The following is a 57,671-nucleotide window of genomic DNA, read 5'->3' on the forward strand; positions in this document are numbered from 1 at the left end:
TCGATACCCAAATGAGTGCTTGCGCTTCGTGAAATGTCGTCGAGAACGTGTCTCGATACTCAAATGAGTGCTCGTGCTTCGTGAAATGTCATCGAGAACGTGTCTCGATACCCAAATGAGTGCTCGTGCTTCGTGAAATGTCGTTGAGAACGTGTCTCGATACTCAAATGAGTGCTCGTGCTTCGTGATATGTCATCGAGCGCGTGTCTTGATGGAAGCTTCAATAATTGTTCGGCTTCTGGGCTTGATAGGCACGCTCAACAACGGAAGTTTCAGTAATTACTTGGCTTCCGTGCTTGATAAGCTCTCTCTTCTACGGAAGATTCTAAAATTGATCATCTCTTCCGTGTTTAATAACCGCTCTCTACTACGGAAACCTACAGGATATTTTTCGCAAAACTCCCAGAAGGTTTTATGTAACCCAAAAATCCACCACCAAATTAAAGCAACTCCAACCAAAGATTTGGCCGGAGTTGCTTGATGATCTATTTTATTAACGATGTACTTGTCGTTCAACTTCTGAAACTAAGTTGTTACACTTTTTATAATCATTCTCTCGCTTTTTTTCAACTTGTAGTCTTCGGTTGAGGTTCATACTGTACTCTTTGTACCCCATTCCGTGAGATTGCTGCATGGACTTCTCCATATCCTCCGTGTAATTTAAGTCAATCTCATTGTCATTAATAATGAAAAATCATTCCTTTCGTCTTTGATGTATTCTAGAATATCACGAATGCTAAGGATTCAAAAATCCTTATATAGTATGTTTATCCACATGAAAAGGGGTATAAACATCTAATTTGATGTTATACCCCTCATTCTTATAATTCGTATGGATAACTGGATATTTCTCTCAGATGCTAAAGATTCAGTTTTTATTTAACCGGAACGACAGCACCTTCATACTTTTCTTCAAAGAAATTCGTGATTTCTTCAGAACGAAGAACTTCGACTAAAGTTTGGAGTGCTTCGTTATTTTCATCTTCAGCGCGTGCAGCAATAATATTCACATAAGGTGAATCGGACTCTTCAATGATTAAGGAATCCTCTGTCGGTTCAAGACCCGCTTCGATCGCATAGTTTGTGTTGATTGCGACTAATGCGTCTTCTTCTCTATCATAAAACTCAGGTAATAAAGCCGGTTCGATACTTGCATCGAATTCCAGATTCAGCGGATTTTCAACGATATCTTCAATCGTTGCACCATCTTTATTGACATCTTCGTCTAATTTAATCAAATCATTTTGTTCAAGCAAAGTAAGAACTCTTCCATGGTCGGCAACAGAACGACTTAGAAGTACGACTGTTCCTTCTTCCACATTATCAATACTTTCGATGTTCTTGGAGTAAATACCTAATGGTTCGATATGAATGCCACCAATATTCACGAAATCATAACCAAAATCTTCTTGTTGCGTTTCAAAGTAAGGAATGTGTTGAAAGTAGTTTGCATCTAGGGTGCCGTTATCTAAGTCTTCGTTCGGGAATACATACTCTTGGTACGTTTCAATCGTCAAGTCAATACCTTTCTCTTTCAACAAAGGTTTCGCTTCTTCCAGCACCTCCGCGTGTGGCACACTTGTCGCTCCAACAACAATTTCGGTAGTTTCCTGATCACTAGCAGCTTCTTCACCAGATGAGTCATTGCTTTCAGTGTTACCATTATTCTCTTCTTCATCAGATGACCCACAAGCTGTTAATGCAACAACCAATGTAATTCCTAATAAAACAAACAATAATTTCTTCATGTTAATTAAACTCCCCTTCTATCGTTTATCGATTCGTTTTGATACAAAGTCGCCAGCCCATTGAAAGATAAAAACGATGGCAACAATGAATACGGTACACGCGAAAACCACGTCATTATTTCTTCGCTGGAAACCATGCATATAAGCTAGATCTCCAAGACCACCTGCACCAATCACTCCTGCAATGGCTGTGTACCCGATTAACGCAATTGCTGTAACCGTCAGACCTCCAACCAATGCTGGTTTAGATTCTTGTAACAAAACCTTAAAAATAATCGTGTGGGTTTTAGCCCCCATTGATTTTGCCGCCTCAATTACCCCTTTATCTACCTCCTTTAAGGCAATTTCAACTAACCGTGCATAAAACGGCGCCGAACCGATAATCAATGCCGGTAAAGCCGCTTTCGGACCACGGATGGTATCCATCAAAAAGTCTGTAAATGGAATGAGCAATAAAATTAATATAATAAACGGGATGGCGCGGAATACGTTAACGACAGTTGCCGTTATTCCATTAATCACCCGGTTGCTCCAAAGATTTCCTCGATCAGTCAAATAAAGCAATAAACCGAGAATGATTCCAAGAATAAAAGTGCCGATGACTGAAATAACCGTCATGTATAATGTTTCATAAGTTGCTGTCCATAAGTTCTCCATAATGACATTCGGAAATAATTCTTCAAGCATTTGTAACCACCTCTACTTCTACTCCCGAGTTGCGAATATAATTCATCGATGCTTCAATCACTTTTCGTTCGCCGTCCAGTTCAACGAATAATGTACCGTATGAGCCTTCCTGGGTTTGTGAAATTGAACCTTGAAGGATATTCACATAAACATCGAACTGTTTAGCGACTTCACTGATTAAGCTCCGTCTCGCCGTACCACCAACGAAGTGCAACTTCACTACTTCTTTGCTTTCATCTTCGGTAATGAAATCTTTTAGTCGTTCCGGGTCATGTTCAAGTGGTGATAATTGTTGAACGAATCGCTTCGTCGTTTTCTCTTTTGGATTGATAAACACTTCCAACACGTCACCGACTTCAACAACTTTTCCTTGTTCCATGACAGCTACACGATGACAGATCTTTTGAATGACATGCATTTCATGCGTAATTAAAATAATCGTTAATTTTAGTTTTTTATTAATGGATACGAGTAAATCCAAAATATCATCTGTCGTTTCCGGATCGAGTGCGGATGTTGCTTCGTCACAAAGGAGCACCTCTGGATCGTTTGCGAGCGCACGAGCAATGCCGACGCGTTGCTTTTGCCCACCACTTAGTTGAGAAGGATAGCTGTTTTCCCGACCTTTCAAGCCAACAAGCTCAATCAATTCATCCACTTTTTCTTTACTGCTCTGTTTATCCACCCCTGCGATTTCTAAAGGAAATGCAATGTTTTCATACACTGTACGTGACCATAGCAGATTAAAGTGTTGAAAGATCATTCCTATTTTTTGTCGTTTTTTACGTAAATCATTTTTTCCTAATTGAGTTAATGACTGCTGATCAAGTGTAATTTCTCCACTCGTCGGCTCTTCCAACCGATTCAACAGACGGACGAACGTACTTTTACCAGCACCGGAATAACCGATGACACCAAAGATTTCACCTTTTTCAATTTCCAATGAAACATCATCGACAGCCTGAACGACTTGATCCTTCGTTTGATAACGTTTCGACAGCTTTTTGATCGATATCATGTGACTCCCTCTTTCTTTAGCAAAATAAAAAACCTTCCTGCATAAGAGAACAGAAAGGATTTGAGCTTTCGTTCCCTTATCTATCAAAGCATCCCCTGCTTTGCTGGAATTAGCACCTGTTGGATGATTTAAATGTCCATCCAGTGGTTGCCGGGCTTCATCGGGCCAGTCCCTCTGCCTCTCTTGATAAGAGTATATTTATCTAATTGTAAATTTATCGCGTTAAAGCGATACGTCGCTAACACATAAAAAAATCTCCCTTGCAAGAACAAGAAAGATACATTTACTCTCTCTTATCTTGCCATGCATTCAGCATGAACAGGAATTAGCACCTTTCGAATAAATTCGATGGTTGCCGGGCTTCACAGGGCCTTTCCCTCCGCCACTCTTGATAAGAAATTTTGCTATGCGATTTATATTAATGTTAATATTATCATGAAGCGAATTGGTCGTCAATCGTATTTTTAAAAAAGGGGGAAATATAAAATGAAAGCACCACAATTCGAACTACCATACTTAAACGAAGACCAGACATTCTCTCTCGATGAAGTACTCGGCGAAAAAGTCGTTGTCCTAACTTTTTGGGTATCTTGGTGCCCAGACTGTGCGCGTGATCTTCCGAAAAAAGAACAATTTTATAAAACGACGCGAAGTGATGAATTAGAAATGATTACGATCAATGTGACTGGCCGGGAACGTTCCGAAGAAGAAGCACTAAAATATCAAGAGCAATTCTTGACCCAGCCCGTTTTGAAAGATAACGGACGAGAAGTATATGATCTATATGAATGCACCTCTGTACCGACAACAATTGTCATTGATAAAAATGGTGAGATTGTCGGGGAGTTTGGTGACAAAGCTGAGTTTGTTGAGATTTTGCAAGTGATTAGTCAAGCAATTGCATAAGCAGTATTAGTAGAGCACTCCATAGTAGATGGGGTGCCTTTTTTATGGAATGATTGAATTTTAACGGAATCATAACGATGGCTTCTCGGCGTTTATTGGTTGCATTCCCGCGTATTTCGACGGCTCCACGGCGTTTTTCGACGGCATCACGCTGCTTTTCGACGGCTCTACGGTGTTTTTCGATGGCTTCACGCTGCTTTTCGACGGCTTCACGCTGCTTTTCGACGGCTTCACAAGTTTTTATCGATGGCTTCCCATTTCTTTGCCTTCCATAAAAAATGCCGAACGTAAGGGAGCTCCTTCATTCAGCATGTTCAATCTCATTAGATTTTATTTTTCTCAGTAACTAAATATGGTCCGAGTTCTTTCAATAGGTATGGCACGGAATGAAATGTATAAATGCGGTCGACTGGTTGGCCATCTTTAAAAACCATTAAACATGGTACACTCATAATACTGTACTGTTGTAGAAAATCTGGAGCCGTCAATCCATTTAGTTCATAAAATTTACTATCTTCCAATGTGTCTTCGATATAAAGAAGCATTCGCTTTGCTACTTTACATGTACCGCAGAAGGGACTATTGATAAATAGTATATGATACTGCTTTTTCTTCACTAGAAATTGCGCATTTTTTTCATTAATTACATTCATACTCATTCAAACCCTTTCAAAAAATCCACGTCGACGTTTATGTCAGCTGCTTGCAAAATTGATGCTAACACGTATTCAGGTGTTTCTTCAACTTCGCGATACTTTCGGTCGATGTAAAGGTTCTGTGCATGAGAGATTTCTTGATTGAGTAATTTCCGTAGTTTAATTCCAGGTTCATCTTCATCTGTCAAAATAAACACATCACGAAAATCCAACTGATGCTCTTCAATCATTAAGTCCAAAGCATGTAAACCGAGGGTTCCAAACGTACATAAGATAAAAGCGTCTTCCTCAATTACCCGGTTAATCTTTTTCTTATCTTGCTTTCCTTCCACGATAATTACCTTAGACAACTCATCCATGTATGATCACCAAATTTTATATTCATTACCTATGGAAAAAGCTGATCATTATCGATCAGCTTCCAAGGTTCTATTATTCTTCTTCTGTCATTTTTTGATATGCGTCAGCATCCATTAATTCTTCAAGCTGAGATGCGTCGTCTAATTCAACAACAACCATCCACGCTTGTTCGTATGGAGATTCGTTTACTAATTCAGGGCTGTCTTCTAATTCTTCATTCACTTCGACAACTTTCCCTGAAACAGGAGCGTATAACTCAGAAACTGTCTTAACAGATTCAACACTGCCAAATGGCTCATCCAATTCTAATTCATCACCGACTTCTGGCAATTCAACAAATACAATATCCCCTAGTTCGTCTTGTGCGAATTCCGTAATACCGATTCGAACCTTACCGTCTTCATTTTTCACCCATTCGTGTTCTTTTGAATAACTTAATTCTTTTGGTAAATTCATCGTACGAGCCTCCTATAACCATTTAACTACTTATATTCTACTATATTTTTTGAATAGATAACACATTCTTGCTGTTTTTATTTCCACTCGGATTCAAATATCTCTTCTTTAAATCCAACTGTCGCTTTTTTACCATCCGTTACCAGTGGTCGTTTCATTAACATACCATCCGAAGCGAGCAGCTTGATTTTTTCATCGTCAGACATTTCCTCCAACTTGTCTTTTAACCCTAGTTCACGGTATTTCTTTCCTGATGTATTGAAAAATTTTTTTAGCGGTAAATCACTTTGTTCAATCATTTGCTTCAGTTCGGATTCACTTGGTGGATTGTCGACGATATGTACTGATTCATAAGTTACACCATTCTCATCCAGCCATTTTAATGCTTTACGACATGTACCGCATTTTGGATATTGGTAGATTGTTACTGTCATCTAAAAACACCTCCACCGCTAGTTTAGCACATTTTTGATGACAGTTGGGAAGATGCAGCCTCCTCATCACGTCGTTTACATACAAACAGATAAAACCCCAGCAGAAGTTATTCCACTGAGGTTTCGGTAAGTCTAAAGAAACTTTCTTTACACTGTATACTTTTCTTCTTCAATTAATGTCTTCGCAATTTCACGTTTCTTCTCAATCACGTTCGTTGGATCATGACGAGTCAGTTTACGAAGTGCGCCAAGCATCATACGCAGGCTGTCACCAGAGTCAGAGGCAACCAATGTTTCTTTGGCATCTGCTTCGATTCGGTTGAATGCTTCTTGGACATACGCTTGTGTGTAAAGTACTTTTTGTTTGTCCTTCTCTTCGCCGCCTTTGTTGATTGTATAGAATATAGTTGATTGGCATTTTAGACTTTAATCGTTTTAACAGCTCTATTATCTTCTTGTTTAATTTCCGTTACTGATAATGGCCTCAGTAATTGTTTTGCTCTCTACATTAACATGAACAAGAGTTCTTAACATGCTAGACATGCCTCCACCAATCATTCAATGAATTCACGATTGGTTTTAAACTTTTCAAAATAGAACTAGATATTCAAATACGACTTACTCGTTTTAATCAAAAGCATAAATAATACAACAAACAACAAAAAGACTGTAGCAACGCTCATTATGATCCAGCTCAATGAAAAGTCAAGATAAAGTAAAACCGCACAACTAATTGAACCGCCTATCATATAAGCAAAGCCTGCCCAAAGCGTCAGTTCATTCCTTATGTGCTTTTGAATCATTTTTTTAGACCAGCCTACAACGTGATACATCGTAAGTTCATTTTTTCTTTCTAGCATTAATGCTTTAAAAGACTCGCTTATACTTATAATCGCAATACCGAACGTTGCTAATAATATGAGTAGCTGCATTGTTTGGACAGTATCCATCGCAAACGTGCCGAGCGTTGTCTGTCTTGCCTCGATAAATGTTGATACTAATGAAGTCATTTGTATAACAATAAGGATTGTTGAAATAATCAATATACAAATAACCGGTAAAATCAGGTGGCGATAATGGAGTAGACTTGGAATAAATCTATAAGGCTCCACTCTGATTGATGGTTTACTATTATAATTAAATACAGCTAAAATCAATAAGCTTAGAATCGCCCAAAGTCCAATCAGACTCAACACGTGTGACTGATTGATCTGTTCAACTAAAATCATCAATAACCCTATACTGATTAAAAAGGCTACAGTCACTAACGTAAGCTGCTCTAAAAAGTTCCGTAGTTTTATTTTGTTTTTACTCCAACCTAGTTTACTTAATATATCGTTTTCTTCAGCAAATTGGTTTTTCTCGTAAAATAGTTTGGATATATACCATATAATCCCGAAAACTGCGAACAAAATAATACTTACTACTGCTAAGTAATTCCAGCCATCCACTAATGATTGGGCTGTTCCCAACGTAGTCCATGGTGCCGTTACCTGCCCGATCCCTTCAACATTCATTTCAACTTGCTGGAATGACGAACCAGCAACAATATCAACTTCGTAGCCTTCCTCAAGTAAGTCAATTGCAACTTGGTTAATTTTCTCTTGGGCCTCTTGATTATATGAATCAATATCAGCCACTTTTAAACGAATAGCATCAATCGGTTTGTCACCTTTAATAAATTCAGCAGCTTCTATTGTTGTTACGCCAGCTGCAGGTTGAGAGATAAAGCTGCCTGGTTTCGTTGTTGGTGTTAATTCCGTCCCATCCTTTGTCCGAACTTCTTTAGTTGTATAAATACCTAGGGGGCTGGATACCAATTGACCTTCATCTTTTTGTGGAGAAAACGTTCCAGTTTGCCATAACATAAATGGAACCTCAAAATTTTCTGCCTCAAAATAACTTTCACCTTTCTGTTCGACTCTTTTATAAGAAGGTGGTGATCCGTCTTCAATGATAGGAACATTGACACCTTTTCCATTAATTTGGTAATCTACTTTAGATGCAGTATAATATAATGAGGTATCGTTAGTTAAAGAACCACCCTCTCCCCACTTCACGGTGTACTCGTTCGTGATTTCAACATAGTTCCCATTGAAAGGGGACTGATATTCACTTAAATCGATTAAGTGCTCCTCTTTAGAAAGTACTGGTGTTTCATTTAATTCATCGATCATCTGATTGATCATTTCATCATCATTCTCATTATAAAGGCTCATCAGATTTTCATGTGAATCCAAATTATATTTTCCCTTAAATTCAGGTAATGATAGTGATAAGTTTTCAACATTCAATTCAAAATAAAGCGATAAATTTAAATCACTACGCTGTATAACGGGAATAAGTTCAGGAATTCCACGAAACTTTAGTGATTGGATTAATAGAGTGGTTTCATGATCAAGTTCTTCTCGGTCCATTTCTAATAGACTTTCAATATCTTTATATTTGTTTAAATCAGTATAATCAATACCTGTTAGCTTGCCTTCACTCTCAATATCAATTCCCGTAAGCAAATAATAGTTCCTCGGTAGTTTTGCACCCATAAAACCAATCATTTTACCATCCGGCTGAAGATCTTCCGGTTTAACAATAAAATCAAAATACTCACGTTCTTTTCCATCCATATAATAGAAAGTAAATGGATCATCCAGAGCATAATTATTCATTCCATCTGATGTATAATAAGTCCATTCTATTTTTGCTGGGCTTTCCAATAATGGTAGACCTACTGAATTTGTGTTTCCCGTAAAATATCCGACGGAAGCGACAGGTGCAGCGATTTCAACATCTTCACTATTTTTGATATCTTCCCATTCTTTAATCGAAATCCCGCCAGAACTGTCACCAATATAGTTGGCCTCTACTACACCCAGTTCATGCTCGATAGGTGTTCGTGAGTCCTTGGGACGGACTAAAATATCGTATAAGCCTCTGCCGTGTTCTTCAATCGTCTGTTCAACCGCTAGCTTAGATTGCTGGGCATATTGAATACCTAAAGGAATTAAAACAAATACACATGTCATGGCAATGATTGTGAAGATCGAGCTGAACTTTCGATTGAAAATCCTTTTAAAAATCATACGAATCATTTGATCAACTCTTTATGTAGTAATTTACCATTGATTAATTGATAGATATTATCACTATACTTTGCTACTTCTTCATCATGAGTTACAAGAATAATTGTCTGCCCATTTTGTTTGAGAGACAATAACAAGTTTATGATTTGATTACGAGTGTCGGAATCCAGATTCCCAGTTGGTTCATCACATAATAAAAGATTTGGTTCTGCGATCAGAGCCCTAGCAATCGCTACTCTTTGTTTTTCACCACCAGAGAGGTCTTTAGGTAGCCTATTATATAAGTCTTCCTCTATACCAACTTCTACTAATAGCTTTCTAGCACGGGTAACCAATTCAGTTTTGGATCGATCTTGAACTAAAGGTAGAATGACATTATCCAATACGGAGTAATAAGGAAGAAGCTTAAAATCTTGAAAAACAAATCCTATGTTATTTCTTCTGAATTCACTCAAACTATTTTCATATAATTCATTAATGTTTATATCGTTAATATGGATTTTCCCTTCGTTAGGCTTTAAGAGTCCGGAAATACAATTAAGTAATGTTGACTTTCCCGACCCTGAGGGCCCCATGATTGTGCACCAAGTACCATTAGAAATATTTAAATTAACATTTTGTAAAATTACTTTATTATTAGAACCACTTTTAAAAGATTTTGATATATTGGCGATTTTCATCATTTCTTCCTCCTAAGAATGGATAATCATATAGCACCCTGCGACAGGGTGCTATATTAAAAACTTAATATCTTCGGAGTGTAATAGAACCTGATATATTTCCTTGTCCTGTTGAACTGCGTGCTTTAAAATAATCCGGCCATGTTATTTCAGTTCTGCTCGAAGGAAGAGAGTATGTTGTCGGAATAGTTTGAGTAGAATAAGATGTAAATGAAGTATCATTATAATGATACGATCCGTAACCATCCCTATATGTTACATAAAAGACATTAGACCTGTCATCTCCCCAATTAAGGTCTTTGGTTACACGTGCACTTGTCCCAGTTCTATTAACATGAACAGGAGACATATTATACTCGAATGGTATACTTGATGGGCTAACCTCTTCCTTTGCATTTGATTGTTTTTCTGCTTCAGCAAAAGAATTTTCAGTCGGGATCATAAGAACCATGCCAAAAGTGAGTAAACTAAAAAAGGTTATTTTTACAAATTTCATTTGATTACCTCCCCTACCTCATTTTTTCTGGATGTAATTTCCATTTATGTTTTCGTTTCCATTATATATTGAATTATCTGTTATTTTCAATGGTACTAAAGACATATTTTTAAATATATGGAATTTTATAAAATAAGAGGCTCTTCACGATTAATTGTGGGTGCAGCTTCCTATATCATCTAAATCTTTTCTAATACGGTAGCTTACACTCTAGAAGGATTATCGTGAGAAAATGGTTTTGATTTCGATAGCCTATAGGCTCTACATTTAAGAACTTTGATTTTGTTATTTGTTCTTTCCCTCGAGCCATTGGTTAGTCCTCAATTAAAAAGTTTAATATTGGACTCTTCCATTGAAGAAGTGTTTTAGCTGCTCTTGTAGAGCGGGAAATATTCCATATATGTACTTCTGATCCATTGTTTAAAAATAGCGTTCACCTCTTGAAAGTCTTTTGCTTCGAACGCTTTAACAATTCATGGAGTCTTGGTTGTTCTTCAAGAAGAAGATATTGTTTTCCAATTCATTATCCTTTAACTTACTAGGTAGGTGTTAAAATAACAAATCAAGAATAATTTTTAAAATCTACTTTTTTTAATGCTCACCACAACTTAGAGTGATGAACCTAAAAAGAGCCGATATCCCTTTTCTTTAGTGGTTTTTTGATTATTTGAATAAAGACATGAGATAGAACCACCTTTGCCATGTTTTAGAGCCACTTGTGACACAATTTTGAGGCATCATTGACATAGAGTGAGCCAAAATGATTGTCCTTGATATAGCAACACTTCCACCACCCTTGACCTATAAATATAAAGAGGTTGATACGGAGGAATTTGTGAGATTTATAAAATACTATTTTAATATGGGTGATACCTCTGAATTTGAAAATTGGTTGGATATAAAAAAATAATTCAATATTCCATGATATGGAAAATATTTATGTCTTCTTGAGGCAGAGTTGGAACCATCTTGACATACTATACATCTTTTCCCTTTCTAATATTAGGGAATATACCATCCAGATATGGGTTACTTGAATTTTCTAGATCTTAAGGCAGTCCTGAAGAACTCATAGACTAATAAGTTGAGCAACAACAAGTCGGTTTTCATCTAAACCATAAATTAATCCCAGCCCGCAAACTTATATTTTTTGCACAGACTGGGATTGATTCTTGACCACTATTTAGCTGTTCTTGTTTTTAAATTAAACCGTATACTTCTCTTCCTCAATCAACGTCTTCGCAATTTCACGTTTTTTCTCGATTACATTTGTTGGATCATGACGAGTCAGTTTGCGAAGTGCACCAAGCATCATGCGCAGGCTGTCTCCAGAGTCAGAAGCAACTAATGTTTCTTTCGCATCCGCTTCGATGTTGTTGAATGCTTCTTGCACATACACTTGAGTATAAAGAACTTTTTGCTTGTGTTTCTCTTCGCCGTCTTTGTTGATGGCTTTTTCGGTACGAAGGATGGCAGCTTCCATGTTGTAAATTTCAGCAGCCATGTCGGCGATATTCGCCAATAGCTCTTGTTCTTGCTCCAATTTTTCTTGGAACTTCTGCGCAGCGATTCCTGCAGCTAACAAGCCAATTTTCTTCGCGTTTTTCAGTAGGTAACGTTCTTGCTCAAGCGTTTCGTCACCGACTGGTTCAGGCATCATTGTCATTAACTCTTCTTGTAGTGCTGTTGCTTTTTCAAGAAGTGGTAGTTGACCTTTCATTGCTTTTTTCATGAATGTACCTGGTACAAGCATGCGGTTAATTTCGTTTGTTCCTTCGAAAATACGGTTGATTCTTGAGTCACGGTACATACGCTCGACTTCATATTCTTGCATAAATCCATAACCACCGTGGATTTGCACCGCTTCGTCAACGGCATAATCCAATAATTCGGTTGCCATGTATTTATTCATGGAACACTCGATTGCGTATTCAGCAATACTTTTCGCAACTTCTGATCCATCGTTCAACTCTTCTTGAGAAAGACCACCCATACGCTGTTCAAAAAGACCAACTGTACGGTAAACGGAACTTTCGTTGGCATACGTTCGTGTTGCCATGTTTGCTAGTTTTTCTTGAATCATACGGAAGCTTGAAATTGGTGTATTGAACTGTTTACGTTCGTTTGCATATTTTGTCGCAACTTCAATCGCACGCTTAGCACCGCCGACACCGCCAATCGCTAGCTTATAACGTCCGACGTTTAAAATGTTGAATGCGATGACGTGACCGCGACCGATTTCACCAAGTACGTTTTCAACCGGTACTTCAGCATCTTCCAACACTAATGTACGTGTAGAAGAAGATTTGATCCCCATTTTCTTCTCTTCAGGTCCAGTAGAAACACCCGGGAATTCACGCTCAACGATGAACGTCGTGAACTTCTCACCATCGACTTTTGCATAAACGACGAATACGTCCGCAAATGCAGAGTTTGTAATCCACTGTTTCTCACCGTTTAAAATATAATGAGTTCCAGCTTCGTTTAACTTAGCGGTTGTTTTTGCACCAAGTGCGTCAGATCCTGAACCCGGTTCAGTCAGCGCGTATGCCGCTAGTTTCTCACCAGTTGCTAGAGCAGGTAAATATTTTTCTTTCTGTTCTTTGTTACCGAAGAAAACGATTGGTAGTGAGCCGATTCCTACGTGCGCACCATGAGTGATGGAAAACCCACCAGCAAGAGACATTTTCTCAGTAATCAAAGAAGAACTAATTTTATCCAATCCTAGGCCGCCGTACTCTTCTGGTACGTCTGCACCTAACAGACCAAGCTCCCCTGCTTTATGCAGTAAATCAACCGATTTATCAAACTCATGATTTTCCAAGTTATCGAGAACCGGCCATACTTCACCTTTGACATACTCTTCTGTCGTTTTCGCAATCATTTTATGCTCTTCAGTAAAGTCCTCAGGTGTTAACATATCTTCTGCGGCAATGTCTTCTACTAAGAAGCCTCCACCTTTAATCACTTTTTCTTGTGTTTCGCTCATAACTTTACCCTCCAGTAATGAATGTTTTATAGTAATTCAAATACGCCAGCTGCACCCATACCGCCACCGATACACATTGTGACGACACCATATTTCACGTTACGACGCTTCATCTCATTCATTAATGAGACGGTTAGCTTCGTACCGGTACAACCAAGTGGGTGACCTAATGCAATCGCTCCACCGTTTACGTTAACAATGTCTTCATCTAATCCAAGTTCGCGAATAACTTGAAGCGATTGGGAAGCAAACGCTTCGTTTAGTTCAAACAATCCGATATCCGACAATTCAAGACCAGCCATTTCCACTGCTTTTGGAATCGCTTTGACCGGTCCGACCCCCATTATTTCTGGCTCGACACCTTGTACCGTATACGAATGGAATTTTAAGATTGGCGTTAGCCCTTCTTTTTCTGCTTTTTCACGATCCATGACTAAGACAGATGCTGCACCATCACTCATTTGTGAAGCGTTACCAGCAGTGACGGATCCACCCATCGTGAATGCAGGTCTCAGCTTCGATAGAACTTCAGGCGTCGTGCCAGGACGTACACCTTCGTCTTTCGAAACTGTTACTGTCGTTTCATGAACTTTATTTTCCGGACCAACTTTGCGTTGTACGACATCCACTGGAACAATTTCGTCATCAAATTTCCCTTCTTTGATTGCTTTCTCCGCACGCTCATGACTTCGAGCAGCGAAAGCATCTTGGTCTTCACGGGAAATTCCGAAACGCTGAGCAACTTCTTCAGCTGTATGCCCCATCGACATATAATAACCGGGAGCATTTTCAACCAAGTCCAAGTTCGGTTTGATGACGTGTCCGCCCATTGGAATTAAACTCATGGATTCAGCTCCACCAGCAATGATCGTTTCCGCATGACCAAGCATAATTCGCTCAGCTGCGTAGGCAATACTTTGAAGTCCTGATGAACAGTACCGGTTGATCGTGATTCCTGGGACATCGTGATCAAGTCCCGCCAAACCACCGATGTTTCTTGCCATATTCATTCCTTGCTCTGCTTCAGGCATCGCACAACCGATAATGATGTCATCGATTGGGCCGTCATAATTGTTCGCACGTTTCAATACTTCTTTTACGGTTACAGCGGAAAGATCATCTGGACGTGTATTTGCGAATGATCCTTTCATCGCTTTACCGACAGGTGTTCTTGCACCTGCGACAATGACTGCTTCTCTCACAATTTCTCCCCCTTTTTTCGAATTGGAGTTATTCCGTTTATTAGTTACGTAGTGGTTTACCTTTCATCAACATATGCTGCATACGTTGTTGTGTTTTCGCTTCACCAATTAAGCTGATGAATGCTTCTCGTTCTAAGTCAAGTAGATATTGTTCATCGACCAGTGTTCCGTATGCAAGTTTTCCACCTGCAAGAACATAAGCTAATTTCCCAGCAATCTTCAAGTCATGTTCAGAAGCATAGCCACCTTGTACAAGGCCTTTAGCTCCCAGTAACATCGCTGCATAGCCTGGTTCACCAACAACAGGTACTTTTTCACGTTTTGGCGCTTGGTACCCTGCTTTTGCTAAGCCAAGCACACTTTGTTTAGCGTCATAGATGAGGTGATCACCATTAACACTGATTTTGTCATGGTTATCCAAGAATCCGCTTTCACGTGCTTCAGCGGCTGAAGTGGACACTTGTGCCATTGCCACTTTCTCAAATACGTCATTCGCTACTTTCGTTAAATCGAAATCAGGTCCTTGTGGCAAGCCGCGTAGTGACTTCAAATAAAGCTCTTTCGTTCCGCCACCACCTGGAATTAAACCGACACCGAATTCAACTAAGCCCATATACGTCTCTTGAGAAGCTTGAATGCTTGCTGCTGGAAGGCTGACTTCAGCTCCTCCACCTAGTGTCATGCCAAATGGTGCGACGACAACCGGCTTTTCATTATATTTAATATTCATCATTGTGTCTTGGAATTGTTTAACGATCATTTCCAATTCAATGAAGTTAAAGTCTTGAGCTTCCATCAGCATCATGCCAAGGTTTGCACCGACACAGAAGTTCTTGCCTTGGTTCCCGATGACAAGACCTTTGTAATTTTTATTCACTTCTTCTAATGAATAATTAATCATCTGAAGGATGTCTGGACCAATCGCGTTACTTTGCGAATGGAATTCAAGGAGTGCAACGTCATCACCTAGGTCGATCAAGCTTGCACCTGAATTTTTCTTGATGACGCCATTGGATTCCTTGTAAAGCTTCAAATTGATTTCTTTCGGATTGACGTCCTTTTCGACATACTCACCGTTGTGGTAGTAGTACTCTTTACCGTTTTCGGTTTTATAGAACGTTTCGAATCCGCTTTCAATCATTTCATCGATCCAAGTAGGAACTTCTGCGCCCTCTTCTTTCATGCGTTCAACCGAAGATTTCACACCAATTGCATCCCACATTTCGAATGGTCCGAGCTGCCAGCCGAAGCCCCACTTCATTGCTTCATCGATTGCCTTCACATCGTCAGCAATTTCTCCGAGAAGTTCAGCAGAGTAAATGAGTGTTGGTTTTGTGATGTTCCAAACAAGGTCGCCACCACGGTCGCCTTTTGCATTGACAAGCGCTTTCAATTTCCGCTTCGCACCTTTTTGTTGTTTCGCTTGTCCAGTCGCTTCTGTCTTCAACTTTTTCTGTTCATTCTCATATTCCAATGTTTCAGGATTTAACTCGTAGATGACACTGCCTTTTTCGCCTTTCTTCTTTAAGAAGAAACCTTTTCCGGCTTTTGCTCCGAGCATTCCTTTTTCATTCATCTGCTTCATAAAGTCAGGTACTTCGAATACTTCTTTCTCTTCACCTTCAACTTGATCGTACACGTTTTTCGCAACATGGATGAACGTGTCCAGTCCAACAACATCAAGTGTACGGAAAGTCGCACTCTTCGGACGGCCAATCATAGGACCGGTTACAGAGTCAACTTCACCGATGCTGTAACCGCCTTTGAGCATTTCTTGAACCGTGACTAACAAGCCATACGTTCCGATTCGGTTCGCAATGAAGTTTGGTGTGTCTTTCGCTTCAACAACACCTTTACCGAGTACATCTTCACCGAATGTCTTCATGAAAGATAAAACTTCCGGGTCTGTTTTCTCCGTCGGAATTACTTCTAAAAGCTTTAAGTAACGCGGCGGGTTGAAAAAGTGTGTACCGAGGAAATGTTTTTGGAAATCCTCTGAACGACCTTCCGCCATTGCGTTAATGGAGATCCCAGATGTGTTAGAAGATACAATCGTACCTTCTTTTCTATGCTCCTCAACCTGCTCATAAACCTTTTTCTTAATGTCCAAGTTTTCAACAACTACTTCAATAATCCAGTCAACGTCTTTCAATTTCTCCATATCATCATCAAAGTTGCCTGTCGTAATGAGATCCAGACTACTCTGACTTGTGATTGGAGAAGGCTTCTGCTTTTTCAATTTCGCTTTATTCTCGGTTGCGATCCGGTTCCGAACAGAAGCATCTTTTAACGTCAGACCCTTCTTCTCTTCTTTTTCCGTTAGCTCCCGAGGAACAATATCCAACATCAATGTAGGAATTCCTACGTTTGCCAAATGTGCCGCAATTCCAGCTCCCATCACACCTGAGCCTAAAACAGCCGCACGCTTGATTTGACGGTTCATGAAACTTCCCCCTATTCTTTGAATGAATACTCATTCATTTTACTCGAAAATTTTTTGGATAGTCAATCACTACCCAAAGCACTCTATTTAATACTATAAATTATTTTCCGATAATTCGCAAACCATTTTATGTCGATTACTCAAAATTTCTAACTTTTTTATCTAATCAAATTGTTATTTACCTTGATGAAGGATAGAGCAATCGTTTTTTGCGCTACCCTTCGAGATGATTTTTACTTGGATTTGGCGGCTTGGCCTGTTTATCGGGCGGCTGGAACCGCTGATTGGGTGGCTCGGCCTGTATATCGGGTGGCTCGACGCATTTATCGGGCGGCTCGGCTCGCAAATCGATTTATTACTTAAAGATTCCTTTAACGACAAACCCGACGTTGGCTGGGCGTTCTGCTAAGCGTCTCATAAAGTAACCGTACCAGTCATTTCCGTAAGGTACATAGACACGCATCTTATATCCTTCTTCTGATAATTCGTTTTGACGTTCGTTACGTATGCCGTACAACATTTGGAATTCAAATTGATCACGCGGAATATTATGTTCTTCTGCGAATTTTTTCGTGAATTCAATAATCGCATCATCATGTGTTGCGACAGCCGTGTAATTTCCGTTTTGCAAATGCTGGGCAATAATTTTTTTGAAGTTTTCATCGGTATCTTTCTTTTCAGGAAAGGCAACTTCTGCTGATTCTTTATAGGCACCCTTCACTAAACGCAAATTCGGATTGTATTGATTCAAGTTCTCTATATCGTCTGAGACACGATATAAGTATGCTTGCATGACGGTACCGATTCCATCATATTTTTGCTTTAACTTCTCAAATATATCTAAAGTCTTTTGCAGTCGCGGATAGTCTTCCATATCGATGGTGACAAACACATTGTATTTCTTCCCTGCTTCTAAAATTTTCTCCATATTTTCTAAAACAAGGTCTTCTGAAATATCTAATCCTAACGAAGTTAATTTTAAAGATAGTTGAGAGTCCAACTGATTTTCGCCAATCATTTTAATCGCATTTACACATTCATCGGCTCTGGATCTTGCTTCGTCTGATTCACTGACAAACTCACCAAGAAAATCGAGCGTAACAGACAATCCTTTTTCATTTAAGGATTCAATCGTCTTTTTCGCATCACTGATTTTCTCCCCTGCCACGAAGCGGCCTGCCCCAAACTTCAACCCATATTTTCTAGCCATTTTCGTCAAAAGTTTATTATCGGATAAAAACAGAAAAAATTTTCTCATGACTTTCTCCATCTGCCTCAACCTCTCTGTCTGCATCTATGTAATCGCTTACTATTCTATCATGGATTTAATGAATTTTGTACTTTCAGAATTTTGTTTTTTTAAATAATAGACACTTAAAAAGCTTTAGTTGTGCTAGATGTATTCGCCTGACCCCACGTAGACATCTGCAGAAAAAGCAACAGTCGAAAATCCAATGGAACTGGGACATAACTAAAACGTTGGCCACCGCATAAGACACCATTGCGATAAAACGATGATTCATAAATATATTAGCGAAGGAAAAACACGAAAACTCCTGCGGGATGAAAAGCGTAGATGAGACCCCGCAGTACGAGGAGGCTCATCAGCGCCCGCGGAAAGGGTAGTGTTTTTCCGAAGCGGTGGTTGCTGTATTCCTCTTTCTAAGAGCTTTCATTTATGAATTTGATTTAATTAATAAATAAAATACCCCATAAAAAAAGGCCCCTCATTCGGGACCTGTTCCTCATCTTTATTAAGCGACAACGTCATACCCTTGACCCTCAACTACTTCAATCAACTGTTCCTTTGAAACGAGGGAATCTTCGTACGCGACATCGACATTACCTGAATCTAAATTAACTTCTACTGACTGGACACCTTCAAGATTACTCAGTGCATCATTCACAGATTGCTTGCAATGACCACAAGTCATTCCTGTAACTTTTAATGTAATTTGCATGTTTTCCCCACCTTTCATTTGTTTGGTTTTATTGTTTCGTATGTATGAATAAAAATCAAGAAATAAAGCTATAAGTGAAGGTATGTAATAAAATTTCGTAAATCGTAAGCATTCCTATTTACAACATTAGACGATTAAGTTATACTTTTTTTATTCTAAATCGTAATCATTACGATGATACTCACTTAGCAAGGAGAAAACAAAATGAAAAAATTAATATTCGCTCTATTCCTTTTAACGATCGTTCTACTCAGCGCATGCCAATCAACAGATGAATCGCAAAATGAAAAAAGCCACTCAGTCGCCGTTTCGATGTATCCGATTGAGTTTTTGATTTCTGAAATCGCAAAAGACCATGTCGATGTTGAAACAGTCATACCACCTGGAACCGATCCACATATTTATGAACCTTCTTCTAAAAAAATGATCGAATTATCGTCTAACGATGCTTTCTTTTATGTCGGGGATCAGATGGAAGCTTTTGGTGAAACGCTTGCCAGCACGGTTGCTGAACAAGGCTTGTCCGTCTACCAGCTTGCGGATTACAAAGAATTGTTCGAACAAAATTCAGACGTACATGCAGATGAATCGCATGATCACAACGACCATGGAGAGGATGATACCGAATCTCATGAGCAAGATCATCATGAAGAACACTCTGGAGCGGACGGCATCCATGTTCACGATTATAACCCTCATTTTTGGTTGGATCCTGTACGAATGAGTTTAGCGGCAGAAATTATAACACAAAATTTAATTGAACTGTACCCGAAACTTGAGGATGATTTTAATCAAAATTTAGAGACATTGCAGAATAATCTTCATGAACTACACCTAGAGTTTCAAGCATTGCAGGATGAGGATTACACCCTTTTTGTAACACATAAAGCGTTTGGATATTGGACTGAACGCTACGGAATTGAACAACTATCCGTTCGTGGGGTCTCTTCTTCACAAGAGCCTTCTCAAAATGAGTTGAGAAAAATCTTCGATGAAGTTGAAGAACATAACATTAACCACATCATTTTAGAAACAATTAGCCAAGACCGACTTGCTATGACCATTGCTGAAGAAATGGGTTTACGCGTATTATACATGCATAATCTCGAAGCGTTGACCGAGGAAAACATTCAGCAAAATAAAGACTACTTTGACTTAATGCGAGAAAATATAAACACGATTCAAAAGACGAAACAATAAGGAGGTTCACCTGATGAGCACACCGTTAGTATCTGTCAGCCATCTTTCCCATCGGTATGATCAACATTCCGTATTGGAAGATGTCAGTTTTGATGTTGAAGAAGGTAGCTTTGTCGGTTTAGTTGGCCCAAATGGTTCAGGTAAAACGACATTGATTAAATTAATATTAGGGATTGAAAGAATCCAAAAAGGTTCCATCGAACTATTCGGTAAGCCTGTTCAGCGCTTTAGAAACAAAGGACATATCAGTTTTGTTTCACAAAAAGCGAACAGCTTTAATCGTGGGTTTCCTGCGACAGCAAAAGAAGTCGTCGGTATGGGACTAACCGCTGGCAGTTCACTGTTCCGCTCTCAGTCCAATATAAACGAACAAATTAACCAAGCTTTGGAACATGTGAATATGATGACTTTTGCCAACCAAAATATCGGGGAGCTTTCAGGCGGGCAACAGCAACGTGTGTTCATCGCACGTGCTCTTGTTAGTAAACCGCAGCTTCTTATATTGGATGAGCCGACAGTTGGTGTGGATACGGATAATGTCCAGCAATTTTATCAACTACTTTCGACATTAAATCGAGAGCTCGGCATTACATTAATTCTCGTTTCACATGATATTGGCACCATTACAACGCAGGTGAATGACCTGCTATGTTTAAATAAAACCTTGCATTATCATGGGGACCCGAATGAATTTGATCAGTTAAGCAATGAAGAAAGATCAACATTTTATGGTCATGACCTCAATGTCATCACACATGACCATTAGGTAAGGGGAGATATTGGATGCTAGAAGCCCTATTAAATTATGAACTACTTCAAAATACTTTTTTTACAGGATTGCTCGTCGGTTTGATTGCACCGCTGCTTGGAACGTTTGTCGTCGTGCAGCGGCAAGCGATGATTGCTGATGGTCTTTCACACGTCACGTTAGCCGGTATTGCATTTGGCATGTTTATGCAGAAGCAGCCGATGTCGACGATGATTACTCCATTTCAGTTTGGAATGATTTTTTCGATTGCCGGAGCAGTCATCATCGAAAAGCTTCGTTCAATGTATCGAGAATTCCAAGAAATTGCGATACCGATCATCCATTCACTCGGCGTCGGACTAGCCATTATATTTATCGCTTTAGCGAACGGTATTAACACAGATATTTATTCGTATTTATTCGGTTCCGTTGCTGCCGTCAGCCGTAACGATTTACTTTTAATTTTAGGTACAGCGATATTCGTTGTTATAGTAGTTTTCGTTCTTTACAAGAAATTATTTGCTCTTTCTTTTGATGAAGAATTTGCTCAAGTATCCGGTATTCGTGCACGATTTATCCATTACTTATTTATGATTTTAACCGCTTTAGTCATCGCTGCTTCCATTCGAATTGTCGGTGTTTTACTCGTATCTGCCTTGATGACACTTCCAGTTGCAACGAGTATGCGTGTTGCAAAAAGCTTTAAACAAACAATCTGGTACAGTATTCTATATGGAGAAGTAGCTGTCATCATCGGATTAATTTCAGGCTATTATTTAGAAATTCCACCTGGTGGGACGATTGTTCTTACAGCCGTTCTATTACTTGGTTTAACGTTATTGGTGAAAAAGATCAAATCACTCGGAAGAATTGAAGGTGAGCATTCATGAATTTGAATGAGGCGCTGAATCTATTAAAAAATGAAGGCTATAAATTTACCGATAAACGGAAAGATATACTAGAGTTTTTTGCGAAGGAAGATGGATATCGGACTGCAAGTGATCTCTGGGAAATACTGAGCGATAAATACCCTGGAATCAGCTATGACACAATCTATCGGAACTTGCATTTGTTTCATGACCTTCGTATTTTAGAATCAACCGAATTAGCTGGCGAAAAACATTTTCGTTTTTCATGTGGGCATGAACACCACCATCATCACTTTATATGTAACAACTGTGGTAAAACAAAATCCATCAAAACATGTCCGATGGATTTCATTCAACCGAAATTTCAAGGATATATGATTGAAAGTCACAAATTTGAAGTCTATGGATTATGCCCGGTTTGTCAATAACTAAAACGATAATAATACCCTTACGATGGTGCTTTAGATATTTAAGCCATCGTAAGGGTTTTGTTTTCACTTTTTATGATAGTGCTATTGCCTATTCATTCAGAGTGAACGTGCCTGATAGGTTCGCTCAGCATTTTCTCTTTTTGGCTCCATACCTCTTCTTCGTATATTTCCTTTCACCGCAATATTCATTAATATACCTAAAAGGAAAAAGGTAATCAGTAACGAGGAACCACCATAACTGATTAACGGTAGCGTAATACCTGTAATTGGCATTAACCCTGTAATCGCACCTAAATTAATGAACACTTGTGAAGTAATCTGAAATGTAATCCCATAGGCAAGTAGCTGTCCAAATTGGTCAGTCGCTCGTTTAGCGATCATAAGCCCTTTAAACATAAATGCGATGTATAAGCCGATGACAAACAATACGCCAATCAGTCCTAATTCTTCAGCAATCACCGACATAATAAAGTCTGTATGTGCTTCAGGTAGAAACCCAGCTTTCTGTACACTGTTACTTAATCCGACTCCGTTGACTTGTCCACTCGCAATGGCTATTAGTGAATGAACTAGCTGATAATCTTCACCACTTGGATCTGAGAAAGGGTCTAGAAAACCGGTGAGTCGTTCCATCCGATAACCTTCTGTCAAAATTAATAAGACAACTCCTGCTAGTGCCGTTCCACCTAGCAAGAAAAGATGTCGGAAACGAATTCCAGCAAACATCAAAATAATTCCACAAGGTATGATAATGGAAACGGCTGTACCTAAATCAGGTTGTAGCACAATCAATAGGAAGACAAATAGTAATACGATTAATGGTGGCATAACGCCTTGTCCAAAATGATGCAATTTTTCTTGCTTGTTTGTGTAAGCTTTAGCAAAGTATAAAATCAAAGCCACTTTTGCTACTTCAGACGGTTGGAGAAGAATGAAACCTAAATTCAACCAACGCGTCGCTTCGTTTCTTGTGACTCCGACACCTGGTATTAAAACTAAAATTAATAACAAGATTGTTCCTAATATAAATATGGGAATAAACGGACCGAGCTTGCGATAATTGAATAGACTCATTAAACCGAAGATAGCAAAACCAATAGCCAAGAAAATTCTTTGGCGATCAAAGAAAAAGTCTGGGTTATTTAAGTCAGGGTCTAGTCCTGCGAACACAAAGCTCGCACTATAAACCATGACAATACCGACCGCTGCTAGTAATAATATAATAACGAATAATGGATAATCTATATTTTTTAAATGGTTTTTCACAGGTCAACACTCCCATAGTAATACTATACATGAATTGTCCCGATTTTTAACAGTATCTTTTTACTCAAATTAAAAATTACTTGGGAGATAATACGCCTTTTGACCGTGTATACTTGTATTTATGATGCGCTAAAGCATTTCGATGTAAACGATCGAACCCTTGAAACCCAAATGATTGATAATAATCTTGATTTAATTATTAACAATTTCAATGTAATCGTTGTGTAAGTTAATTTGAAGCTGTCATATGACTCGCTCCTTTGTTTTTTGCTCTCTTCTATCAATCAGTTGGTTTCAGGCGAGGAGCGTCGGCGGTGACGCCTGCGGGATAAGCACGAGTCTCGAGACCCCGCAGGCCACACTTTTCGGCCGAGGAGGCTCGGGCCGTGCCCGCGGCAAGCATCCGCCGTAAGCGAAACGCCTGACACCGGCTGTCATCGATCCCTACTCTAAGTTGTGAATTATTCCAACAAGTATTTTAGAGTCAAAAAAACCACCTTCCGCACGATGCGAAAGATGGTTTCTGTATCACTAACACCTATTACAAAACAGGCGTCGTTATTTTCTTTTCTGCTTCAATATAATCTTCGTACGATTCGGATTTATCAATGACACCTTTGTCGGTGATTTCAATAACACGATTGGCGATCGTTTGAATAAATTGGTGATCGTGTGAAGTAAAGATGACCGATCCTTTAAATTGAATTAAGCTGTCGTTCAACGATTGAATAGACTCTAGATCCAAGTGGTTCGTTGGATCATCTAAAATCAATACGTTCGAATGACTCAACATCATGCGAGATAGCATACAACGTACTTTTTCTCCACCGGAAAGGACACTCGCCTTTTTGAATACTTCTTCACCAGAGAAGAGCATTCGGCCAAGGAATCCGCGCAAGAATGTTTCGCTTTCATCTTCAGGTGAATATTGACGTAACCAATCAATCAACGTCTTATCTACACCATCAAAGTAGTAGCTATTGTCTTTCGGGAAGTATGATTGAGAAGTCGTAATTCCCCATTTATAACTACCTTCGTCTGGTTCCATTTCACCAACTAAAATTTTAAGCAACGTCGTCTTTGCGATATCATCACCAAGCAGAACGACTTTATCATCTTTGTTCAAACGGAAGGTAACGTTATCCAATACTTTCTTTCCGTCAACTGTTTTGGAAAGTCCGTTGACTTCCAATAGATCATTACCGATTTCACGCTCCGGTTGGAATGCAATGTATGGATATTTACGTGAAGATGGTTTGATATCATCCAACGTAATTTTATCCAACAACTTTTTACGTGATGTTGCCTGACGTGATTTTGATGCGTTCGCACTGAATCGTGCGATAAACTCTTTCAAGTCTTTAATCTTTTCTTCTTTTTTCTTGTTTTGATCCTGTGCCATTTTTAACGCTAACTGGCTGGACTCATACCAAAAATCATAGTTCCCGACATAAAGCGTGATTTTTTCAAAATCTAAATCAGCGATATGCGTACAGACATTATTCAAGAAGTTTCTGTCGTGTGAAACGACGATGACCGTATTTTCAAATTGGATTAAAAATTCTTCCAACCAACGAATCGCTTGCAAATCCAGTCCGTTTGTCGGCTCATCTAATAATAAAATGTCCGGGTTACCGAATAATGCTTGCGCAAGAAGTACTTTTACTTTTTCCGTTTCAGGAAGGTCTGCCATCTTTTTATCGTGGAATTCATCTTGAACGCCAAGTCCACGTAGCAATGTAGCAGCATCGCCTTCAGCTTCCCAACCATTCATTTCAGCAAATTCGCCTTCAAGCTCAGCCGCACGCATGCCATCCTCTTCCGTAAAATCACCTTTAGAATAGATCGCATCTTTCTCTTGCATCACTTCATATAATCGTTCATGCCCCATCATCACAACGTTAAGAGCAATCTCATCTTCATGAGCAAAGTGATCCTGCTTCAAGACAGCGATTCGCTCATCTTTACCTACAGAAACATGACCTTCTTGAGGTTCAATTTCACCCGAAAGAATTTTAAGAAATGTCGATTTACCGGCACCATTTGCACCGATTAAACCGTAACAATTTCCATTCGTAAATTTTATTGAAACATCTTCAAAGAGCTTGCGATCTGAAAATCGAAGCCCGACATTAGTTGCTTGTAACATGAAACAGCCTCCATCATTAAACTTAACGAATATCATTATAGCACCTTTTCAAAGATTTTCCGATAGATAACAACAATCAGCTTGAAATTAATTTCCAATGATCTTTCGTCATAGAAATATCCATCTCGGACACATTATCTATAGTATGAAAAATTTCGAGGTGCTAAACAATGAACCAAAAAGACCCACTTGGTGTTTGGGGACTAATTACATTAGCCTCCATCCCGCTCGTCATGACACTAGGAAATTCAATGCTTATTCCTGTATTGCCGGTTTTTGAAGAGAAAATCGGCATCTCTTCATTTCAATCGAGCTTAATCATTACCAGTTATTCCGTTTCAGCTATCTTTTTAATACCGATTGCTGGTTATTTATCAGATCGTTACGGCAGAAAAATCGTCATTTTGCCGAGTTTAATTTTGACCTTGATTGGTGGAGTGATTGCAGCATATGCGTCTTGGAAAATGGAAAACCCATTTGCTTGGATTGTTGTTGGGCGAATTTTGCAAGGTGTCGGTGCATCCGGCGCCACTCCGATTATCCTTCCTCTCGTCGGTGATTTATATAAAGACGATGATGAAAAAGCAAGTGAGAATTTAGGTGTCGTCGAGACGTCCAACACATTTGGTAAAGTGCTAAGCCCAATTGTCGGCGCCTTTTTCGCAACCATTCTCTGGTACTTACCGTTTATTTCGATTGCTGTCTTTAGCTTAATTTCTTTTATATTGGTCCTATTCTTTATCAAAGTACCGAGAGATATTGCCAAACCACCTGCCTTTCGAACATTTTTGGCAAAAACAAAAAAGATATTCACGATTGAAGGTCCGTGGTTATACACAATATTCGGTATCGGTGCTTATGTGATGCTCGTTTTATTCGGTGAATTATTTTTTCTATCGGATATATTTGAGAAGGAACATGGCATCAAAGGCGTGCGCAAAGGGGTTTTACTCGCCGTCCCATTGATTGTTTTATGTGTTACGGCTTTTGTCATCGGTAAATGGATCAAAGGCAGTTTACCTGTCATGAAAGCCGTCATGATTATTTCAATGGTCATTCTTTCGTTCAGTGTCGGCTTTGTAGGGTTCTCTGAATCACCAGAAATCCTTCTGTTATTCATCAGTGTGAATGGCCTTGCAATTGGTGCATTGCTACCGACATTAGATGCCATGATTACCGAAAACATTCAAAAAGATGCACGCGGAACAATCACGTCGATCTATAGTGCAGCAAGGTTTATCGGGGTTGCGGCTGGTCCTCCGTTAATGTCTTTGTTAATGAAGAACTATGTAGAAGTGAGCTATATCGTCGCTGGAGGTATCGGAATTCTTCTTCTAGGCGCAATTGTCTTATTTATCCGACCTGAACAAACCTAACTGAATAGGAGGACTAGTTCTCCTTCTTGGCGCATATCTTGTACAAAGCCATGTGTACGAGGAGGACGTTATGCAATTCATCGAGCGAACATTATTGTCTATCATCATTTTACGGATTCTCTCTGGTGGGATCGAAATTACCGCTGCATTGGTCATGTTTAAATATAATGATTTGTCCAAAGCATTAGTCATCAATTCCCTTTTAGCATTGGTCGGACCCACAATCCTGCTTTCAACAACGCTTATTGGTTTGTATGGACTTGCGGGTAAAATATCATTATTAAAAGCTGTGTGCTTAGTCTGTGGCATATTGCTGATTATCACTAGCTTAAAAATAAAATAACGGTTAACGACGGAAACATCGTTAACCGTTATTTTATTTATTGTCCTTATCTAATGTAATATCTGTCCAAGTCTGTTTGTCATCGGATTCAATGATTCCTAAAAACACATCATCGATATAAGATTGATCGAGAATCTGTTCGGCTACACGGAATTTAACATCGTCCGCATCGGCAAGTGTCATGCCTTTTTCCAATTCAAGATAAGCTTCCACATGGTAGTCTCCACCTTCTTGCAAGATGCGCATCTTTTGAATATCGACGACTTGTGGGTCATTTAAAATAATTTGTGCGACACTCGTCTCAATCTTCTTCGGCGCAGCAACACCGATTAGACCAATCGTATTATCATAACCGATTTTAATGGCAATCCCAATTAGTAAAATGCCAATAATCATGGTTCCGATTCCATCGTAAACATAATTACCAGTCACATGTGAAACAGCAATCGCAATCAAAGCAACTGCCCCACCAAGCGTCGCCACATTATCTTCATAAAATACCAACCGTGTCGGTGGCTGGGCGTATTTAATGTTTTTAAACGATTCGACAATAAAGTTCCCGTCTTTCTCGGCACGCGCTTCGTGCACAACTTCTTTCATAACCTTCAGTAATACGCCACCATCTATAGCAATTGAAATAATCATGACAATAATCATTAACCATAGATTTGATGAAGGCTGTGGATCTTGAATAATATGCCATCCATTTAAAATCGTTTCATAAGCCATAATGGATACAACGATTACCGCCAACAATACGAATAAATTCACGACTCTTCCATATCCAGTCGGAAAACGTTTCGTTGGCTTCTTTTCAGCTAAAGCACTTCCGAAGAAAACCATCCCCTGGTTGAGTGAATCTGCAATGGAGTGGATCATTGTCGCAAACATTGCGCCACTACCACTGATCAATGCTGCAATTCCTTTAATAATCGCGATTGCAACATTACCTAATGCAGACAAACCAGATGAGCGGTTTCCTCGTTTCAATAATTCAATCATCCGCATCTTCTCCTTCCCTACCTACTACTTTAGAAATTACCCGATTTTGAGTGATTTTATCCATGTATGTTGAATAGGTTGGCGGAAATTCATGGATGATATGTGTGGTTGATCGGTTGGAGAGCGCTTGAGTGGCTCAAGTGATTCTTTGCGGATGCAAGAATTTTTTTGAACGGTTGCAGCGTTTGTTTGAACGGATAGAGTGAGCTTTTGAACGCTTAACGCAGAACTATGAACGATTAGCGGAAACCTTTGAACGGTGACAGCTTATTTTTGAACAGTTAGCTTAATTGTTTGAATGGTGATAACGACGTTTTGAATACAATTATGCCATAAGAAATATTAATGATTCAGAATACTTATTATACATACTTCAAAAAATTTGTAGCAAAATAAAAAAACGCCACAACTCTTGATGTAACAAGAATCGTGACGTTTTTTATTCGTAGTATTGTTGTATGGAGACGGCGGGACTCGAACCCGCGTCCAGAGATATCGGCACTCAAGCTTCTACAAGCTTAGTTAGCGTATTGTCATTCGCCAACTTTTCGGCCCACTAACAGGCTTCCAAGTGGCTAGTCTGATTAGTCTCTTCTGAAATCCTCAGACGGTGGACTTCAGCGTAGCCCGCTTCATTTGAGACCCTTCTATCTGCTACACGGGCGATAGCAGGAAGGATCCTGTAGAACTGCTTACGCAGCTACAGCGAAATCGTTTTGTTTGCCAGTTATTATTAACTGAGTGACGTTTTACGAGCCGTCGCCTCGGCTTGCAACTTGAGCTCGACCTATCCCTGTCGAATCCAAAACGTCCCCGTAAAATTGGGAAACATTTTGTGATAAATGTTTTGTCTTACAATTAGTATTATAGCATATCTCATCAGAAATGAAAAGATGTTGCTTACAATGAAAGGCTTACTGGAAGCGTTCCTTCATCGCACGCTCAACATCACGTTTCGCTGCTTTTTGTTTTAAATCTTCACGTTTATCGTATTTCTTCTTACCTTTACCGAGCCCAATCAGTAATTTAGCGACTCCGTTCTTGATGTATATCTTTAGTGGAACGAGCGAGTAGCCTTTCATTTGTGTCTGCCCGATCAGCTTGTTGATTTCGCTTCTATGGAGTAATAACTTACGAGAACGAGTTGGTTCATGATTATGTCTATTCCCTTGTTCGTAAGTTGAAATGTGCATATTATGAACATACACTTCACCATTAGATACCCTTGCGAAAGCATCTTTTAAGTTGACCCGTCCAGCTCGAATGGACTTGATTTCGGTTCCTTGCAAAACTAATCCAGCTTCGTATGTTTCTTCTATAAAGAAATCATGGCGGGCTTTCCGATTGGTTGCAATGGCATTTGATTCTTTTTTAGCCATTTTCCTTCCTCCTCTACTGCATAACGTTATTTTACCAAATGAAATGTGTCTTTTAAACTACTTACTCTTTTGAGTATATCGCCTAAATGCCCGACAATATGTGTAAGCCACCCATAAATTTGACCTAGCCACCCGACCAGCACGTCTAGCCGCCCGATAAACTGTTTCAGACGTCCGATAAAGCGATCCACACGCCCGACAAACTGTTCCAGACACCCGACAAAGCGATCCAGACACCCGATTAGACGATGCAACCACGCCGATAAATTATTTAATAGACAATCAAAGGAAGTTTGTGTCAAGATATGGGTGGAATTAACTGTTATGTTCGCCGAAATAGGAGGTTGCAGCAAGTGATTGATACGATACATTTTAGACAGCTTGAGTTGGGTGATCGAGATAAACTCGAGCAAATGGAAACGGGTATACAAGATGATTATGTTATCCGAATTTTTGACCGTTTAATTGAACATAAAGAACATATGATTTATGGGCTTTTTGCTGGTGATCAACTCGTATCGGTTGGTGGCTATACGATTTTCGCTGAGCAATACGCTATGCTCGGAAGGTTACGTACGGATATCCGATATCGTGGTGAAGGTTCAGCAACAAAATTATTGAAACACGTCCTTCAAGAAATCAAAAAGTTAGATGGAATCAATTGGGTTGGAGGAAATACCCAACGTCATAATTATTCAGGAATGAACGTGTTAAATAAATTAGGTTTACCTGAATTGATTGATCTACACGCTTCTACCGTCGTTGATGTTGAAAAGTTAGATACTGAAACAGGTCCTTTGTGGAACGAAATTTCCAACGTGGATGAAAAAATGAGTTGGTTAGAAACACTGACTCAGGACCCAAATACAATTTTTCCATATGAAGCGTATTACCCGTTTCCTGTCAGTCCAACATTATTTAAAAAAGAAAACGTAAAGAATTGGTTACTGTTCAAGAACACTACGGAAGATCGTTTCCTAATCGTAAAAGAAGATCAGAAAAAATATAAATACGCACAGACCATTTATTTATGGGATGACTTGTGGGAGCAGCCGGGATTATTAAAAACCATTTCCCATGCAAAACACCAGCTCGCTCAACAAACTGCAGAAGACATGTACATCCGCTTCGACTTAACCGAAAAGCAACGAGCGATGGTCCCAGATGAAGATGCTTTTAACTTTCAAGACCCGTGGGTATTACATGGAAAATGGTTAACTCGTTAATCGAAAAACTATCCTAACGTCAGAAGACGAAAGGATAGTTTTTTATATTATTTGATTTTCCGTGCGCTTCTTTTTCCTTTTGGCTTCGGTTTATCCATACCGACGATTTCAAAGTCTACGGCCCGTTCGTCAATGTTTGTGTTAATCACACGCACACGAACTTCATCTCCGATTCGGAAAATCTTGCCCGTTCGCTCACCAATCATTGCTTGATGGCGGTCATCATAGTGATAGTAATCATCTGTTAAATAGCTGATGTGTACGAGTCCTTCAACTGTGTTTGGCAGTTCCACAAACAGACCAAAGTTCGTCAAGGAGCTTACCAGTCCATCAAATTCTTCACCAATTTTATCCGTCATATACTCTGCTTTTTTCAAATCATTCGTTTCGCGTTCGGCATCGACAGCTCTTCTTTCCGCTGCAGATGTATGACGTGCGATATCTGGAAGTTTTTCTTTCCAATTATCAATCGTTTGATCACTTAGATCGCCATGGATTAAATAAGTTCGAATGAGACGGTGAACAATTAAATCCGGATAGCGTCGGATAGGTGAAGTGAAGTGCGTATAGAACTCTGTCGCCAAGCCGAAGTGACCGACTGATTCTGGTGAATATTTCGCTTGTTGCATGGAACGTAACATCAGTTTATTGACGACCATATCTTCTTTGCTTCCTTCAATCTCTTTTAACACTTGCTGAAGGGCTTTCGGATGGACATCGTCACTCGTTCCTTTAACAACATAACCTAAGTTACCGATGAAATCGAAAAACCGCTGTAATTTCGACTCTTCAGGATCTTCGTGAATTCGGTGAATAAATGGGACATCCATCCAATGAAAATGCTCTGCAATCGTTTCATTCGCTGCAAGCATAAATTCTTCGATCAATCGTTCCGCTACACCGCGCTCCAATATTTTAATATCTAGTGGATGGCCTTCATCATCAACGACAATTCCAGCTTCCTTGAAGTCAAAGTCGATTGCCCCACGTTTCATACGTTTTTTCCGTAAAACTTGAGCAAGCTCTTCCATCGCTTCAAACATTGGTACTAGGCTTTCATATTTTTCACGCATCGTTGGCTCTTCACGACCTAAAATCGAGTTTACAGCTGAGTAAGTCATTCGTTCAGTTGTCTTAATGACCGCTTCAAAAATTTCATGATTCACTACTTGGCCTTTTTGATCGATTTCCATTTCACAACCTAAGGTCAAACGGTCAACTTGTGGATTCAAGGAACAGATTCCGTTCGATAGACGATGGGGAATCATCGGAATAACGCGATCTGTTAAGTAAGAGCTTGTCCCACGTTCAAAAGCTTCTCGGTCAATCGGAGAGCCTTCCGTTACATAATAAGAGACGTCGGCAATATAGACACCTAATAGGAAGTTGCCGTTTTCTAGTTTTTCAACTCGAATCGCATCATCTAAGTCTTTCGCGTCTGCTCCATCAATGGTAACGATTTGCTCATTACGTAAGTCACGACGACCTTCGATATCGGCCTCATCGATTGTTTCAGGGATTTCATTGGCATGCTCTAACGTATCTGCATCGAACTCGGCTTTAATACCATGTTTATAAATGATAGAAAGAATATCAATGCCAGGATCGTTCACATGACCGAGAATCTCAACAACTTCGCCCTCTGCACTCTTTTTATCTTTCGGGAACTCCGTAATCTTGACGATGACTTTATGTCCATCAGCAGCTCCGTTGTTGTTTCCTTCTTGGATAAAAATATCATTCGGAATTCGTTTATCATCAGCAATGACAAAACCGAAACGGCCATTATCTTGATACGTTCCGACAACCTTGTCATTATTACGCTCTAAAATTCGGACAACGACACCTTCTGGGCGATTCCCTTCAATGGAATCTACATTGACGCGAACGAGTACGAGATCACCGTTCATCGCTGACATTAAATCATGACTGTTGATGTAAACATCATCTTTGTCTTCATCGTCCGGAATAAGAAATGCAAATCCTTTCGCATGCATTTGAACTGTTCCTCGAACGAGATTCATTCTTTCCGCTAATCCGTACCGATTTTTCCGTGTCCGGACAAGATCGCCTTCTTCTTCCAATTCATTTAACCTCTTCATTAACTCCATTAAATCATCGCTTGACTCAATCGAAAAAATCTCTTGGATTTCTTCTACGGAATGAGGGTGTGTTGCTTCTTCTTGAAAGTAATTCAGAAGGTTTTTTTTCAACTCACTCATCTACATTCACCTCTTTGCTTTATGATTTCCAATTTAACGTTTCTAAAAACGCGTAAACGTCTTCATGAACCTGATCTTTGTAATCACTCAATGTAATTACATGGGGTGCGCCTTCATACCATTTGATGTCTTTTTCATCCGCTTGTACATGTTCATATATATAATTTGCGCTGTCCTTATTGATTAATTCATCTTCTTCAGCTTGCAGCACAAGTGTTGGTGCATAAATTTCATCGATATGATCGTGAACCTCTTCAATTAATTTACTTAGTGAATCAAATGTTTCATCCGATTGCTCGAATAACCGATCAATTTCTTCGTCGATTTGTTTTTCATCTTTTTGTTGAAGCTGTTTATATTGCTTTGCAAATTGTTTAAATCCACCTGAAAGTTCTTTGATATTATCAAAGTATACGGGCGTGCAAATTGGAATGGCTCCCATTAACGGCTTCTGATACGCCAGTTTTAACGTCAATACACCGCCAAGTGATAAACCAGCAACAGCAATTTCATCATAGCCTAGTTCTTTCAGATGATTATATCCATCTAGTGCATCTTGCCACCATTGATCAGCTGTCGTTCCAACTAGCTCCTCTGGCTCTACACCATGTCCTTCGTAAATCGGTGCATGAGTTGTATAACCTTTTTTCTCTAAAAACCGTCCCAGCATCCGTACGTCTGCTGAATGTCCCGTGAATCCATGTAGTAGTAAAACTGCTCGATCTCCTGCTTCAAATGTAAATGGTTCTGGTTTCTTGATTTGCATCGTTTATTTCCTCCTTTTTCAGGACATAGCTATTGTTAAGTTTCCCGAGTTATCATTGAATTAATCATAGGTGAGTATTTTGAGTGGTTCCTTCTGTGGAGTCCATACGTGGTGAAAATTACAAAAGATTTTTGGCTCATAAAAAAACAGCAAGCTATTCACTCACTGTTTTGTCCTCATTTATTAAGATACGATATAGCCTAATAAGAACGTGATAACCATGAAAGTTACCCCTAACACAATTGTCACACGGTGTAAAACACCTTCTAGACCACGGGCTTTTTGCTTTCCGAATAATTGTTCAGCACCGCCAGTGATTACTCCAGATAATCCAGCGCTTTTGCCTGACTGAAGTAAGATGGTAATAATTAAACCGAGTGTATTGATGAAAAGCAATGTCACTAAGAAACCGTACATGTCTTTGACCTCCTATGCTTGCACACAAATCCATACAAATAATTTTACATAAACAAGCTGAATTTTGCAATACCTTTTATAGGCAATGACCAAATAAAAAACCTGAACGCTCGCATAAAGCGTTCAGGTCATCATTATGACTGTGATTGTGTGACAGGTGATTCTTCTAGTTCGCTTGTTTCCTCTATGTCGGGTTCTGTTTCTGAGATGTAAAGTGCGCAGGCTGCATCACCAGTAATATTGACGGCTGTACGCGCCATATCAAGTAAACGGTCGACCCCGAGAATCAAACCAATTGCTTCTACCGGAAGACCAACTTGCTGAAGAACCATTGCTAGCATGATTAATCCTACGCCAGGAACGGCAGCAGTACCAATAGACGCAAGAACGGCAATTAACAAGACGGTTAGTAGCTGTGTAAGCGTTAAGCTCTCTGCATAAACTTGTGCGATAAATACAGTAGCAACCCCTTGCATAATTGCAGTACCATCCATGTTAATCGTTGCTCCGAGTGGTTGAACGAAACTACTGACCGGTTCCTTTACACCTAGTCGCTTTTGAGCTGTCGTCATCGACACTGGTAATGTCGCACCACTACTTGCAGTACCAAATGCCACACTCATTGCAGGCGCAAAGTTTTTGATGAACCAAATTGGGCTTTTCTTTGCCATGAATTTCACGACGGACCCATAAGTTACAACTAAATGGATCAAGAGAGCGGCCAGTACGACGAGGAAGTATGCAGCTAATGATTTAATCGCATCCCATCCTGCACCACCAACGGCTGAAGCAATTAAACCAAATGCACCGAATGGAGCTGTATACATGACAATATTGACAACATACATTACTAAATCGAATGCTTGGTCCAAAAACTTCTTAATGAGATCGGTTTTCTTATTTAACGTTGCTAACCCAACACCTAATAAAATCGCAAAAAAGATAATTTGAAGCATTTCCCCATTCACCATCGCTGCGATTGGGTTTGTCGGGATAATATTCAACAACGTATCCACGACAGAAGGCGCTTCACTCGGCTCATACTCAACACCTGTTGTATCGATTAAACCTTTTTCACCTGGCTTGATTAACAATGCCAATGACATCGCGATGGTAATCGCAATAGCTGTTGACGTCAGGAAAAATAGGATTGTTTTCCCACCGATTCTACCTAATTTTTTCGGATCACCAAGTGAAGCTGTCCCGATGACAAGTGATACGAAAACAATTGGCACGACTAACATTTGAATCAATCGTAAAAAGATTTCTCCTAGTGGTGTAAAGAAATACGTATCAATAGGTCCAAATGCACTAGGAGCAAATATATTCAAACCTAAACCGATTGCAATACCTAAAATCAATGCAATAACAATCTGTTTCGTTAGATTTTTCATCTTTCATTTCCCTCCTTAACAATAGTTACTAATAATTATGTGAAAATTTAGTCAATTATTATTTTTTGTGAAAGCGATTTCTTAGTTGGGATAAAAAGTTTCTAGTTAACTAGCTTCATTGATATATGTTTTGAAAATACTGTTTAACAATTTGCAAAAACCTCACAGCTAGGAATCAGCACAGATCAAATCGTCAATTCATCTTTATTATATTTGCAGCCTGCCACTGCTAATATCCGATGAAAACGAACATACATGTGCTGAAATTTTACTCGATACTGCCGAACTCATAGATTATGCGCAATGGTTCTTCGGATAGTGCCTGTTATATTTTACATTGTATTTAAACAAGATGAAAGAGAAATTTTTCCCATTCATATAAAAACCCGAGCGACAGTGATTTACACCGCCGTTCGGGTTGTTGTGTGACTAGAATGATTTTATTTTAAATTATAGAAAGCTGAGCCACCAGCATAATGTGCTGTTACGCCAAGATAGTCTTCAATACGTAGTAATTGATTGTATTTCGCAACGCGGTCTGTACGCGATGGAGCGCCTGTTTTGATTTGTCCAGCGTTTGTTGCAACAGAAATATCAGCAATCGTCGCATCTTCTGTTTCACCAGAACGGTGTGAAATAACAGCTGTATAGCCTGCTTTTTTCGCCATTTCAATCGCTTCGAACGTTTCTGTTAACGTTCCGATTTGGTTTACTTTAATCAGAATGGAGTTAGCGATTCCTTTTTCGATTCCTTCTGATAATTTCTTCGTATTCGTAACGAAAAGGTCATCTCCGACTAGCTGGACGCGATCTCCAATTTTTTCAGTTAGTAATTTGAAGCCGTCCCAGTCGTTTTCGTCTAATCCATCTTCAATAGAAACGATTGGGTATTTATTGACTAACTCTTCATACCAAGCAACCATTTCTTCAGCTGTTTTCGTGACGTCTTCACCTTTTAGTTCATACTTACCGTCAGTGTAAATTTCAGAAGCGGCAACGTCCATCGCAAGTTTGATGTCTGTACCGATTTCATAGCCCGCTTCTTTGACAGCTTCAACGATTGTTTCCAATGCTTCTTCGTTGGATTTCAAGTTTGGCGCGAAGCCACCTTCATCACCAACAGATGTATTGTAGCCTTTGTTTTTCAACACTTTTTTCAACGCGTGGAAGATTTCTGTACCTGTACGCAACGCTTCTTTGAACGTAGGTGCACTAACAGGCATAATCATAAACTCTTGAATGTCGACATTGTTGTCCGCATGCTCGCCGCCATTTAAAATATTCATCATTGGTGTCGGTAAAGTTGTCGCTTGGAATCCACCAAGATATTTGTATAATGGCTGGCCGAGATAGTCTGCTGCTGCATGGGCTACTGCCATTGATACGCCTAAGATGGCATTTGCGCCAAGTTTGCCTTTGTTTTCGCTTCCGTCTAGCTCAATCATTAATTGGTCTATATCGACTTGTTCGGTTACATCAAATCCGACGAGTTCTGGAGCAATAACATCATTAACGTTTTTAACAGCTTGCTCAACGCCTTTTCCAAGGTAACGGTCTTTGTCACCGTCGCGTAATTCGACTGCTTCATGTTCTCCAGTTGACGCACCACTTGGAACTAATGCGCGGCCGTAGCCACCGGATTCTGTCATAACTTCTACTTCTATTGTTGGATTACCACGTGAATCCAATACTTCTCTACCATAAACATCGATAATATAAGGCATGAAAACTCGCTCCTTCATGTTTCTATTTTATTTTGATTGAATTAAACTACTTCCTGTCATCTCACCTGGTTGTTTGATTCCTAACAATTGCAATAGGGTTGGTGCAAGATCCCCCAAAATACCGCCTTCATTTAAGGTTAGCTCTTCATCGGTCACAATGACCGGTACCGGGAAGGTCGTATGTGCGGTCATTGGACTGCCGTCTGCGTTCATAACTTGGTCAGCATTTCCGTGATCTGCCGTAATAACGGCTCGTCCACCGAGCTCAAGAATGCGATCGACGATTCGGCCTAGACACTCATCAACGACCTCGATTGCTTTTATTGTCGGTTCAAGCTTTCCAGAATGTCCAACCATGTCCGGATTGGCAAAGTTCAAAATGATTAAATTCGGCGGTTCTTCCGCCAAGACTTCTATCAGTGCATCTGTAACTTCATACGCACTCATTTCAGGCTTCATGTCATACGTTGCAACTTTCGGTGAATCGATTAATATCCGGTTTTCTCCTTCAAATTCCTGTTGTCTTCCCCCATTCATAAAATATGTCACATGAGGATATTTTTCTGTTTCAGCAATACGAAGTTGTGTCATTCCATTTCGGGCAACAACCTCACCAATCGTATCTTTTGGTTGATTCGGAGGAAACGCGACACCGACATGAAAATCTTTGTCATATTGGGTCATCGTGACCATATGCAAATCATCCAGCAATTCATAGTCATTTGCGAATACTTCGAATCGATTGTGGATAAACACATCGGTCAGCTGGTTGGCACGATCCGGACGGAAATTCGCAAAAATGATTGCATCGCCATTATCTACGCGTGAAAGTGGCACACCGTCATCATCCAATATGACAATCGGTTTAATGAATTCATCATAGACTCCTTCATCATAAGCTGCCTTGACCGCTTCAATCGCATCCTCACTCGCATTTCCTTCACCAAACCTGATTGCTCGATACGCTTTTTCTACTCGGTCATACCGATGATCTCGGTCCATTGCATAATAGCGACCGGTAACCGTCGCAAGTTTTGCGTTCGGTACTTCTTCCATTTTTTCATTTAACTGTGCCAAATAATCAACTGCTGTTTTCGGTCCAACATCCCGACCATCCAAAAAGGCATGAACATAAACGTTTTGCACCTTTTGCTTTTTGGCTACGTCCAACAACGCGAAAATATGATCAATATGGCTATGAACGCCCCCATCTGAAAGCAACCCAAAAATGTGTAGTGAACTTTGATGTTTCTTTACATGTTCAATAGCGTTTGAGAATGCTTCATTATTAAAAAATCGGCCATCTCGGATTGCCACATTAATGCGTGTTAAATTTTGATAAACGACTCTTCCTGCTCCGATGTTCAAGTGACCGACTTCCGAATTTCCCATCTGGCCTTCAGGTAAGCCGACCGCCTCCCCAGAAGACTTGAGTGTTGTTGTCGGGAACTGATTCCAATATCGATCGAAATTCGGCGTGTGTGCTTGTTTTACTGCGTTTCCGAATTCTTCATCTCTTAATGCATAGCCATCTAAGATGATTAATGCTGCGAGTGGATTATTTTGCATTGGCTCCTGCCTCCAACAATTTCAAAAATGATTCTAGTTCCATGCTCGCTCCGCCGACTAATGCGCCATCAATATCGGACTGTGCAAGAAGCTCTGCAATGTTTTCCGGTTTCACACTGCCTCCGTATTGAATGCGCACCTCATCTGCAACAGCATCGGAATATAGTTCGCGAAGTGTTTCACGGATTGTACGGCAAACTTCGTTGGCATCTTCACTTGATGCTGTTTTTCCTGTACCAATCGCCCATATCGGTTCATAAGCGACAACAGCTTTTTTCGCATCCCCTTCTCGAATGCCTTCAAATGCTGCTTTCACTTGATTACGAACAAACTGATTCGTTTCATTGTTTTCACGCTGTTCCAATGATTCGCCGACACATACGATCGGAAGCAAATCATTTTCGAATGCAGCTTTCATTTTTTTGTTGATGAGCTCGTCATCTTCATGGAAATATTGACGACGCTCCGAGTGACCTAAAATCACATAATCGACTAAAATGTTTTCAAGCATTTCCGGACTTACTTCACCTGTGAAGGCACCGCTCTTTTCATAGTGCATATTTTGAGCTCCGATTCGAATTGGCGTGTCTCTTGCCGCTTCTGTTAAAAATGGCAAGTGGATAAATGATGCACAGATGACCGTGTCCACTTTTGAACCTTCTGGAACTTCGTCACGTAAAGACATGACGAACCGAGCGCCGTCTGCCGCTAATTTATTCATTTTCCAGTTTCCTGCAATAATAGGCTTTCTCATTTATTTGTTCACTCCTTCTTCATCTTCCAATGCTTGTACACCTGGTAGCACTTTTCCTTCCATGAATTCTAAGGACGCTCCACCACCAGTGGAAATATGATTCATCTCTTCGGCAAAGTTGAACTTCTCAACAGCTGAAGCTGAGTCGCCACCGCCGATGATTGTGTAACCGTCCGTCGTCGCTAATGCTTCTGCGACTCCTTTCGTTCCTTCAGCAAATGCATCCATTTCAAATACACCCATCGGTCCATTCCATAAAATCAATTGTGAGTTTTTAATTGTTTCAGCGTATTCTTGAACCGTCTCTGGACCGATATCTAGTCCTTGCCAGCCTGCTGTCATTTCTTCAACAGGAACAATCTTTTTGTTGGCATCTTCAGCGAATTGATCAGCCATCACAACATCCTTTGGCAAGTGTAACGATACGCCTTTCTCTTTCGCTTTCTCGATAAACTGCTTGGCCAAATCAATTTTATCTTCTTCTAATAGCGAGTCGCCAATTTCATGGCCCATCGCTTTGATGAATGTAAAGGAAAGACCGCCGCCAATGAGTAGATGGTCGACTTTTTCCAATAAGTTATCAATGACACCGATTTTATCTTTAACCTTTGAGCCTCCGATAATCGCGGTAAATGGACGATCAGGATCTTCAAGCGCATTGCCCAATACGTTAATTTCTTTTTCCAATAAAAATCCAGATACAGCAGGTAAATGATGTGCAATTCCTTCTGTGGAAGCGTGTGCACGGTGAGCCGTACCGAATGCATCATTGACATAAAGATCAGCAAGGGATGCGAACTGTTTGGCTAGTTCTGGGTCATTTTGTTTTTCGCCTGGCTCGAAACGGACGTTTTCCAATAATAAAACATCACGATTTTCCATTTTTTCAACGGCTTCTTTTACTTCGTCTGAAAAAACGTCATCCAGTTTGTAAACGGGTTGTTGTAAGTAGTTGCTAAGTGATTGTGCGACGGCATCCAAGCGAAGCTCTTCAACGACTTCTCCGCCAGGTCGACCGAGGTGACTTGCCAAAATGACTTTGGCTTCTTTTTGAATGAGGTACATAATTGTTGTTAATGCAGATTTAATACGGGTGTCGTCTGTGATTTCACCATCTTGCATCGGTACGTTGAAATCAACACGGACGAAGACTTTTTTGCCTTTCACATCGACATCTCGAACGTTCTTTTTGCGCATGTTTAAAACCTCCAGCTATTGAGTTTCCTTATGTAACTGTTTACCCTATAATGTCTGATTTTAAAAGAAAAGGAGGAACATTGAAATGCTCCTCCTTTAGTCTACCATTTTTCATCGCAAAATGAAGTGAGAAATGGTAAGACAGTTATTCAATCTTTAGAAGCCTTGTTTACCCATATGAATCGCTAGATCGATACAACGGTGGGAATAGCCAGATTCGTTATCGTACCAAGAGATAACCTTAACCATATTCCCGTCCATAACCATCGTGGAAGCTCCATCAACGATTGATGAGAATGTGTTGCCGTTATAGTCTGAAGAAACGAGTGGTAATTCTGTATAATCGAGATACCCTTTTAGGTCGCCTTCTTCAGATGCTTTTTTCATAGCTTCGTTTACTTGTTCTTTTGTCACGTCTTGGTCTAATTCCGCAACCAAGTCAACAAGAGATACGTTTGGTGTCGGCACACGAACAGCCATACCTGTTAATTTCCCATCAACTTCTGGTAGTACTTTCGCCACAGCTTCAGCAGCACCCGTAGACGTTGGGATGATGTTTTCAGCTGCTGCACGTGCGCGACGGTAGTCACCATGTGGGGCATCAAGAACTTTTTGGTCGTTTGTATACGAGTGAACGGTTGTCATCATACCGCGTTTCAATCCGAATTCATCAACCAATACTTTCGTTACTGGTGCTAAGCAGTTCGTCGTACACGATGCGTTAGAAACAATTTTGTGTGCGTCTTTGTCATATTCGTTTTCGTTTACACCCATCGCAACAGTTAAGTCAACATCTTTTCCAGGTGCAGAGATGATGACACGTTTCGCACCTGCATCCAAGTGTTTCTGCGCACTTTCACGGTCACGGAAGATTCCAGTCGATTCAATAACGATATCGACACCGAATTCGCCCCATTTCAAATTAGCTGGATCACGTTCAGAAGTGACATGATATTCTTTGCCGTCAATGACTAAATTATTACCATTTACTTCAACTTCTTCTTCTAATGTTCCATGAACTGTATCGTATTTGAGTAAATGTGCAAGCATGTTTGCATCGGTCAAATCGTTAATCGCTACAACTTCTATGTCGTCATGTTTCAACGCTTCACCGAAAATTCGACGTCCAATTCTTCCAAATCCGTTAATACCAATTTTTACTGCCATGTGACATACCTCCGAATTAACTTTATTTATGATTTATTTTCTTGCAATTGTTCGATCAAGTATCTGGCCACTGCCTCATCTATAATGAGCCACCCACTAGGAATCCATCGTAAAAAAGCAGCAACAGCTTCTTTTTTCGATGATCCGCCAGCGACCGTGATGAGTGATGGGATTTTCTTAACTAATTCAGCAGAAATTCCTATTGTATCTACTCTATCAATAACATTCCCATTTTTATCAAAGTAATAACCAAATGCTTCGCCGACCGCTTTCGAAGATTTTAATTTCTCTTTTGTAGCTTCAGTTGCTTTTCTTCTGTCTGCCATCGTCAAAGCGTCACCGACACCATGGATAAGCACATCAGCTTTTTCCATCAATGAAACAATCTCTTTTACACCTGGCTGCTCCAACATTTTTTCTTTCAATTCAGGACCCATTTCATCTGGTACATGAAGCAATCGATAGTCGCCATTTGTTTCTTGAGCCATCTTGACGCAAATGGAGTTCGCTTGGTATTCGTGCAAATCACCGAGGCCGCCGCGAGCTGGGATAAATAATGGACGCTTTCTTTCTAGCGGTTTCATATAATTTGCGACCATTGCCATTGTCGAGCCGCCAGTCACATCGACAATAGATTGATCCTTAATTTGCTCATGAAAAATGATGGCCGCTTCCTTCCCGAGGATTTGTTTCGTTTCAGGGGAGGTGTCTGCATCACCAGGAACAATTTTGATTTGTTTCAAACCTAAACGGCTCTTCAACTGATGTTCAAGCGTCGTTAGGTCAGTACTTTCTTTCACCATTCGGTAATAACTTTCAACAATCTCATGACCAGCTGCAGTGATAAACATCCCTTTATTCGTCACTTCGATTAATCCTTGCCGATCGAGAAATTCTGTTTCACTGCGGATATGCCGCTCAGTTTCTTTCAAATATTCGGCAAGCGATCGTCTACCAACTGGTTCGAGCGTTGCGATTCCCTTTAATATTCGGTAACGTTCGTCCATTTTATGCATCAATTCTGGGATTAGGATTTGCTGAAATTGATATAAACTTTTCACTCACTCATCACCTCCTTGCTCAGAAATTTATTAGCGGGATTTATCTGATGGTCAATTACAGACCAAGAGTGTGTCTTTATTTGTCCTGCTTAGTGCAAAAAAATATTTCCTGACTCTAGTATACAAAAAACAAGTGAGAGCCACAACTAAAAGGCTAAGGAATTTCTTTTATATATAAGAAATCCCTAACCCTTTAGATTTTTGGCCAAAAAATTTTCAACCGTCACGAATGAAAGATCTTCAGCTGTTAACTCATCATCGTCGACTCGAATCACCGGGATGGTCAGAAAATAAGATTCCAATAACCGCTCATCCTGATAAATATTCTGTTCGACAATCGTGAAATTATACTCCGATTGAAAAATTTGCAGCATCTGCTTCGCTTCTTCACATAATTTACAGTTGTGTTTTGTATAAAAATAAACCATTTTCGTTTTACGCATGGTGTTTTGCCCCTTAATTAAGTTCTTAATGCTATTATATCGAACTGATACCCGAAAAGTGAATTGATTAATCTTAGCTATGTGTTCTTTTGGTGAATTTATGAGTTTGAATTTTTGAATTGAGGAATTTGATGTGTGCTAGTTAGTCGTTGGGGGTTTTTATCGACAGTTGGAGGGGCTTTTTCAACAGTTAGGGCGCGGTTATCAGCAGTTAGAGAGACTTTTTCAACAGTTAGAAAGCGTTTATCAACAGTCAGAGCAGCTGTTTCAACAGTTAGAGTCCGTTTATCAACAGTCAGAGCGGCTGTTTCAACAGTTAGGGCTCATCCCAACTATATAGAAAAACTCCACAACACAAAATGTGCAGCAGAGTTTTTAACAGCCTCCTCGGAGGGAATCGAACCCCCATCGCAAGAACCGGAATCTTGTGTGTTATCCTTTACACCACGAGGAGAAATATGTTGTGATAAAATGAATTGCAGTGCAGTAAAAATTATACGTTGGCTATATGTTAATTTCAAGATTTGATTTTTAAAAACCAAAATTTAGTCTATCATAAAATTGTATATTTTGAAAGAAACTTAATATTTTTATGCGCCTACTTAACGTTTAAATGGTCAATTAGTTGGGAACATTGAATATGGACCTACATAAGAAATCAACTTCATGAATAAAGTCAAAAAGAGTGAACTTTTTGTTTGACCTTATTTGACCAAAGAGGTAAGATTAAATTGAATAAAGAAATTAAAAGGAGTGAATGGAATGAATTTAATCCCTACAGTTATTGAACAAACGAACCGCGGAGAACGTGCTTACGATATTTATTCCCGTCTACTAAAAGATCGTATCATTATGCTAGGTGGACCGGTTGATGACAACGTTGCCAACTCGATCGTCGCACAGATGCTATTTTTAGCAGCGGAAGATCCTGACAAAGATATTTCTTTATACATCAACTCACCAGGTGGTTCCATCACTGCTGGTATGGCGATTTATGACACAATGCAATTCATCAAGCCAGATGTTTCTACAATCTGTGTAGGTATGGCTGCATCTATGGGTGCATTCTTGCTTGCGGCAGGTGCTGAAGGAAAACGTTATGGGCTACCAAACTCTGAAGTAATGATTCACCAACCATTAGGTGGTACACAAGGTCAAGCTTCTGACATTGAGATTCACGCAAAACGAATCATTGAAATGCGTGAAAAAATCAACCAAATTCTTGCGGATCGTACAGGTCAGCCGCTTGAAGTAATTGAGCGCGATACAGACCGCGACAACTTCATGTCTGCTGAAAAAGCAAAAGAATACGGTATGATTGACGAAGTTATGGAAAAATAGAATGAGATTTGAATAAAATTTTCAAATGAATCAATTCAAAAAGAGCAGTGGATTACGTTATAATCCGCTGCTCTTTTTTTACTTAGCGTCAATTAACAGTCGTTTTTCGCTTCGTATAGGCAACTACTTTGTATTCGATTCTGGTTTGATCAATTTGTGTACCTTTTTCACCAAAATAGAAAGTTAGTAGCTTTCTTGCCTCTTCAATCGAATCAAAGATAAATTCCGTATGAATAACATGATAGTCAAATCCTCGTTGCACCCATTTAGAAACATTACTTGATATATCTTGTGTAGATAAAGAACAAAACTCGTCGTTTCCGTAGTTATCTACAATAATAATTATTCCATCATCTTTTACAACTCGTTCAACTTCTTTTAATCCGTCATCAAGGTCCGTAATCCCATCAAAAAAGAAAGCCCAAGTCGAATACATTGCATCAAATGTTTTTGAGTGAAATGGAATTGACTGTGCCACGCCGTTAGACCATATGAGTCTTTTATTTCGGTCAATCATTTTTTCATCTGGTTCCACTGCAATGATGTGACGGTGTCCATTCGTTAGCTTCTCCGCTGTGAATCCATTCCCAGCACCGACATCCAACAAATTCCCATCAGGTAAAATGCGATCCAGGAATTCAATCACTTTTCCCTCTCTATCTATACATCTACGTTCAATTTCAAATAAATCAGGATTTGTTGAACCATAAAACGGTATTATTTTTGAGTTTTTATTGTCTTTTATCATTTTTAGCCTCCTGGAGTTTTTTACTTTTGATCAGGGGCTAAATTACGCAACCTTTCCATTCTGTTTCACCTCATTTCAATGGTTCTATAATAACATCATTTTCAGAATAGTTAAACAAACATTAGTTAAGCTTTCATGGTATATTTCTGTTAAATAAAAAAGCAGTTCGATTAAAGGCATAAATTTCATTAGCCCTTAATCAAACTACTTCACATGTTAACGTTCTATTAAAGTTTAATTAGCCACTTCCTTCATATCTTCTTCAACCGCAGCTGCTTTATCAGGCATCAATAGACTAAAGACAATCCCGAAGAATAACGCGATGAAGAATGTTGTGAAACGAGAAGTCATCATTTCTTCTAGTGGCGTGCTGATCCATAACACGGTCGATAGCAAACCAGAAACGATTGTCGCAATCACACCAGCACTGGAGTATCTTTTCCAGAAGAACGCCATGATAATTGCCGGTGACAATGTACATCCGACTCCAGCCCACGCCCAACCAACTACGAGGTAAAGCAATGATTCAGATACGAGTGCAATGACCATTCCGATGGCACCGAAAAACAGCACAGAAAAACGAGATAACCACAACAATTGTTTTTGCGTTAGCTTAATGCCTAAAGCTTGGTTGATGATATCTTCCGTCACAGACCCCGTTACAACGACTAACTGAGAGTTTGCTGTTGAAATAATTGCCGCCAACACGCCGGCTAATAGTAATCCAGCAATCCATGGAGGCATGAACTGTAAAATCATCGTCGGCAGTAATGTTTCAACATCCCCGAAACTTCCTTGATCATAGAGAGCAATCGCTGCAATACCGATGGCGAATGCACCAGTGTATGCCAATACGGTCCATAGGATCGCAACATTTCTTCCTTGTTTCACTTCTTTGTCATTTCGCAGTGCCATAAATCGTGCACTTAGCTGCGGTTGCCCACCTAAAAATCCGAAGAACCAAGAGAAGTTTGTGAAGAATAACACGCCGAGCGAGAAGCCTGTCACACCGCCAAACCATTTATCAAAGGTAGGACCAGCTTCAACAAGCGCTGCGCTGACAGAAATGTCGTTGGCAAAAATGTGGGCGAAAGCGACAATCGGAAGTGCGACTAATGTAATGACCATCATGACACTTTGAATCATATCTGTCCAAACGACAGAGATGAAACCACCCGCAAAAGCGATGGCGATAATGACAACCGTTGATAGAATGACACCCCATACAGGTGGAATATCAAACGTTGTCAGTAACATTTTTCCTGCACCGGCCATTTGTGCGCCGACATAAAACATTAAAAATCCACCGATCAAAATACCTGCTAACCAACGAATCATGTTTGCCTTCTGACCAAAACGTTTCGCTAAATAATCTGGCAATGTAAGAGCATTATATTTTTCTGCTTCATCTTTAAATCGCTTGGCAAGAAATAGCCAAGAAAATAAAATACCTGAAGCAATACCAGCTGCAACCCAAACACCCGATAACCCTGCAGTGAATACAAATCCGGTATACCCGAGTAGTAGCCAGGCTGATTCACCAGTTGCCCGTTCGGAAAATGCGAGCGCCCAACCTGGAAGCTTTTTCCCTCCTAATAAGAAATCGGACTGTGATTTACTTTGCTTGCTGAAATAATAACCAATGGCCATGATGATCAAACAGTAGATGATGAATTCCGTTAATATTATATTCATCGAAAATCTCCTTTTTTTTAGGCTAAGCCTTTACTGATCATTCAAGTTTGGTACCCACTTCACTTAACATCACTTTGTCATGAATCACATTCGCTGCAGCAACATCAAATAATCCCATTCCAGTCGACTTAAAGACCACACTCCCCTCTGGATGATTTCTCCAGTATTCTTCTGCATCAAAACTGTTTATTTGAATGACATCCGAAAATTGCTGGATGTCTTCTTTCACATACCAATTGGATTCAATCGCTTGAATGACATCGCCACTTTCTTTCATCGCGTCTTCACTATCGACGAAAAAGTGATCACATAGGGCATACAACTGTTGTGGAAATTCACGCATCGTTGGTTGAAAAGAACCGATGCCGATAATCAATTTGCCTTTTAATAGTTCCTGTTTATCAGGCAATACCGGGTCATGGGAAGACGTTGCAGTAATAACGACATCTGCGTGCTGAATCGCTTCCTCAGCGGAATGACAAGGATAAATGACTATGTCATCAGGTAACCTTTCGTGCAAACGCTCAATTAAAGGTTCCAACTTTTCATACGTGCGGTTCGATATATAAATCTCCTTAAAAGGGTGTGCTGCACAAGCGGCTAACGTTTGATAAAATCCTTGGACACCCGCACCGATTACCGCCAGCCGTTCAGCATTTGGTTTTGCGAGTCTTCGTACGGCAGCTCCACCAAGCGCTCCCGTTCGGAACCCAGTAATAAAGTTTCCGTCCATAATCGCTAACACTTCACCGTTTTGACTATCGTTTAAAATAACGAGTCCTTGAATGACAGGTTTATCTTTATTCTCCGGAAAAGACGTGAGTAATTTCGTTGCAATTGCTTTGTCTGTAATACATGGCATAAGTATCATCGTATTTGAGTCATGTTGAACTTGCATCCGTGTAGGCATTTGATATTTTTTGTCCGCATAAACCCGATAAGCTTCTTCCATCGCATCGATCATTTCTTCCATCGTAATCGATGACTCAATTGTTTGCTGATTGAGATAAAGCATCGTATAAATCCCCCTTTCATAAAATCGGTGTTAGACAATTGCTCCTTCTATTAATAAGTCATTTTCTTTGAATCGCTCAAAGCGAAGCGGACGTAAATCCATCGTTTCGTATTGACCGTAATGAATTAACTCGGCAAGACATTGGCCGACTGCTGGAGCTTGCTGCATCCCATGACCACTAAAACCACAAGCCATGTAATAGCCCTTAGCTTCAGGGTGTTCTCCGACAATTGCATTTTGGTCCTCAGTGTTATGGGCATACAATCCCGCCCAGCCACTGATGATTTTTGCATGTTCAAAATTTTTGATGCGGTGACCTAATATCGGCCATAACTGTTCCATAAAGAAAGAACGTTTCCAAGAAAAATCAATACCTGGTGTTACTTTTTCACTAAAACCACTGATGAAATATTGTCCTTCATGACGGAAATAAACACCTGATGGATCTACAGTCAGCGGTAATTGTTTAGCAAGCGGCTCTTCGGTATCAAATTGGATGATTTGTCGTTTAAGTGGGATGACAGGGATCGGAAAACCACTATTTTCACTAATTTGTGCCGCCCAACCACCTGCACAATTAATGACGAACGGTGCTTGATAACGATCGCCTGTCGTTGTTTCTACTCCAGTGACAACGCCAGATTCGTGCGTAATACGTTCGACTTGTTCACAAACAAAGGTCGCACCTAATTGCTTTGCATTTTTGGCGTAACCTTGCATCACCGAATACGGATCCAAATAACCGTCTTCAGCGCAATACAATCCACCAACTAAGTCATGAGTCGTTAATTCAGGAATAACATTTTGTAGTTCGTCAGGTGTTAACAGTTCTGATGGCACGCCATAACTCCGTTGCAACTCTGCTTGCGCTTTTAATTCAGACCAGTTTTCGTCTTGCGCTAAAAAGAAATATCCGTGTTGTCTAAAATCAATTTCTGCTGGCTCCCCGTTCACAGCCATATCTTCTGGAAACGTCAAATATTTTTGCAATGAATAGCGACTGATCTGAATGTTGATGCCAGTCGTAAACAGTTGCCTGATTCCCCCGGCACTCCGTGGTGTGGATGAATATTCATAAAGAGAATCCTTTTCAAAAATTAATATTTCACCTTCAAAGCCTTCTTTTAATAAATGATAAGCAACGCTGGAACCGATTACGCCTCCACCGATAATAATGAGATCTGTCTGTCTCATGAAGCTCCCTCCTCATTGTCAGAATATTGTTTCTTTTTATCGTACAAAAAGTATTAAGGAGTTGACTATGGTTAACCTGCATAAAATAAATGAAAATTACCACTATTAAAAATGTTTTGTTTCATGGTAAAATAAATATAAATTGTCAGTTGAACGGAGTGTGTAAGGTGAACGAATTTGTACAGTTTGCACAAAGAGCTGTGAAAGCGGTTTCAAATATACTGCCTTTTTCTATAAGTCTTACAGATGATAAAGGATTAATTGTTGGAGATTCCAATTCACGTCGGGTTGGCACATTCCATGAACCTTCACAACAAGTCATCATGGAGAATAAACTTGTCCTGTTTGACGAAGAAACGACCGATCATTCAAAAAATATATATCCCGGAGCAGCGGTTCCACTCCATTTTGATTTTGAGACGATTGGTGTTTTAGGAATCATTGGAGATCCAAAAGAAGTTGAACCGTATGCCCTGTTAGTAAAAAGTTACATTGAAATGATGTGGAACGAAGCTGCACACCAACAACGTCGTACATTTGAGATCAGCCATATGGAAACATTTTTGCATTATGTCTTATTTAAACCAGATGCTGAAAAAGAAAAAATTATTGAATACTGTGACATGATGGATATACCTCATTCGAAAACTCGTTTTATCATCGTGGCAGATTTTGGTCATTCATTGTCGACAATTAACCAAAAAACGTTAACACTAGATGAAATTAAATACCGCTTCATTCACCTTATGAAAAATATATTCAACAATCATGATGATTTATGCGCTTTTTTGAATAATGACCGCATTGTCTTGTGCAAACCATCCTATGGAATTGAAGATTATAAAGAGCAGTTGAAAGAATTCGTTACACAAGCAAAACGTTTCTCGGAACAAGCGAATCGTTTATCGATTAAAGAAGTCTCCATTGCTGCAGGTCCTCTCGTCTCATCCATCGGTGAATTGACAAACTCCTACCAAAAGGCGGATCTACTTATTCGTTTCGCAAAGAAAAACGGTTTAAATGGTGGAGCCTATCATTGTCTAGATCCGGATATACTTGCGAATCTATTTTATGACGGATCAACCCATCTACTAGACGAATCACTTGAAATGCTCTTTCAGCCATTGATGGACGATCCGGCTAGCGTAGAGTTGATCAAGAACTTCACGACTTATTTGGAATGCAATATGAATATTAGCGAGGCGGCAGAACAACTTTTCGTTCACCGAAACACCTTACTTTATCGACTCAATAAAGTAGAACGAATGACAGGCATTCCTTATAAAAATTTCAAACTCGCATCGATGCTTTATTATTTTTTACAGCGTAAAGCTAGTAGTTGATTGGGAGAGCGCTATTGGAGGGAAAGTGGTGCTTTAGAAGGCCAGTGGGCGTAGATTATATACGCCCGGAATTGTGGAATGTGCGCCCAGGACTTGCGGATATGCTCCCTGCGTGTTGTATTATGTGACCAGTTTCGGTGAATATGCGCCCTGGCAGGAATAATATGAGACGAATCTTTGAAAATATGAGCCTTTATGTAAATGTAAAATTGAGCTTAACTTACGGATTCTCGGCAGTGATCCATGTGTCATATGCGCCCGTTTCGGTGAAATATGCACCTTCTTGTGGCGGATATGCATCCTTCTTCTTCGGTTATGCGACCAACTCTGGAAGATATGCGACCAAAAGAAAATAATATGAGCCTTCCAAAGCACTTCACCGAAAAACTTCCCAATTCATCATTGCATTTTTTTCTGAATATTGTAAAATAGATAACAAACCAAGGTTAAACTGTCACAAGCAGTTATTCTCCCTTGGATGCTGAAATACTTTAATAACTAAAACTGTTCCATAGCCGAAACTCCTTGTTGCCGAGGAGATGCAAGGCGAATGTGAAGCCAGTTCATTGTTTTTAGTCGGATGACTAATCACTTTGTGCTGGCTTTTTTTAATGGCTTTTATGTTTGATGTTGAATGAGAGGAGTGATCAAGCTGAGTAACACATTGGAAGGTATTCGTGTTCTCGATTTGTCGAGGGTACTTGCCGGTCCCTATTGTACGATGATTTTGGGCGACCTCGGCGCTGAAATCGTCAAGGTGGAAGCGCCTGGTGGTAGTGATGAGACGCGCGGTTGGGGACCTCCTTTTCAAGAAGGAGTCAGTGCGTATTACCTTTGTGCGAACCGGAATAAAAAAAGCCTTACTGTTAACTTGAAATCGGAAGAAGGTCAGCGGTTGATTCATCAGCTCGTCAAAGAGAGTGATGTCGTTATCAATAATTTCAAGACGGGTACGATGGATCGACTGAATCTAGGGTATGACGAGTTGAAAAAAATCAACCCTGGACTTGTCTATTGCTCGATAACAGGGTTTGGTGAAACCGGACCGTATAAGGATTTTCCTGGCTATGATTTTATTATTCAAGCAATGAGTGGCTTGATGAGTATTACAGGGACGGAGGAATCAGGTCCACAGAAGGTCGGTGTCGCCATCACGGACATTTTGACAGGGCTCTATGCGTGTATTGGCATCCAAGGTGCCTTATTGGAACGCACCCAGTCTGGTGAGGGGCAAAAAATCGATATATCCCTTTATGATTCTGCTGTCAGTTCACTCGTTAACATTGCGAGCAATTACTTGATGGCTGGGAAAATTCCAGAGCGACTCGGGAATCATCATGCCAATATTGTTCCTTATCAAACTTTTGATACGAGTGATGGCAGTCTCGTCATTGCAGTTGGAAATGACCGACAGTTCGCTCAGTTAACCAAATTCCTCGGGCATTCGGAGCTGGCTGAAGACCCTCGCTTTCAGACGAACGCCAAGCGCGTCGAGAACCGTGAACAGCTCAGTCCTATTTTAAATGACCTGTTCAAACAAGAATCAACCGCTCACTGGACGGAAGTTTGCCGGCAAAACAATATTCCATGCGGACCGATCCAAAACCTAAGTGAGTTAACGGAAGATCCACAGCTGCAGCACCGTGACATGTTTATCGAACAAGAACATCCTGTTGCAGGAGACATCAAGCTCGTCGGCAGCCCATTAAAATTATCTAAGACACCGGTGCAGTATCAATCGTACCCACCATCTGCCGGTGAGCATAACGAAGAACTTCTGCAAACAATCGGATATTCAACAGAGGAAATTGAGCAAATGAAAAAGAACCATATTATATAGGAGGAATGAACATGAATTTTGAATTTAGTGATGAACAGAAAATGCTACGACAAACGGCGAGGGATTTCGTCGACAAAGAAATTATGCCTTACATGGCTGAATGGGATGAAAAAGGTAGCTTTGACCCAGCAATTTGGAAGAAGCTTGCCGATCTTGGTTTAATGGGCGTTTGTGTACCGGAAGAATACGGCGGCAGTGGCATGGACTATAACTCACTGGCAATCGTTTGTGAAGAATTGGAACGCGGCGACACCACTTTCCGGACAGCCGTTTCCGTCCATACTGGCTTGAACAGCATGACACTCATGCAATGGGCAAACGAAGACCAGAAACAAAAGTATCTGGTACCTCAAGCGAAGGGTGAAAAAATCGGTGCCTTTGGATTGACGGAGCCCGGTGCCGGATCGGATGTTGCCGCAATGTCTACGACGGCGAAAAAAGACGGCGATTATTATATTTTAAATGGCCAAAAAACATGGATTTCCTTATGTGATGTTGCCGACAACTTCCTCGTTTTCGCTTATACGGATAGTAAAGATAAAAAACATAAAGGGATCTCTGCCTTTATCGTTGAACGAACAATGGAAGGTTTTTCATCCAAAGGGATTAAAGGAAAACTCGGAATTCGTGCGGGTAACACCGGAGAGATCTTTTTTGATAACATTAAAGTACCGAAAGAAAATCTGCTTGGCGAAGAAGGTGAAGGCTTCAAAATCGCGATGTCTGCATTAGACAATGGTCGATTTACGGTTGCCGCTGGTGCGTGTGGACTCATCCAAGCGTGTATTGAGGCTAGTGTGAACTACTGCCACGAACGTGAAACATTCGGCAAACCAATCGGTAAGCATCAGCTCGTCCAACAAATGATCGCGAAAATGGAAGCCGGCTATCAGATGAGCCGTTTACTCGTTTACCGTGCAGGGGAATTGAAAAACAAGGGAGTTCGCAACACACGCGAAACGTCACTCGCCAAATGGCAGGCTTGTGATTTTGCGAACCAAGCAGCAGATGACGCCGTTCAAATCCATGGTGCTTATGGTTATTCAAGCGAATACCCAGTGGAACGATACTTACGAAACTCCAAAGCACCGGTCATCTATGAAGGCACACGAGAAATCCATACACTGATGCAAGCAGATTATGTTCTCGGTTATCGAAAAGATAAAAAGTTAAACAAGATGCTGCCGGCTTGGTCAGGTGAAGACAAATAAGCAATGGGAGGTATGTCCATGACAACCTTTGATGCAAACACTAAAGGTATTTTTGTAAATGGTGAATGGAGAGAAGCAAAGTCTGGTGAAACGGAAGTTGTCGATAACCCAACTACTTTAGAGAAACTAACTGAAGTTTCAAATGGAGATTTCGATGATGCGACGGATGCCATCGACGCTGCTTATGAAGCTTTTCCAGAATGGTCAAAAATGAGTCCTCGGAAACGATCAAAAATTTTGTACCGAGCGTATGAGCTCATGATGGAAGACGTCGATCGATTAGGCGAAATCTTGACACTCGAACAAGGAAAGCCGCTAAAAGAAGCAAAAGGTGAAATTAAAGGTGCGGCTAGTTTCTTACAGTGGTATTCCGAAGAAGCAAATCGTATATATGGGGAATTGATTCCTGCATCCCGTGAAGGTAATCGACAGTTTGTCTTGCCTCAGCCTATCGGGGTTGTCGGTGCGATTACACCGTGGAACTTTCCTTCCTCGATGATTACACGTAAATGCGGCCCTGCTTTGGCAGCCGGATGTACAGTTGTATTGAAACCAGCGATGGAAACACCACTTTCTGCGATCGAGATTGCGAAAATTTTCGAGAAAGCTGGTCTTCCAAAAGGCGTATTCAACCTCGTGACCGGAAAAGCACAAGAAATCGGTGAAGCCTTTTTAACAAATGATAAAGTCCGTAAAATTACGTTTACTGGATCAACTGAAGTCGGAAAGTACTTAATGCGTGAAAGTGCCGACCAACTGAAAAAAGTTTCATTGGAATTGGGTGGTCACGCACCGATTCTCGTATTCGAAGATGCGGACCTAGAAACAGCGGCTAATTTAACGCTCGCAAGTAAGTTCAGAAATGCCGGCCAAACGTGCATTTGTGCGAACCGCGTTTATGTTCAAGAATCGATTAAGGAAGAATTCAGCAAAGTGTTATTGGAAAAAGTAAAGCAGCTAAATGTCGGGAATGGCTTAAACGACGGTGTCGATATCGGACCATTAATTAACGAAAACGGTACTGAAAAAGTACAGGATCATTTAAACGATGCAACGGATAAAGGCGCCCGTATTCTTTGTGGAGGAACTAAGTGGGATGGTGAATATGAAGGACACTTCTTTGAACCAACCCTTTTGGATAATATTACAGATGACATGAAAGTCATGAATGAAGAAACATTCGGCCCGCTTCTACCGCTTCAAACATTTAAAACGGAAGAGGAAGCAATTAAAGCTGCCAACAATACAAAATACGGATTGGCTGCTTACTTCTTTACCGAAAACCTCGACCGCACCTTCCGTGTATCCGAGGCTTTGGAATACGGAATGGTCGGTGTCAACGAAGTCTTCCCTTCTGTCGCCGAAGCACCATTCGGCGGAATCAAACAGTCCGGATTTGGAAAAGAAGGCGGACACCATGGAATTGATGATTTTGTCGTGAAGAAACTAGTTACGATTAGTGGGAAGAAATAGAATAGTACAATTGAACCCGAGAGTTGGTTACTCTCGGGTTTTTTAATTTAGCCTTTGTTAAAGTGCGTTGTTGCTGATTCAATATCGGTTTCTCTGCGATTTATCGGCGGCTTTGCACGGTTTATCGACGGCTTCGTTCGATTTATCGACGGCTTCTCACAGTTTTTCGACGGCTTCCCACGGTTTATCGGCGGCTTCTCACAGTTTTTCGACGGCTTCGATCGATTTATCGACGGGTCCCGTGGAAAATTAATTAACTATGTTAAAATAATCGTAGATGATGCAATAAAGAGAGGTTGTTACTATGAAAATATTACTCATCGGAGCAACAGGCCTGTTAGGCAAAGCTGTCAAACAAGAATTAGAAAGCGAACATGAAATCATTGGGGCTGCTTTAGAAGGAGCTGACCTTAACGTCGACATGACCAAGCCAGATCAGATTCGTGAAATGTTTGAGAAAGTCGGGAAAGTTGATGCAGTAATCAGCACGGCAGGCGACGCTCCTTTTGTTCCCTTGGAGGAATTGACGCCTGAATTGAATGATGTTGGTATCGAGAGCAAATTAAAAGGACAAATCAACCTCGTTCTAATTGGCGTGGATTATGTAAATGACGGAGGAAGCTTCACGTTAACGACAGGCATTTTAATGGATGATCCTATCCCTAAAGGAACGTCATCCGCCATGGCAAACGGTGCGATTACAGGCTTTGTCAAATCAGCAGCGATCGAGTTGCCGAGAGGGTTACGAATCAATAGTGTCAGCCCAAACGTCTTTTCAGAAGCGTCAAAAGAACATCGCGATACATTCCAAGGGTTTGAGCCTGTCTCAATTAAGCAGGTTGCGTTGGCATTCCGTAAAAGTGTCAACGGTAAACAAACAGGACAGACTTACAAAGTTTATTAATTAGACCATCTGGAACTTCCGTGTTAAGTTCCGGATGGCTTTATAATTTTATGGATAAATTCCCCCAAGTTTCTTTCCAGTTTTTCTGTTGGACTCTTGCTTGATAGATTTCCATTCTTTCATCTGACTCTATAAAAAACGGTGTCGGCCTAACTTTTAACTGAACTAAATCTTCTATACCATGAGGTGCCGCTAATACGACCTTACCTCTCTCATCTACTTTCACACCGACTGCTGTAGCCGTCTCAGGAAATTTAGAGATTGCATCAACAGAAGATTGATAAGGTGGAAGCCCATTCCGTTGGTGCATTCTCGCCTCGTTTTTCACAGACCATGGAACTTCAGGCATAAACGAGAATAATAAACTCTCGTATTTCTTTTCTTGTGATTTATCGAGTTTTTTATTATCAAAATAAATGACATCGATATCAGGGATTGATGTCCGTTCGGTGATTCCGTGCAATGCATCCCAAACTTTTGAACGAACAAAACCTGCAGCAATCCACCAATCAGGTAAGTTAAGACGCTTAGCCGTGTGTAAAATCCCCATCATCCACTCATCCGCTTCTATTATTTCAATAATTTTTTCTTTAATGATCATAGTTTAATACTCCTCATGTGTAATTGACAGACTGAAAACATTCATAATTAGCGGTAGAACAATTTAAAAAGCTCAAAACAGATACTACAATCATGGCTGAAACGGAAATCAATAAAATTCCCCGCAACTCCATCCCTACTTTCAAAAAAATGTCCATAGATCTACTCTATGAACATTCTTCGTTGTTTATTGTTTTTGTTGCTCATACTGTTTATACAAATCTTTCACTGCAGTAGCCAATGCGGATCCTGCTTTACCGAGATAATGTTCTTTGATGAGTCTGACCGGTTCGTCGATTCCATCTTCCAAGCAATAACCTCTTAAAATTCGACTGATGAAATCCCGGCCATGTTCAGTCGCTAACGTACAGCTGACTTCAATGACGACGCCATGATTCTTATCCAATTCAGCTGTCACCGTAAGTGTTTCATAAATCGTTTGTGCAGCCATGCCTGCCGGTAATTTTGCATGACCAGCGACAAAATAT

Annotated in this window: 53 protein-coding genes, 1 tRNA gene, 1 other RNA gene, 1 pseudogene and 2 riboswitches (1 of these 58 running past the window's edge); of the genes and pseudogenes, 15 read left to right on the forward strand and 41 right to left on the reverse strand. The window is 40.2% G+C overall.

Translation table 11 applies throughout. The annotated features are described in order from the left end of the window. Positions 1-493 precede the first annotated feature (493 nt). The 4 genes from FPQ13_RS13370 to FPQ13_RS03165 all read right to left on the reverse strand — a co-directional run bounded on the left by FPQ13_RS13370 (position 494) and on the right by FPQ13_RS03165 (position 3,453). Entirely contained in the window at positions 494-646 is a 153-nt protein-coding gene (locus FPQ13_RS13370) for a YuzK family famiily protein (RefSeq protein WP_186279531.1), read from the reverse strand. Between the two features lie 229 nt (positions 647-875). Continuing rightward, complete coding sequence (locus tag FPQ13_RS03155; protein WP_144087871.1) at positions 876-1,748, reverse strand: MetQ/NlpA family ABC transporter substrate-binding protein; 873 nt, start codon at positions 1,746-1,748, stop codon at positions 876-878. An 18-nt stretch (positions 1,749-1,766) separates the two neighbouring features. Next, positions 1,767-2,435, reverse strand: a complete 669-nt coding sequence (locus FPQ13_RS03160) for a methionine ABC transporter permease (RefSeq protein WP_144087872.1) — start codon at positions 2,433-2,435, stop codon at positions 1,767-1,769. Further along, a complete protein-coding gene (locus FPQ13_RS03165; protein ID WP_144087873.1) occupies positions 2,428-3,453 on the reverse strand; it encodes a methionine ABC transporter ATP-binding protein in 1,026 nt (341 codons plus the stop codon). Before FPQ13_RS03165 ends, FPQ13_RS03160 begins: the two co-directional genes overlap by 8 nt. 73 nt (positions 3,454-3,526) lie before the next feature. Beyond that, positions 3,527-3,646: riboswitch (SAM riboswitch) on the reverse strand. 97 nt (positions 3,647-3,743) lie between these two features. Then, a riboswitch (SAM riboswitch) is annotated at positions 3,744-3,851 on the reverse strand. Positions 3,852-3,939: 88 nt separating this feature from the next. Between FPQ13_RS03165 and FPQ13_RS03170 the strand changes: the two genes are divergently transcribed. Then, a complete protein-coding gene (locus tag FPQ13_RS03170) occupies positions 3,940-4,359 on the forward strand; it encodes a TlpA disulfide reductase family protein (protein WP_144087874.1) in 420 nt (139 codons plus the stop codon). A 323-nt stretch (positions 4,360-4,682) separates the two neighbouring features. Here the strand turns inward: FPQ13_RS03170 and FPQ13_RS03180 are convergent, their stop codons facing one another. From FPQ13_RS03180 to copZ, 13 genes and pseudogenes are all read right to left on the reverse strand, one after another. After that, the gene (locus tag FPQ13_RS03180; protein WP_246065327.1) at positions 4,683-5,018 is read right to left on the reverse strand and encodes a thioredoxin family protein; all 336 of its coding nucleotides are present in this window, start codon (positions 5,016-5,018) and stop codon (positions 4,683-4,685) included. Further along, the gene (locus tag FPQ13_RS03185) at positions 5,015-5,374 is read right to left on the reverse strand and encodes a ribonuclease M5 (RefSeq protein ID WP_144087875.1); all 360 of its coding nucleotides are present in this window, start codon (positions 5,372-5,374) and stop codon (positions 5,015-5,017) included. The genes FPQ13_RS03180 and FPQ13_RS03185 overlap by 4 nt, the downstream gene beginning before the upstream one ends. 73 nt (positions 5,375-5,447) lie before the next feature. After that, positions 5,448-5,831, reverse strand: a complete 384-nt coding sequence (gcvH, locus tag FPQ13_RS03190; RefSeq protein ID WP_144087876.1) for a glycine cleavage system protein GcvH — start codon at positions 5,829-5,831, stop codon at positions 5,448-5,450. Positions 5,832-5,908: 77 nt separating this feature from the next. Further along, positions 5,909-6,265 (reverse strand): arsenate reductase family protein, encoded by a 357-nt coding sequence (locus FPQ13_RS03195; RefSeq protein ID WP_144087877.1) that lies wholly within the window; start codon positions 6,263-6,265, stop codon positions 5,909-5,911. 147 nt (positions 6,266-6,412) lie between these two features. After that, a pseudogene (locus FPQ13_RS03200) lies at positions 6,413-6,658 on the reverse strand (acyl-CoA dehydrogenase); the annotation flags it as partial. Between the two features lie 206 nt (positions 6,659-6,864). Further along, on the reverse strand, positions 6,865-9,354 hold the full coding sequence (locus FPQ13_RS03205) for a hypothetical protein (RefSeq protein WP_144087878.1): 2,490 nt from the start codon (positions 9,352-9,354) through the stop codon (positions 6,865-6,867). Next, the gene (locus FPQ13_RS03210) at positions 9,351-10,025 is read right to left on the reverse strand and encodes an ABC transporter ATP-binding protein (RefSeq protein ID WP_186279532.1); all 675 of its coding nucleotides are present in this window, start codon (positions 10,023-10,025) and stop codon (positions 9,351-9,353) included. Before FPQ13_RS03210 ends, FPQ13_RS03205 begins: the two co-directional genes overlap by 4 nt. Positions 10,026-10,089: 64 nt before the next feature. Beyond that, positions 10,090-10,521, reverse strand: coding sequence for a hypothetical protein (locus FPQ13_RS03215; protein WP_144087880.1), 432 nt, complete (start codon positions 10,519-10,521; stop codon positions 10,090-10,092). Between the two features lie 1,204 nt (positions 10,522-11,725). Then, a complete protein-coding gene (locus tag FPQ13_RS03220) occupies positions 11,726-13,510 on the reverse strand; it encodes an acyl-CoA dehydrogenase family protein (protein ID WP_144087881.1) in 1,785 nt (594 codons plus the stop codon). Positions 13,511-13,536: 26 nt separating this feature from the next. Further along, a complete protein-coding gene (locus FPQ13_RS03225) occupies positions 13,537-14,712 on the reverse strand; it encodes an acetyl-CoA C-acetyltransferase (protein WP_144087882.1) in 1,176 nt (391 codons plus the stop codon). Positions 14,713-14,752: 40 nt separating this feature from the next. Then, positions 14,753-17,155: a 3-hydroxyacyl-CoA dehydrogenase/enoyl-CoA hydratase family protein gene (locus FPQ13_RS03230; RefSeq protein ID WP_144087883.1), complete on the reverse strand. Its 2,403-nt coding sequence runs from the start codon at positions 17,153-17,155 to the stop codon at positions 14,753-14,755. A 355-nt stretch (positions 17,156-17,510) separates the two neighbouring features. Next, entirely contained in the window at positions 17,511-18,425 is a 915-nt protein-coding gene (locus FPQ13_RS03235; RefSeq protein WP_144087884.1) for a proline dehydrogenase family protein, read from the reverse strand. A 484-nt stretch (positions 18,426-18,909) separates the two neighbouring features. After that, positions 18,910-19,116, reverse strand: coding sequence for a copper chaperone CopZ (gene copZ, locus FPQ13_RS03240; protein ID WP_144087885.1), 207 nt, complete (start codon positions 19,114-19,116; stop codon positions 18,910-18,912). 204 nt (positions 19,117-19,320) lie between these two features. On the opposite strand from copZ, the gene FPQ13_RS03245 reads away from it, so the two are divergent. The 4 genes from FPQ13_RS03245 to FPQ13_RS03260 are packed head-to-tail and all read left to right on the forward strand — an operon-like array spanning position 19,321 to position 22,361. Next, the gene (locus FPQ13_RS03245; protein WP_144087886.1) at positions 19,321-20,316 is read left to right on the forward strand and encodes a metal ABC transporter substrate-binding protein; all 996 of its coding nucleotides are present in this window, start codon (positions 19,321-19,323) and stop codon (positions 20,314-20,316) included. Between the two features lie 13 nt (positions 20,317-20,329). Continuing rightward, positions 20,330-21,082, forward strand: a complete 753-nt coding sequence (locus FPQ13_RS03250; protein ID WP_144087887.1) for a metal ABC transporter ATP-binding protein — start codon at positions 20,330-20,332, stop codon at positions 21,080-21,082. Positions 21,083-21,099: 17 nt separating this feature from the next. Next, a complete protein-coding gene (locus tag FPQ13_RS03255) occupies positions 21,100-21,954 on the forward strand; it encodes a metal ABC transporter permease (RefSeq protein WP_144087888.1) in 855 nt (284 codons plus the stop codon). Continuing rightward, a complete protein-coding gene (locus FPQ13_RS03260) occupies positions 21,951-22,361 on the forward strand; it encodes a Fur family transcriptional regulator (RefSeq protein WP_144087889.1) in 411 nt (136 codons plus the stop codon). Before FPQ13_RS03255 ends, FPQ13_RS03260 begins: the two co-directional genes overlap by 4 nt. 99 nt (positions 22,362-22,460) lie before the next feature. Here FPQ13_RS03260 and ftsW read toward each other — a convergent pair whose 3' ends face one another. Both ftsW and FPQ13_RS03270 read right to left on the reverse strand, forming a co-directional pair. Continuing rightward, the gene (gene ftsW, locus FPQ13_RS03265; protein WP_144087890.1) at positions 22,461-23,630 is read right to left on the reverse strand and encodes a putative lipid II flippase FtsW; all 1,170 of its coding nucleotides are present in this window, start codon (positions 23,628-23,630) and stop codon (positions 22,461-22,463) included. 541 nt (positions 23,631-24,171) lie between these two features. Next, positions 24,172-25,779 carry an ABC-F family ATP-binding cassette domain-containing protein gene (locus tag FPQ13_RS03270; protein ID WP_144087891.1) on the reverse strand — a complete coding sequence of 536 codons (1,608 nt, stop codon included), beginning with the start codon at positions 25,777-25,779 and terminating at the stop codon, positions 24,172-24,174. Between the two features lie 170 nt (positions 25,780-25,949). Between FPQ13_RS03270 and FPQ13_RS03275 the strand changes: the two genes are divergently transcribed. Next, entirely contained in the window at positions 25,950-27,155 is a 1,206-nt protein-coding gene (locus tag FPQ13_RS03275; RefSeq protein WP_144087892.1) for an MFS transporter, read from the forward strand. 70 nt (positions 27,156-27,225) lie between these two features. Beyond that, positions 27,226-27,498: a YqhV family protein gene (locus FPQ13_RS03280; protein WP_144087893.1), complete on the forward strand. Its 273-nt coding sequence runs from the start codon at positions 27,226-27,228 to the stop codon at positions 27,496-27,498. A gap of 33 nt (positions 27,499-27,531) precedes the next feature. Here the strand turns inward: FPQ13_RS03280 and FPQ13_RS03285 are convergent, their stop codons facing one another. From FPQ13_RS03285 to FPQ13_RS03300, 4 genes are all read right to left on the reverse strand, one after another. Continuing rightward, on the reverse strand, positions 27,532-28,506 hold the full coding sequence (locus tag FPQ13_RS03285; protein ID WP_144087894.1) for a cation diffusion facilitator family transporter: 975 nt from the start codon (positions 28,504-28,506) through the stop codon (positions 27,532-27,534). 450 nt (positions 28,507-28,956) lie between these two features. Further along, positions 28,957-29,315: a transfer-messenger RNA gene (gene ssrA, locus FPQ13_RS03290) on the reverse strand. A gap of 99 nt (positions 29,316-29,414) precedes the next feature. Then, entirely contained in the window at positions 29,415-29,879 is a 465-nt protein-coding gene (gene smpB / locus FPQ13_RS03295) for an SsrA-binding protein SmpB (protein WP_144087895.1), read from the reverse strand. Between the two features lie 26 nt (positions 29,880-29,905). After that, complete coding sequence (locus tag FPQ13_RS03300) at positions 29,906-30,250, reverse strand: hypothetical protein (protein WP_186279533.1); 345 nt, start codon at positions 30,248-30,250, stop codon at positions 29,906-29,908. Between FPQ13_RS03300 and FPQ13_RS03305 the strand changes: the two genes are divergently transcribed. Continuing rightward, entirely contained in the window at positions 30,233-31,105 is an 873-nt protein-coding gene (locus tag FPQ13_RS03305; protein ID WP_186279534.1) for a GNAT family N-acetyltransferase, read from the forward strand. The two genes, FPQ13_RS03300 and FPQ13_RS03305, sit on opposite strands and share 18 nt — an antisense overlap. A 47-nt stretch (positions 31,106-31,152) precedes the next feature. Here FPQ13_RS03305 and rnr read toward each other — a convergent pair whose 3' ends face one another. From rnr to FPQ13_RS03365, 12 genes are all read right to left on the reverse strand, one after another. Further along, positions 31,153-33,327 carry a ribonuclease R gene (gene rnr, locus FPQ13_RS03310; RefSeq protein ID WP_144087898.1) on the reverse strand — a complete coding sequence of 725 codons (2,175 nt, stop codon included), beginning with the start codon at positions 33,325-33,327 and terminating at the stop codon, positions 31,153-31,155. 19 nt (positions 33,328-33,346) lie between these two features. Continuing rightward, positions 33,347-34,093 (reverse strand): alpha/beta hydrolase, encoded by a 747-nt coding sequence (locus tag FPQ13_RS03315; RefSeq protein WP_144087899.1) that lies wholly within the window; start codon positions 34,091-34,093, stop codon positions 33,347-33,349. A gap of 183 nt (positions 34,094-34,276) precedes the next feature. Further along, positions 34,277-34,510, reverse strand: coding sequence for a preprotein translocase subunit SecG (gene secG / locus FPQ13_RS03320; protein WP_144087900.1), 234 nt, complete (start codon positions 34,508-34,510; stop codon positions 34,277-34,279). 134 nt (positions 34,511-34,644) lie between these two features. Then, positions 34,645-35,904, reverse strand: a complete 1,260-nt coding sequence (locus FPQ13_RS03325) for a dicarboxylate/amino acid:cation symporter (protein WP_144087901.1) — start codon at positions 35,902-35,904, stop codon at positions 34,645-34,647. 440 nt (positions 35,905-36,344) lie between these two features. Then, the gene (gene eno / locus FPQ13_RS03330; protein WP_144087902.1) at positions 36,345-37,628 is read right to left on the reverse strand and encodes a phosphopyruvate hydratase; all 1,284 of its coding nucleotides are present in this window, start codon (positions 37,626-37,628) and stop codon (positions 36,345-36,347) included. Positions 37,629-37,655: 27 nt separating this feature from the next. After that, on the reverse strand, positions 37,656-39,197 hold the full coding sequence (gene gpmI, locus FPQ13_RS03335) for a 2,3-bisphosphoglycerate-independent phosphoglycerate mutase (protein WP_144087903.1): 1,542 nt from the start codon (positions 39,195-39,197) through the stop codon (positions 37,656-37,658). Beyond that, entirely contained in the window at positions 39,187-39,951 is a 765-nt protein-coding gene (gene tpiA / locus FPQ13_RS03340) for a triose-phosphate isomerase (protein ID WP_144087904.1), read from the reverse strand. The genes gpmI and tpiA overlap by 11 nt, the downstream gene beginning before the upstream one ends. Next, the gene (locus tag FPQ13_RS03345) at positions 39,952-41,148 is read right to left on the reverse strand and encodes a phosphoglycerate kinase (protein ID WP_144087905.1); all 1,197 of its coding nucleotides are present in this window, start codon (positions 41,146-41,148) and stop codon (positions 39,952-39,954) included. Between the two features lie 156 nt (positions 41,149-41,304). Then, entirely contained in the window at positions 41,305-42,315 is a 1,011-nt protein-coding gene (gap, locus tag FPQ13_RS03350; RefSeq protein WP_144087906.1) for a type I glyceraldehyde-3-phosphate dehydrogenase, read from the reverse strand. Positions 42,316-42,341: 26 nt separating this feature from the next. After that, positions 42,342-43,376 carry a sugar-binding transcriptional regulator gene (locus FPQ13_RS03355; protein WP_144087907.1) on the reverse strand — a complete coding sequence of 345 codons (1,035 nt, stop codon included), beginning with the start codon at positions 43,374-43,376 and terminating at the stop codon, positions 42,342-42,344. Between the two features lie 185 nt (positions 43,377-43,561). Continuing rightward, entirely contained in the window at positions 43,562-43,819 is a 258-nt protein-coding gene (locus tag FPQ13_RS03360) for a glutaredoxin family protein (RefSeq protein ID WP_144087908.1), read from the reverse strand. Between the two features lie 382 nt (positions 43,820-44,201). Beyond that, positions 44,202-44,273 (reverse strand) — tRNA-Arg (locus tag FPQ13_RS03365). A 308-nt stretch (positions 44,274-44,581) separates the two neighbouring features. On the opposite strand from FPQ13_RS03365, the gene clpP reads away from it, so the two are divergent. After that, a complete protein-coding gene (gene clpP, locus FPQ13_RS03370) occupies positions 44,582-45,160 on the forward strand; it encodes an ATP-dependent Clp endopeptidase proteolytic subunit ClpP (protein ID WP_144087909.1) in 579 nt (192 codons plus the stop codon). Between the two features lie 88 nt (positions 45,161-45,248). Here the strand turns inward: clpP and FPQ13_RS03375 are convergent, their stop codons facing one another. From FPQ13_RS03375 to FPQ13_RS03390, 4 genes are all read right to left on the reverse strand, one after another. Then, positions 45,249-45,908, reverse strand: coding sequence for a class I SAM-dependent methyltransferase (locus FPQ13_RS03375; protein ID WP_144087910.1), 660 nt, complete (start codon positions 45,906-45,908; stop codon positions 45,249-45,251). 234 nt (positions 45,909-46,142) lie between these two features. Continuing rightward, complete coding sequence (locus tag FPQ13_RS03380; protein WP_144087911.1) at positions 46,143-47,603, reverse strand: sodium/proline symporter; 1,461 nt, start codon at positions 47,601-47,603, stop codon at positions 46,143-46,145. A gap of 37 nt (positions 47,604-47,640) precedes the next feature. Beyond that, the gene (locus FPQ13_RS03385; RefSeq protein WP_144087912.1) at positions 47,641-48,618 is read right to left on the reverse strand and encodes an ornithine cyclodeaminase family protein; all 978 of its coding nucleotides are present in this window, start codon (positions 48,616-48,618) and stop codon (positions 47,641-47,643) included. A gap of 30 nt (positions 48,619-48,648) precedes the next feature. Further along, positions 48,649-49,812: an NAD(P)/FAD-dependent oxidoreductase gene (locus FPQ13_RS03390; RefSeq protein ID WP_144087913.1), complete on the reverse strand. Its 1,164-nt coding sequence runs from the start codon at positions 49,810-49,812 to the stop codon at positions 48,649-48,651. Positions 49,813-49,979: 167 nt separating this feature from the next. Here FPQ13_RS03390 and FPQ13_RS03395 point away from each other — a divergent pair, with 167 nt between their 5' ends. From FPQ13_RS03395 to FPQ13_RS03415, 6 genes are all read left to right on the forward strand, one after another. Beyond that, complete coding sequence (locus FPQ13_RS03395; protein WP_186279535.1) at positions 49,980-51,155, forward strand: CdaR family transcriptional regulator; 1,176 nt, start codon at positions 49,980-49,982, stop codon at positions 51,153-51,155. Positions 51,156-51,319: 164 nt separating this feature from the next. Next, complete coding sequence (locus FPQ13_RS13375) at positions 51,320-51,511, forward strand: hypothetical protein (RefSeq protein ID WP_186279536.1); 192 nt, start codon at positions 51,320-51,322, stop codon at positions 51,509-51,511. A 296-nt stretch (positions 51,512-51,807) separates the two neighbouring features. Then, positions 51,808-52,995, forward strand: coding sequence for a CaiB/BaiF CoA transferase family protein (locus FPQ13_RS03400; protein ID WP_144088008.1), 1,188 nt, complete (start codon positions 51,808-51,810; stop codon positions 52,993-52,995). Between the two features lie 11 nt (positions 52,996-53,006). Continuing rightward, on the forward strand, positions 53,007-54,206 hold the full coding sequence (locus FPQ13_RS03405) for an acyl-CoA dehydrogenase family protein (protein ID WP_144087915.1): 1,200 nt from the start codon (positions 53,007-53,009) through the stop codon (positions 54,204-54,206). A gap of 18 nt (positions 54,207-54,224) precedes the next feature. After that, positions 54,225-55,679: an NAD-dependent succinate-semialdehyde dehydrogenase gene (locus tag FPQ13_RS03410; RefSeq protein WP_144087916.1), complete on the forward strand. Its 1,455-nt coding sequence runs from the start codon at positions 54,225-54,227 to the stop codon at positions 55,677-55,679. 304 nt (positions 55,680-55,983) lie between these two features. After that, positions 55,984-56,583 (forward strand): short chain dehydrogenase, encoded by a 600-nt coding sequence (locus tag FPQ13_RS03415; RefSeq protein ID WP_144087917.1) that lies wholly within the window; start codon positions 55,984-55,986, stop codon positions 56,581-56,583. Positions 56,584-56,623: 40 nt separating this feature from the next. Here FPQ13_RS03415 and FPQ13_RS03420 read toward each other — a convergent pair whose 3' ends face one another. After that, positions 56,624-57,184 (reverse strand): nucleotidyltransferase family protein, encoded by a 561-nt coding sequence (locus tag FPQ13_RS03420; RefSeq protein WP_144087918.1) that lies wholly within the window; start codon positions 57,182-57,184, stop codon positions 56,624-56,626. Positions 57,185-57,370: 186 nt separating this feature from the next. Next, on the reverse strand, positions 57,371-57,671 hold the 3' portion of the coding sequence (locus tag FPQ13_RS03425) for a DUF3870 domain-containing protein (RefSeq protein ID WP_144087919.1). It continues 8 nt past the right edge of the window; the window shows 301 of its 309 coding nt (coding positions 9-309); the start codon falls outside the window, past its right edge; it ends in the stop codon at positions 57,371-57,373.

Origin of the sequence: Allobacillus salarius (assembly GCF_007559425.1) — a bacterium.
Lineage (GTDB): Bacteria > Bacillota > Bacilli > Bacillales > Alkalibacillaceae > Allobacillus > Allobacillus salarius.

Coding starts and splice junctions, on each gene's coding strand:
- FPQ13_RS13370 (WP_186279531.1), bottom strand. CDS start 646: ATGGAGAAGTCCATGCAGCAATCTCACGGAATGGGGTACAAAGAGTAC.
- FPQ13_RS03155 (WP_144087871.1), bottom strand. CDS start 1,748: ATGAAGAAATTATTGTTTGTTTTATTAGGAATTACATTGGTTGTTGCA.
- FPQ13_RS03160 (WP_144087872.1), bottom strand. CDS start 2,435: ATGCTTGAAGAATTATTTCCGAATGTCATTATGGAGAACTTATGGACA.
- FPQ13_RS03165 (WP_144087873.1), bottom strand. CDS start 3,453: ATGATATCGATCAAAAAGCTGTCGAAACGTTATCAAACGAAGGATCAA.
- FPQ13_RS03170 (WP_144087874.1), top strand. CDS start 3,940: ATGAAAGCACCACAATTCGAACTACCATACTTAAACGAAGACCAGACA.
- FPQ13_RS03180 (WP_246065327.1), bottom strand. CDS start 5,018: ATGAGTATGAATGTAATTAATGAAAAAAATGCGCAATTTCTAGTGAAG.
- FPQ13_RS03185 (WP_144087875.1), bottom strand. CDS start 5,374: ATGGATGAGTTGTCTAAGGTAATTATCGTGGAAGGAAAGCAAGATAAG.
- gcvH (WP_144087876.1), bottom strand. CDS start 5,831: ATGAATTTACCAAAAGAATTAAGTTATTCAAAAGAACACGAATGGGTG.
- FPQ13_RS03195 (WP_144087877.1), bottom strand. CDS start 6,265: ATGACAGTAACAATCTACCAATATCCAAAATGCGGTACATGTCGTAAA.
- FPQ13_RS03205 (WP_144087878.1), bottom strand. CDS start 9,354: ATGATTCGTATGATTTTTAAAAGGATTTTCAATCGAAAGTTCAGCTCG.
- FPQ13_RS03210 (WP_186279532.1), bottom strand. CDS start 10,025: ATGAAAATCGCCAATATATCAAAATCTTTTAAAAGTGGTTCTAATAAT.
- FPQ13_RS03215 (WP_144087880.1), bottom strand. CDS start 10,521: ATGAAATTTGTAAAAATAACCTTTTTTAGTTTACTCACTTTTGGCATG.
- FPQ13_RS03220 (WP_144087881.1), bottom strand. CDS start 13,510: ATGAGCGAAACACAAGAAAAAGTGATTAAAGGTGGAGGCTTCTTAGTA.
- FPQ13_RS03230 (WP_144087883.1), bottom strand. CDS start 17,155: ATGAACCGTCAAATCAAGCGTGCGGCTGTTTTAGGCTCAGGTGTGATG.
- FPQ13_RS03235 (WP_144087884.1), bottom strand. CDS start 18,425: ATGGAGAAAGTCATGAGAAAATTTTTTCTGTTTTTATCCGATAATAAA.
- copZ (WP_144087885.1), bottom strand. CDS start 19,116: ATGCAAATTACATTAAAAGTTACAGGAATGACTTGTGGTCATTGCAAG.
- FPQ13_RS03245 (WP_144087886.1), top strand. CDS start 19,321: ATGAAAAAATTAATATTCGCTCTATTCCTTTTAACGATCGTTCTACTC.
- FPQ13_RS03250 (WP_144087887.1), top strand. CDS start 20,330: ATGAGCACACCGTTAGTATCTGTCAGCCATCTTTCCCATCGGTATGAT.
- FPQ13_RS03255 (WP_144087888.1), top strand. CDS start 21,100: ATGCTAGAAGCCCTATTAAATTATGAACTACTTCAAAATACTTTTTTT.
- FPQ13_RS03260 (WP_144087889.1), top strand. CDS start 21,951: ATGAATTTGAATGAGGCGCTGAATCTATTAAAAAATGAAGGCTATAAA.
- FPQ13_RS03270 (WP_144087891.1), bottom strand. CDS start 25,779: ATGTTACAAGCAACTAATGTCGGGCTTCGATTTTCAGATCGCAAGCTC.
- FPQ13_RS03275 (WP_144087892.1), top strand. CDS start 25,950: ATGAACCAAAAAGACCCACTTGGTGTTTGGGGACTAATTACATTAGCC.
- FPQ13_RS03280 (WP_144087893.1), top strand. CDS start 27,226: ATGCAATTCATCGAGCGAACATTATTGTCTATCATCATTTTACGGATT.
- FPQ13_RS03285 (WP_144087894.1), bottom strand. CDS start 28,506: ATGCGGATGATTGAATTATTGAAACGAGGAAACCGCTCATCTGGTTTG.
- smpB (WP_144087895.1), bottom strand. CDS start 29,879: ATGGCTAAAAAAGAATCAAATGCCATTGCAACCAATCGGAAAGCCCGC.
- FPQ13_RS03300 (WP_186279533.1), bottom strand. CDS start 30,250: ATGTATCGTATCAATCACTTGCTGCAACCTCCTATTTCGGCGAACATA.
- rnr (WP_144087898.1), bottom strand. CDS start 33,327: ATGAGTGAGTTGAAAAAAAACCTTCTGAATTACTTTCAAGAAGAAGCA.
- FPQ13_RS03315 (WP_144087899.1), bottom strand. CDS start 34,093: ATGCAAATCAAGAAACCAGAACCATTTACATTTGAAGCAGGAGATCGA.
- secG (WP_144087900.1), bottom strand. CDS start 34,510: ATGTACGGTTTCTTAGTGACATTGCTTTTCATCAATACACTCGGTTTA.
- FPQ13_RS03325 (WP_144087901.1), bottom strand. CDS start 35,904: ATGAAAAATCTAACGAAACAGATTGTTATTGCATTGATTTTAGGTATT.
- eno (WP_144087902.1), bottom strand. CDS start 37,628: ATGCCTTATATTATCGATGTTTATGGTAGAGAAGTATTGGATTCACGT.
- gpmI (WP_144087903.1), bottom strand. CDS start 39,197: ATGCAAAATAATCCACTCGCAGCATTAATCATCTTAGATGGCTATGCA.
- tpiA (WP_144087904.1), bottom strand. CDS start 39,951: ATGAGAAAGCCTATTATTGCAGGAAACTGGAAAATGAATAAATTAGCG.
- FPQ13_RS03345 (WP_144087905.1), bottom strand. CDS start 41,148: ATGCGCAAAAAGAACGTTCGAGATGTCGATGTGAAAGGCAAAAAAGTC.
- gap (WP_144087906.1), bottom strand. CDS start 42,315: ATGGCAGTAAAAATTGGTATTAACGGATTTGGAAGAATTGGACGTCGA.
- FPQ13_RS03360 (WP_144087908.1), bottom strand. CDS start 43,819: ATGCGTAAAACGAAAATGGTTTATTTTTATACAAAACACAACTGTAAA.
- clpP (WP_144087909.1), top strand. CDS start 44,582: ATGAATTTAATCCCTACAGTTATTGAACAAACGAACCGCGGAGAACGT.
- FPQ13_RS03375 (WP_144087910.1), bottom strand. CDS start 45,908: ATGATAAAAGACAATAAAAACTCAAAAATAATACCGTTTTATGGTTCA.
- FPQ13_RS03380 (WP_144087911.1), bottom strand. CDS start 47,603: ATGAATATAATATTAACGGAATTCATCATCTACTGTTTGATCATCATG.
- FPQ13_RS03385 (WP_144087912.1), bottom strand. CDS start 48,618: ATGCTTTATCTCAATCAGCAAACAATTGAGTCATCGATTACGATGGAA.
- FPQ13_RS03390 (WP_144087913.1), bottom strand. CDS start 49,812: ATGAGACAGACAGATCTCATTATTATCGGTGGAGGCGTAATCGGTTCC.
- FPQ13_RS13375 (WP_186279536.1), top strand. CDS start 51,320: ATGAGACGAATCTTTGAAAATATGAGCCTTTATGTAAATGTAAAATTG.
- FPQ13_RS03405 (WP_144087915.1), top strand. CDS start 53,007: ATGAATTTTGAATTTAGTGATGAACAGAAAATGCTACGACAAACGGCG.
- FPQ13_RS03410 (WP_144087916.1), top strand. CDS start 54,225: ATGACAACCTTTGATGCAAACACTAAAGGTATTTTTGTAAATGGTGAA.
- FPQ13_RS03415 (WP_144087917.1), top strand. CDS start 55,984: ATGAAAATATTACTCATCGGAGCAACAGGCCTGTTAGGCAAAGCTGTC.
- FPQ13_RS03420 (WP_144087918.1), bottom strand. CDS start 57,184: ATGATCATTAAAGAAAAAATTATTGAAATAATAGAAGCGGATGAGTGG.